Origin of the sequence: Paenibacillus farraposensis (assembly GCF_020736845.1) — a bacterium.
In the GTDB taxonomy this organism is placed as follows: Bacteria; Bacillota; Bacilli; order Paenibacillales; family Paenibacillaceae; genus Paenibacillus; species Paenibacillus farraposensis.
On sequence record NZ_JAFFQR010000084.1, the window covers coordinates 652 to 58322 of the forward strand.

General features: G+C 46.9%; 51 protein-coding genes, 4 tRNA genes, 1 other RNA gene and 3 pseudogenes (1 of these 59 running past the window's edge). 46 read left to right on the plus strand and 13 right to left on the minus strand.

Features of this window, described 5'->3' with window-relative positions:
• Positions 1 to 74 precede the first annotated feature (74 nt).
• From JO375_RS13515 to JO375_RS13650, 28 genes and pseudogenes are all read left to right on the plus strand, one after another.
• Positions 75 to 147, plus strand: a tRNA-Phe gene (locus JO375_RS13515).
• Between the two features lie 9 nt (positions 148 to 156).
• Positions 157 to 242 (plus strand) — tRNA-Tyr (locus JO375_RS13520).
• A 7-nt stretch (positions 243 to 249) separates the two neighbouring features.
• Positions 250 to 322, plus strand: a tRNA-Lys gene (locus JO375_RS13525).
• 149 nt (positions 323 to 471) lie between these two features.
• The gene (locus tag JO375_RS13530; protein WP_229524966.1) at positions 472 to 1611 is read left to right on the plus strand and encodes a PucR family transcriptional regulator; all 1140 of its coding nucleotides are present in this window, start codon (positions 472 to 474) and stop codon (positions 1609 to 1611) included.
• Between the two features lie 103 nt (positions 1612 to 1714).
• Entirely contained in the window at positions 1715 to 2839 is a 1125-nt protein-coding gene (locus JO375_RS13535) for an ABC transporter ATP-binding protein (RefSeq protein ID WP_229524967.1), read from the plus strand.
• A gap of 336 nt (positions 2840 to 3175) precedes the next feature.
• Entirely contained in the window at positions 3176 to 4114 is a 939-nt protein-coding gene (gene hprK, locus JO375_RS13540; protein ID WP_229524968.1) for an HPr(Ser) kinase/phosphatase, read from the plus strand.
• Positions 4115 to 4158: 44 nt separating this feature from the next.
• Positions 4159 to 5214, plus strand: a complete 1056-nt coding sequence (gene lgt, locus JO375_RS13545) for a prolipoprotein diacylglyceryl transferase (RefSeq protein ID WP_229524969.1) — start codon at positions 4159 to 4161, stop codon at positions 5212 to 5214.
• Positions 5211 to 5399: pseudogene (locus JO375_RS13550) on the plus strand (HAD hydrolase-like protein); the annotation flags it as partial. The gene lgt and the pseudogene JO375_RS13550, both read left to right, overlap by 4 nt.
• Complete coding sequence (locus JO375_RS13555) at positions 5399 to 5896, plus strand: acyltransferase (RefSeq protein ID WP_229524970.1); 498 nt, start codon at positions 5399 to 5401, stop codon at positions 5894 to 5896. The pseudogene JO375_RS13550 and the gene JO375_RS13555, both read left to right, overlap by 1 nt.
• 144 nt (positions 5897 to 6040) lie before the next feature.
• The gene (locus JO375_RS13560) at positions 6041 to 7192 is read left to right on the plus strand and encodes an acyltransferase (protein ID WP_229524971.1); all 1152 of its coding nucleotides are present in this window, start codon (positions 6041 to 6043) and stop codon (positions 7190 to 7192) included.
• A gap of 265 nt (positions 7193 to 7457) precedes the next feature.
• Entirely contained in the window at positions 7458 to 8657 is a 1200-nt protein-coding gene (locus tag JO375_RS13565; protein ID WP_229524972.1) for an ATP phosphoribosyltransferase regulatory subunit, read from the plus strand.
• 2 nt (positions 8658 to 8659) lie between these two features.
• Complete coding sequence (gene hisG / locus JO375_RS13570) at positions 8660 to 9304, plus strand: ATP phosphoribosyltransferase (protein WP_229524973.1); 645 nt, start codon at positions 8660 to 8662, stop codon at positions 9302 to 9304.
• 60 nt (positions 9305 to 9364) lie between these two features.
• Positions 9365 to 10672 (plus strand): histidinol dehydrogenase, encoded by a 1308-nt coding sequence (gene hisD, locus JO375_RS13575; protein ID WP_229524974.1) that lies wholly within the window; start codon positions 9365 to 9367, stop codon positions 10670 to 10672.
• Complete coding sequence (hisB, locus tag JO375_RS13580; protein WP_229525094.1) at positions 10662 to 11270, plus strand: imidazoleglycerol-phosphate dehydratase HisB; 609 nt, start codon at positions 10662 to 10664, stop codon at positions 11268 to 11270. The genes hisD and hisB overlap by 11 nt, the downstream gene beginning before the upstream one ends.
• A gap of 3 nt (positions 11271 to 11273) precedes the next feature.
• The gene (gene hisH / locus JO375_RS13585; protein WP_229524975.1) at positions 11274 to 11903 is read left to right on the plus strand and encodes an imidazole glycerol phosphate synthase subunit HisH; all 630 of its coding nucleotides are present in this window, start codon (positions 11274 to 11276) and stop codon (positions 11901 to 11903) included.
• Positions 11904 to 11999: 96 nt separating this feature from the next.
• Positions 12000 to 12731 (plus strand): 1-(5-phosphoribosyl)-5-[(5-phosphoribosylamino)methylideneamino]imidazole-4-carboxamide isomerase, encoded by a 732-nt coding sequence (hisA, locus tag JO375_RS13590; protein WP_229524976.1) that lies wholly within the window; start codon positions 12000 to 12002, stop codon positions 12729 to 12731.
• An 11-nt stretch (positions 12732 to 12742) separates the two neighbouring features.
• Positions 12743 to 13501 carry an imidazole glycerol phosphate synthase subunit HisF gene (gene hisF, locus JO375_RS13595; protein ID WP_229524977.1) on the plus strand — a complete coding sequence of 253 codons (759 nt, stop codon included), beginning with the start codon at positions 12743 to 12745 and terminating at the stop codon, positions 13499 to 13501.
• On the plus strand, positions 13498 to 14238 hold the full coding sequence (gene hisIE, locus JO375_RS13600; RefSeq protein WP_229524978.1) for a bifunctional phosphoribosyl-AMP cyclohydrolase/phosphoribosyl-ATP diphosphatase HisIE: 741 nt from the start codon (positions 13498 to 13500) through the stop codon (positions 14236 to 14238). Before hisF ends, hisIE begins: the two co-directional genes overlap by 4 nt.
• Positions 14239 to 14318: 80 nt before the next feature.
• Positions 14319 to 15143: a histidinol-phosphatase HisJ gene (gene hisJ, locus JO375_RS13605; RefSeq protein WP_229524979.1), complete on the plus strand. Its 825-nt coding sequence runs from the start codon at positions 14319 to 14321 to the stop codon at positions 15141 to 15143.
• A 247-nt stretch (positions 15144 to 15390) separates the two neighbouring features.
• Entirely contained in the window at positions 15391 to 17166 is a 1776-nt protein-coding gene (locus JO375_RS13610; RefSeq protein ID WP_229524980.1) for a tetratricopeptide repeat protein, read from the plus strand.
• 39 nt (positions 17167 to 17205) lie between these two features.
• Complete coding sequence (gene trxB / locus JO375_RS13615; RefSeq protein WP_229524981.1) at positions 17206 to 18159, plus strand: thioredoxin-disulfide reductase; 954 nt, start codon at positions 17206 to 17208, stop codon at positions 18157 to 18159.
• A 409-nt stretch (positions 18160 to 18568) separates the two neighbouring features.
• A complete protein-coding gene (locus tag JO375_RS13620) occupies positions 18569 to 19519 on the plus strand; it encodes an ROK family glucokinase (protein ID WP_229524982.1) in 951 nt (316 codons plus the stop codon).
• A gap of 65 nt (positions 19520 to 19584) precedes the next feature.
• On the plus strand, positions 19585 to 20484 hold the full coding sequence (gene rapZ, locus JO375_RS13625; RefSeq protein WP_229524983.1) for an RNase adapter RapZ: 900 nt from the start codon (positions 19585 to 19587) through the stop codon (positions 20482 to 20484).
• Positions 20485 to 20496: 12 nt separating this feature from the next.
• Positions 20497 to 21483 carry a gluconeogenesis factor YvcK family protein gene (locus JO375_RS13630; protein ID WP_229525095.1) on the plus strand — a complete coding sequence of 329 codons (987 nt, stop codon included), beginning with the start codon at positions 20497 to 20499 and terminating at the stop codon, positions 21481 to 21483.
• Between the two features lie 5 nt (positions 21484 to 21488).
• Positions 21489 to 22433: a DNA-binding protein WhiA gene (whiA, locus tag JO375_RS13635; protein WP_229524984.1), complete on the plus strand. Its 945-nt coding sequence runs from the start codon at positions 21489 to 21491 to the stop codon at positions 22431 to 22433.
• Between the two features lie 137 nt (positions 22434 to 22570).
• Positions 22571 to 22840 (plus strand): HPr family phosphocarrier protein, encoded by a 270-nt coding sequence (locus JO375_RS13640; RefSeq protein WP_007428150.1) that lies wholly within the window; start codon positions 22571 to 22573, stop codon positions 22838 to 22840.
• A gap of 206 nt (positions 22841 to 23046) precedes the next feature.
• Entirely contained in the window at positions 23047 to 23805 is a 759-nt protein-coding gene (locus JO375_RS13645; protein ID WP_229524985.1) for an SIMPL domain-containing protein, read from the plus strand.
• A 236-nt stretch (positions 23806 to 24041) separates the two neighbouring features.
• Entirely contained in the window at positions 24042 to 25148 is a 1107-nt protein-coding gene (locus JO375_RS13650) for a PdaC/SigV domain-containing protein (RefSeq protein WP_229524986.1), read from the plus strand.
• 81 nt (positions 25149 to 25229) lie between these two features.
• Here JO375_RS13650 and clpP read toward each other — a convergent pair whose 3' ends face one another.
• Together clpP and JO375_RS13660 are read right to left on the minus strand one after the other, a co-directional pair.
• Complete coding sequence (clpP, locus tag JO375_RS13655) at positions 25230 to 25829, minus strand: ATP-dependent Clp endopeptidase proteolytic subunit ClpP (protein WP_267497696.1); 600 nt, start codon at positions 25827 to 25829, stop codon at positions 25230 to 25232.
• 208 nt (positions 25830 to 26037) lie between these two features.
• Positions 26038 to 26112 (minus strand) — tRNA-Arg (locus tag JO375_RS13660).
• A 258-nt stretch (positions 26113 to 26370) separates the two neighbouring features.
• Here JO375_RS13660 and JO375_RS13665 point away from each other — a divergent pair.
• The 10 genes from JO375_RS13665 to ssrA all read left to right on the plus strand — a co-directional run bounded on the left by JO375_RS13665 (position 26371) and on the right by ssrA (position 38248).
• Positions 26371 to 27408 carry a sugar-binding transcriptional regulator gene (locus tag JO375_RS13665; RefSeq protein ID WP_229524987.1) on the plus strand — a complete coding sequence of 346 codons (1038 nt, stop codon included), beginning with the start codon at positions 26371 to 26373 and terminating at the stop codon, positions 27406 to 27408.
• A gap of 93 nt (positions 27409 to 27501) precedes the next feature.
• A complete protein-coding gene (gene gap, locus JO375_RS13670) occupies positions 27502 to 28512 on the plus strand; it encodes a type I glyceraldehyde-3-phosphate dehydrogenase (RefSeq protein ID WP_229524988.1) in 1011 nt (336 codons plus the stop codon).
• A gap of 123 nt (positions 28513 to 28635) precedes the next feature.
• On the plus strand, positions 28636 to 29817 hold the full coding sequence (locus JO375_RS13675) for a phosphoglycerate kinase (protein ID WP_229524989.1): 1182 nt from the start codon (positions 28636 to 28638) through the stop codon (positions 29815 to 29817).
• Positions 29818 to 29875: 58 nt separating this feature from the next.
• Complete coding sequence (gene tpiA, locus JO375_RS13680; RefSeq protein ID WP_229524990.1) at positions 29876 to 30628, plus strand: triose-phosphate isomerase; 753 nt, start codon at positions 29876 to 29878, stop codon at positions 30626 to 30628.
• Position 30629: 1 nt separating this feature from the next.
• On the plus strand, positions 30630 to 32174 hold the full coding sequence (gene gpmI / locus JO375_RS13685) for a 2,3-bisphosphoglycerate-independent phosphoglycerate mutase (protein WP_229524991.1): 1545 nt from the start codon (positions 30630 to 30632) through the stop codon (positions 32172 to 32174).
• A gap of 63 nt (positions 32175 to 32237) precedes the next feature.
• Positions 32238 to 33524: a phosphopyruvate hydratase gene (gene eno / locus JO375_RS13690; RefSeq protein WP_229524992.1), complete on the plus strand. Its 1287-nt coding sequence runs from the start codon at positions 32238 to 32240 to the stop codon at positions 33522 to 33524.
• Between the two features lie 302 nt (positions 33525 to 33826).
• Positions 33827 to 34060, plus strand: a complete 234-nt coding sequence (secG, locus tag JO375_RS13695; protein WP_229524993.1) for a preprotein translocase subunit SecG — start codon at positions 33827 to 33829, stop codon at positions 34058 to 34060.
• Positions 34061 to 34246: 186 nt separating this feature from the next.
• A complete protein-coding gene (gene rnr / locus JO375_RS13700) occupies positions 34247 to 36859 on the plus strand; it encodes a ribonuclease R (protein WP_229524994.1) in 2613 nt (870 codons plus the stop codon).
• Positions 36860 to 37151: 292 nt separating this feature from the next.
• Positions 37152 to 37631, plus strand: coding sequence for an SsrA-binding protein SmpB (gene smpB / locus JO375_RS13705; protein ID WP_229524995.1), 480 nt, complete (start codon positions 37152 to 37154; stop codon positions 37629 to 37631).
• Positions 37632 to 37881: 250 nt separating this feature from the next.
• Positions 37882 to 38248, plus strand: a transfer-messenger RNA (tmRNA) gene (ssrA, locus tag JO375_RS13710).
• A gap of 55 nt (positions 38249 to 38303) precedes the next feature.
• On the opposite strand, the gene JO375_RS13715 is transcribed toward ssrA, so the two are convergent.
• Complete coding sequence (locus JO375_RS13715; protein ID WP_229524996.1) at positions 38304 to 38465, minus strand: hypothetical protein; 162 nt, start codon at positions 38463 to 38465, stop codon at positions 38304 to 38306.
• Positions 38466 to 39087: 622 nt separating this feature from the next.
• Here JO375_RS13715 and JO375_RS13720 point away from each other — a divergent pair.
• Positions 39088 to 41022 (plus strand): annotated as a pseudogene (locus JO375_RS13720) (pectate lyase family protein).
• A 119-nt stretch (positions 41023 to 41141) separates the two neighbouring features.
• On the opposite strand, the gene JO375_RS13725 reads toward JO375_RS13720, so the two are convergent.
• Together JO375_RS13725 and JO375_RS13730 are read right to left on the minus strand one after the other, a co-directional pair.
• Positions 41142 to 41537 carry a VOC family protein gene (locus tag JO375_RS13725; RefSeq protein ID WP_229524997.1) on the minus strand — a complete coding sequence of 132 codons (396 nt, stop codon included), beginning with the start codon at positions 41535 to 41537 and terminating at the stop codon, positions 41142 to 41144.
• A 150-nt stretch (positions 41538 to 41687) separates the two neighbouring features.
• Positions 41688 to 42551 carry an MBL fold metallo-hydrolase gene (locus JO375_RS13730; RefSeq protein WP_229524998.1) on the minus strand — a complete coding sequence of 288 codons (864 nt, stop codon included), beginning with the start codon at positions 42549 to 42551 and terminating at the stop codon, positions 41688 to 41690.
• A gap of 312 nt (positions 42552 to 42863) precedes the next feature.
• Between JO375_RS13730 and JO375_RS13735 the strand changes: the two genes are divergently transcribed.
• The 3 genes from JO375_RS13735 (at position 42864) to JO375_RS13745 (ending at position 44522) form a co-directional block, all read left to right on the plus strand.
• Positions 42864 to 43091, plus strand: coding sequence for a DUF896 domain-containing protein (locus JO375_RS13735; RefSeq protein WP_229524999.1), 228 nt, complete (start codon positions 42864 to 42866; stop codon positions 43089 to 43091).
• Between the two features lie 67 nt (positions 43092 to 43158).
• Positions 43159 to 43557: a DoxX family protein gene (locus tag JO375_RS13740; protein WP_229525000.1), complete on the plus strand. Its 399-nt coding sequence runs from the start codon at positions 43159 to 43161 to the stop codon at positions 43555 to 43557.
• A 14-nt stretch (positions 43558 to 43571) separates the two neighbouring features.
• Positions 43572 to 44522: a ring-cleaving dioxygenase gene (locus tag JO375_RS13745; protein ID WP_229525001.1), complete on the plus strand. Its 951-nt coding sequence runs from the start codon at positions 43572 to 43574 to the stop codon at positions 44520 to 44522.
• Between the two features lie 481 nt (positions 44523 to 45003).
• Here the strand turns inward: JO375_RS13745 and JO375_RS13750 are convergent, their stop codons facing one another.
• From JO375_RS13750 to JO375_RS13755, 3 genes are all read right to left on the minus strand, one after another.
• Positions 45004 to 46158 (minus strand): glycosyltransferase, encoded by a 1155-nt coding sequence (locus JO375_RS13750; RefSeq protein WP_229525002.1) that lies wholly within the window; start codon positions 46156 to 46158, stop codon positions 45004 to 45006.
• A 292-nt stretch (positions 46159 to 46450) separates the two neighbouring features.
• On the minus strand, positions 46451 to 46642 hold the full coding sequence (locus JO375_RS25045) for a CPBP family glutamic-type intramembrane protease (RefSeq protein WP_377529336.1): 192 nt from the start codon (positions 46640 to 46642) through the stop codon (positions 46451 to 46453).
• Between the two features lie 721 nt (positions 46643 to 47363).
• On the minus strand, positions 47364 to 48707 hold the full coding sequence (locus tag JO375_RS13755) for a 2-hydroxycarboxylate transporter family protein (RefSeq protein WP_229525003.1): 1344 nt from the start codon (positions 48705 to 48707) through the stop codon (positions 47364 to 47366).
• Positions 48708 to 48931: 224 nt separating this feature from the next.
• Here JO375_RS13755 and JO375_RS13760 point away from each other — a divergent pair, with 224 nt between their 5' ends.
• Together JO375_RS13760 and JO375_RS13765 are read left to right on the plus strand one after the other, a co-directional pair.
• The gene (locus JO375_RS13760; protein WP_229525004.1) at positions 48932 to 50524 is read left to right on the plus strand and encodes an ATP-binding protein; all 1593 of its coding nucleotides are present in this window, start codon (positions 48932 to 48934) and stop codon (positions 50522 to 50524) included.
• Between the two features lie 13 nt (positions 50525 to 50537).
• On the plus strand, positions 50538 to 51224 hold the full coding sequence (locus tag JO375_RS13765; RefSeq protein ID WP_229525005.1) for a response regulator: 687 nt from the start codon (positions 50538 to 50540) through the stop codon (positions 51222 to 51224).
• Between the two features lie 6 nt (positions 51225 to 51230).
• Here JO375_RS13765 and JO375_RS13770 read toward each other — a convergent pair.
• A pseudogene (locus JO375_RS13770) lies at positions 51231 to 51538 on the minus strand (phytase); the annotation flags it as partial.
• Between JO375_RS13770 and JO375_RS13775 the strand changes: the two are divergent.
• Complete coding sequence (locus JO375_RS13775) at positions 51496 to 51969, plus strand: hypothetical protein (protein WP_377532215.1); 474 nt, start codon at positions 51496 to 51498, stop codon at positions 51967 to 51969. The pseudogene JO375_RS13770 and the gene JO375_RS13775 overlap by 43 nt on opposite strands.
• Positions 51970 to 52186: 217 nt before the next feature.
• Positions 52187 to 52366, plus strand: coding sequence for an aspartyl-phosphate phosphatase Spo0E family protein (locus JO375_RS13780; protein ID WP_229525006.1), 180 nt, complete (start codon positions 52187 to 52189; stop codon positions 52364 to 52366).
• A 283-nt stretch (positions 52367 to 52649) separates the two neighbouring features.
• On the opposite strand, the gene JO375_RS13785 is transcribed toward JO375_RS13780, so the two are convergent.
• The 4 genes from JO375_RS13785 to JO375_RS13800 form a co-directional block, all read right to left on the minus strand.
• Complete coding sequence (locus JO375_RS13785; RefSeq protein ID WP_229525007.1) at positions 52650 to 55694, minus strand: glycoside hydrolase family 2 TIM barrel-domain containing protein; 3045 nt, start codon at positions 55692 to 55694, stop codon at positions 52650 to 52652.
• A 52-nt stretch (positions 55695 to 55746) separates the two neighbouring features.
• Complete coding sequence (locus tag JO375_RS13790; protein ID WP_229525008.1) at positions 55747 to 56571, minus strand: carbohydrate ABC transporter permease; 825 nt, start codon at positions 56569 to 56571, stop codon at positions 55747 to 55749.
• Positions 56568 to 57458, minus strand: coding sequence for a carbohydrate ABC transporter permease (locus JO375_RS13795; RefSeq protein ID WP_229525009.1), 891 nt, complete (start codon positions 57456 to 57458; stop codon positions 56568 to 56570). The genes JO375_RS13790 and JO375_RS13795 overlap by 4 nt, the downstream gene beginning before the upstream one ends.
• Before the next feature lie 103 nt (positions 57459 to 57561).
• Positions 57562 to 57671, minus strand: the end of a protein-coding gene (locus tag JO375_RS13800; RefSeq protein WP_229525010.1) for an ABC transporter substrate-binding protein. 1180 nt of this gene lie beyond the right edge of the window; 110 of the gene's 1290 nt are visible here — the last part of the coding sequence; its start codon lies off the right edge, out of view; the stop codon is at positions 57562 to 57564.

Here is a 57671-nt window from a genome sequence, read left to right on the forward strand (position 1 = left end):
TCAATTTTATAATTTAGCCGTACTAAAGTGGGAAGGGGAATCCCTCCGCACTTTATTTTTTTGTTAATGGTTATGGCTCGGTAGCTCAGTCGGTAGAGCAGAGGACTGAAAATCCTCGTGTCGGCGGTTCGATTCCGTCCCGAGCCACCTTTATATGGAGGATTAGCGAAGTGGCCAAACGCATCAGACTGTAAATCTGCTCCCTTACGGGTTCGGTGGTTCGAATCCATCATCCTCCACCAGTTTTATGAGCCATTAGCTCAGTTGGTAGAGCACCTGACTTTTAATCAGGGTGTCGAAGGTTCGAGTCCTTCATGGCTCATCGAAAGTCATCAACTATAGGTTGATGACTTTTTTGTATGATCCGGATTATGTTTTTAATAACTTTTTTATTTTACGGTATCAGCAGGTTATAATGAGTTCATTATGTTCGCTTTGTATATATTATAAAAAAAGTGAAGTGGTGATCGCGTGACTTTGGATACAAAATGCATTCAGCAGCAGCTTCAGAATATTATTCAAGCGCCTTTTACCATTGTGCCATGGTGTCCGGAAATGATGGCAGATGGCCAAACCGCCGACACCGTTATGCCGGATAGATCTTTTATACGTGATACCAAGTTGTATTTCCCGTTTCGTGCAGCGGTAGGTGAATTGGCTGCCTTTGTAGTAGAGGCCAGACATTTGAATGATCGGGAACGAAAGCTGGTAGAAGCACTGCTGGGGAACATGGAGCAAATTTGGCAGAGCGGAGCACCAATGTCGACGAATCCAATTTACAGCGAGGAAGAGCGGATGAATCGTTTTGGACAATGGCTCATGCTGCAGGCTGCCAATCTGCACAATGAAGAAGAGGTTCCTGACGAATTGCAGCTTGGTGATTCACTCTCGGCGTGTATGGTTCCGATTTTACTGAATGGTGAGGGAACACAGGAGGGGATTGCCTTCCCACAGCTACACCGATTGCTGGCCAGTTATTGTGGCGGAGAGGTGCTGCTTGTTCCACTCGACAAGCAGTCGTGGTTGGTTATGGCTAAAAAGGAGCTCCTATTAGGAGCAGACGATGAACGGGATAAAGACACGGAAACCAAGGAGCCCGATTTCACGGAATCGCTGGAGGAGATTCTTACGGCTTTTAGTTTGGGTTTATACGAGCTTATCGCGAATGAATGGGTGGGGGTATTCCATTTGGCGGTATCCCAGCCTTTTATACCTTCACGAAATCTTCCCGAAAAGCTGAATATGCTATGGGAGACGCTTCACCTTGGGGGGATTTTTCATGTAACAGAGCACATTCACTTTTCATGGGAGCTTCATTTGGAAAGGCTGTTAAACCGTATTCCAAAGGAGCAGCGAACGCTATTTTTAGAGCAATTCCTGAAGTCGTCTGCCCTATTGGAAGATCCCGAAACGGTGGCCACTTTAGATATATTTTTCCAACTGGACTGTAATGTGAGTGAGACAGCTAAGCGTCTGTATGTTCACCGGAATACGCTGATTTACCGTCTGGATAAAATTAAACAGGAGACAGGTCTGGATGCGCGGACGTTTAATGATGCGGTTTTGATTAAGCTTTATCTACTATTGTACAAAGTGACAAAAAGGAAATAGCATTTTTGTGCAGTTTGCGAATAGCCTTGCTTTGGGGACCAGGGTAAGATACAAGTAGATAATGTATTCGATTTCAAAACTTGACCTTGGGGAGGCAAAAGCTATGGCTGGCGTACGTTTAGAGCATATTTTCAAGAAATATCCGGGTGCAGATAAAGCTACGGTTGTTGATGTCAATTTGGACATTCAAGATAAGGAGTTTCTCGTATTGGTTGGTCCTTCCGGTTGTGGTAAATCTACAACACTTCGTATGATCGCTGGTCTGGAGGAAATCTCGGACGGTAAATTGTACATTGGAGATCGTGTTGTGAATGACGTGGCTCCAAAGGATCGCGATATCGCGATGGTATTCCAATCCTATGCCTTGTATCCGCACATGAACGTGTACCAGAACATGGCTTTTGGTCTGAAGCTCCGTAAGGTGAAGAAGGAAGAAATTGATAAACGCGTGCGTGAAGCGGCTAAAATTCTCGATATAGAGCATCTGCTGGATCGCAAGCCAAAAGCGCTATCAGGCGGTCAGCGTCAGCGTGTTGCTTTGGGACGTGCGATTGTTCGTGATCCGCAAGTCTTTTTGATGGATGAACCGCTGTCCAACTTAGATGCCAAGCTGCGCGGTCAGATGCGTGCGGAAATTACGAAGCTGGCCAAGCGTCTGGAAACGACCGTTATCTATGTAACCCATGACCAGGTCGAAGCGATGACAATGGGTGATCGGATCGTGGTTATGAAAGAGGGCATTATTCAACAAGCTGCATCCCCGGATGAACTGTACAACCGCCCGGTTAATCTGTTCGTAGCTGGTTTTATCGGTTCTCCTACAATGAACTTTATCTCAGGCAAGCTGGTTGAAAAAGAAGGTGAGTTGCATTTCACTGCACCAGGTCTGGAACTGTTTGTGCCTGAAGGTAAAGGACAGATTTTAAAAGCGAAGGGTTATATCGGCAAAGAAGTGATCCTGGGAATCCGTCCTGAGGACATTCATGAAGAGCCTGTATTCTTGGAGGCTTCTCCGAATACCATCTTTACATCCACTGTGGACGTAACGGAAAATCTCGGTCACGAAATGCTGTTGTACCTGAGTGGTGCCGGAAATGATACGATTATTGCCCGTGTAGACGGACGCTCCAATACTCGTGATGGCGTCAAAGCGAAACTGGCTATCGATATGAACAAAGTTCATATTTTCGATAAAGAATCGGAATTGAGCATTTTGGTTGGTGAATAAGACCAGCCTGTAGAAAGAGTCGTCGTTCTCCCAACCGGGAAACGGCGGCTTTTTTTGTGTGTATCCCATAGCTACTGGCTTCGGCATTGCATTCGTTGGAAAATTCCGATACGATGAGTACAATGTCACAGGTCTGGATTCAGGCAAACTTTGTAGCTGGAGTAATAGGGTGTGATCTATCCAACTGTCGGAACAAAGGCATCTGGAATCATGTGGAATACAGTGAGGCTTGAGCTGGTGTAGAACAGACTGGCGCCCGGGCTTTGATTAACAGGATAAAGATATATAAATCAAATAACTATACAATCCGGTTTTGCAGATGAAGGGGAGAATACGATGGCTAAACAGGTAAAGGTAGCGGAACTTGTACAGCAGTTTCAAATGGAGGTCATTTCCGGCGAAAAGGGTCTGCGCAGAGTGATTACCGTGGACGATTTGAATCGTCCGGGTTTGGAGATGGCAGGATATTTTGAATACCATACACAGGAGCGGGTGCAGCTTTTGGGAAGATCTGAGCTGGCTTTTCTGGGAATGCTTCCTCCTGAAGAGAGACAGGATCGGATGGAACGTCTGTGTACAGAGCTGACTCCATGTATTATTATCACTCGTGGCCTGGAAGTACCGGCTGAATTAGTGAAGGCGAGCGCTGAGCGAGACGTGCCTGTACTGCGGACCAATATAGCCACGACGATTTTATCAAGCCGTATTACGGGGTTTCTCGAAAGAAAGCTGGCTCCTACGGCGACTATTCATGGTGTACTATGTGACGTGTACGGCGTAGGCATGCTGATCACAGGCAGTAGCGGTATCGGTAAAAGTGAAACGGCGCTGGAATTGGTTAAGCGTGGTCACCGGCTGGTAGCGGATGATGCGGTAGAAATTCGGCAAACGTCTGATTTTCAACTGCATGGTACGGCACCTGAGTTGATTCGTCACCTGCTGGAAATTCGAGGCGTCGGTATCATTAATGTGATGACGCTGTTCGGCGCAGGTGCTGTTCGTAATAACAAGCGGATTACGCTGGTCGTTCGTCTGGAAGCATGGCAGCAGGACAAGCAATATGACCGTCTTGGCTTGGATGAAGAAACGACGCGTATTATTGATACTGAGGTTCCACTCGTTACGATTCCGGTTCGGCCGGGTCGGAATTTGGCTGTGATTATCGAGGTGGCAGCGATGAACTATCGTTTGAAGCAAATGGGCGTTAACGCTGCCCTACAATTTACGAACAAGCTGACGGCTACGATTTCTGAAGACATGGAAGACATGGATTAAGATTGAAGTCATCTGCAAGGAAGAACAAGGAGTGATAGAAACATATGTCAACGGCAACATTACTGCTGAATCCGATTGCCTTTTCAATCGGGGCAATTAAGGTCCACTGGTATGGACTTATTTTGGGATTGGCGGCACTTGTGGGTTTATATCTCGCCATCCGTGAAGGAAAAAGATTCGGTATTCCGCAGGATTTTTTTATGGATATGCTGTTGCTGGGGGTCCCATCGGCTATTATTGGAGCGCGTATTTATTATGTGGCCTTCAAATGGGAAGACTACCGGGATAATCTATGGGATGTTTTTAAAATCTGGAATGGCGGTATTGCGATCTACGGCGCATTAATCGGCGCGATTATATGTGCAGTCATTTATTTCCGATATAAAGGATATAACTTCTGGCGTATTGCTGATATTTGCGCGCCGGGTCTATTGATTGGCCAAGCGATTGGACGCTGGGGCAACTTTGTCAATCAGGAAGCCTACGGTGGGCCGACAGAGGAAACCTTTTTACGTAATCAACTGCATCTGCCGGACTTCATTGTAAACCAGATGAATGTTAACGGAGTGTTTCACCATCCTACGTTCCTGTATGAATCGCTGTGGAGTATCGTCGGCGTCATTTTGCTGCTGGTGATTCGACGGCTGAAATTTGTACGTGCGGGCGAATTGTTTGCGTTTTACTTTATTTGGTACTCCATCGGTCGCTTTTTCATCGAGCGGGTACGGACAGACAGCTTGGCTTTCCAGGGACCGGACTGGATGGCTTCCTTTCTGGATGCTCTGTGGTCCCCTATGGTGTGGATGGGCTTTGAGCCAGGGTACTTGGACCCGAATTACGGGAACGTACGGATTTCACAGCTGCTTGCTATTTTCATCATTGTAGTCGCGGTGATTTTCATCATAGTTCGTCGCCGGAAAGGTTCATCGGTTCCGAGATATAGCGACCCGATTGTCTCCAGTAAGGCGGGGATTGATCAGGTACCTGACGTGACGCCAGAGCAAGTATTCCGCCCGGAACAAGATATGGTTCCTCCTGCTACTACAACGGATAAGCTTCCCAAGGAAGATACGGACGAGGATAAGAAGGAGCATCTATGATAAATACAATTTTGTTTGATTTGGATGGCACCATCATAGATACGAATGAGTTGATTATCAGCACGTTCCTGCACATTTTGAACCCTCCGGAGGCTGAGCCGTTAACTCGGGAGCATATTATTCCCCATATGGGTAGAACGCTCGAAGATCAGCTCCGTACGTTTTCGGGTTTAACGGATGTATCGTGAGGAAGGTCAAACGCTATCCCGTGGAAGGGCCTAACGCGTTGTGGCAGATTTATCGGACGGTGAGTCCCTGGAAAGGCGTCAAAAATTTTATTTTTATCCAGATTGCCCGATATTGTCCCGTGCTCTCTCTGAAAAATGCCATTTACCGCAAAATGCTGGGTATGAAGGTGGGGCAGCATTCAGCCTTCGGCCTGATGGTCATGGTCGATGTCTTTTTTCCAGAACATATTGCGATCGGAAACAATTCGGTCATCGGATATAACACGACCATACTGGCCCATGAATACCTTATACAGGAGTATCGAATCGGTAAAGTGATGATTGGGAATGACGTGCTGATTGGCGCGAACACGACCATTTTGCCAGGTGTCACCATCGGTGACGGAGCTATCGTAGCCGCCGGAGCGGTGGTCCATAAAGACGTACCTGCCGGAGCATTTGTGGGCGGTAATCCATTGCGGGATTTAAGACGGCTCGGTGGAGATGAATCCTAAAATAGCACATCAAGAAAGGTCCCTTATGAATTAGGGGGCCTTTTTGAATTGTTTTTTGTATAATAAGTAGGGAAATGGATGTTGGTTATGCGTAAAAATAGAAAATAAACATATATTCGTAAAATGATATGGGAGCGTGTTAATTTGGTCAAAAAGGAACGTATACCAGAGCTTGATATTTATCGGGGAATATTAATCGCAGCTGTGATTACCATTCATTCGACTTCAATGGCTTTGATTGATGCGCGGCATTCGCTATTATTTTACCCTTTTTTGTTTTTAAATGTGTTTAGCAGCTTCGCGGTACCTGTGTTTATTTTTGTGAGCGGGTTTGTTTTACTTTACAATTACGTGGATAGGCCGCTTCGGGGCAAGCATATGATTGAGTTTTTTCGGAAAAGACTGATGTTTATTGTGTTGCCCTATGTTATATTCTCACTTCTCTATTATTTGACCTTGGTGGCACGCGGGCTGATGCCGCTCAGTGATCTTCCCCTTGTGCTGTTCACAGGAAAGGCTTACACGCATTTGTATTATGTGATCCTCATTATTCAATTTTATTTGGTTTTTCCGCTGCTGCTGTGGGGAGTACAGCGTCTACGACAGTGGATATCGAGCCCGCGGAGGGCAGCCTTTGTTATTTTGACAGCAGGGTTGGTTATTCAATGGGGGTTTGTATTACTGAATAAATATGTCTGGACATTGGAAAGAGGAAGTCTTGCGATTACATATATCAGTTACTTTGCTCTGGGTGCTGCTGCAGCGATTGGGTATGAGGAGTTTAAGAAATGGCTTTTTCCGCCATCGGGGACGTCAATCGGCCGCGGACAGTTGATCAGTTGGTGTGCTTTGTGGGTCGTATGGCTCGTAGTAGGTCTGGCTTATGTACAGATCTGGTTCGTAGCATATCGTAAAGCGATCTATGCTGATTCGCTGGTCTACGAACTGCTTCGCAATGCTCATGCCCTCGTATCTGCGCTGGTGCTGTTCCAGCTCTCGGTTGTATTCTATCGTTATGCAAATGTCAGGCTTCGAGCAATGATTAGCTGGATGGGGGCATGTTCTTTTGGTATTTATTTGCTTCATCCGGCATTGTTGCGAGTGTACCGCAAGCTGGATTTGCATGGAACGCCGATAGAATACATTTTCTCTGTTGCTGGCGGATGGTTGTTGGCACTGTTTGGCTCATGGCTAATTGTGACGTTATGCTTTCGGTATTTACCGTTTTCCTGGGTGGGATTGGGCACGATTCCGAGCCTGCCTTCCCGAAGCAAAGGTGAACAGGTGAGTAGCTAAATTGGATATAGACTGTTGGCTGAGAGGCTGACAGTCTTTTTTTTAGATTGTAGAGTACGTCGATAGATGTTTTTTATTATAGGATTCATGAAATCGGCAATGATTACAATATAGAGAGGAGCAGTGCAGCCTTTGCAAGGCTCTAAAAATGGGCTGTCTCAACTGGTTGACGTTGACAAGCAGGCCGTGATAATATATCGAATATACTTTAGTTTGTTAGCACGTTACCATGATAAAGATACGTGAAAATCATGAGGTGATAGAGATGTCTAAGCCAAAAGGATTTGAAATTCCTTCAGGTGTTCGGGATTACCTCCCACGAGCAGTGTCGAAGCTGCGGGCGATTGAATTGAATGTGCTCGAATGTATGGAACGCTGGGGCTACCGCCAGATTATGACGCCTACGATGGAATACTACGATACGGTAGGTGTGGCCAGCTCCACTTCGGATCAGAAGCTGTTTAAGCTGCTCAACAACCGGGGCACCACGCTGGTGCTGCGGTCCGACATGACCGCGCCAATTGCACGTGTGGTATCGTCGCTGCTGAAGGAAGAGGAAGTCCCGCTGCGCCTTTCCTATCATGCCAACGTATTTCGGGCGATTGAGGAAGAGGTGGGCAGAGAAGCCGAGTTTTTTCAGACCGGGGTGGAGCTGGTAGGGGATGACTCACCAGAGGCTGATGCAGAAGTTGTAGCATTGGCGATCGCATCGTTGCAGGCGTCAGGGGTCACTTCTTTTAAAATTGCCATGGGACATGTGGGATTCCTGAACGGGCTGTTCGAGGAAATCATTCCGGGTCGCCAGTCTGAACAGGAAGCGCTCAAGGAGCTGCTGCTAAGTCGTGATGTAGTGGGCTATCGAACAGCGATCGGGGCTTTGGGCTTGGCTTCCGAGCATCGGGATAAGCTGGAGGCAATTCTTCGACTGCACGGTGGAAAAGAAATCTGCGAACAGGCTACCCGTCTTAGCGTGGAGCAGCAGACCATTCAATCTATTGCGCACTTGTGCGAGGTGTGGGAAGTGCTGGAGGCTTACGGCGTATCAGAGCATGTGCTAATTGATCTTACGATGATCGGGGATTTTTCATATTATACAGGCATGACTTTTGAGGGTTACGCGGCCGAAATCGGTTTTCCCGTATGTAATGGCGGCCGCTATGACAATTTGCTTCAGCAATTTGGCCGCTCCGTACCTGCGACGGGATTTGCGCTGAAGACGAACCGGATCGTCGATGGTGTCGACGGGATTGAGATTGAAATGAAGCGTCCTGTATTTATTCGATATGACGAGCAGGGACGCCAGGAGGCGCTATCGGCTGCGGCGCTGCTTCGCACAGCCGGTCGGATGGTGGTTACAGGCTTGGCGGGTGGACCAGAGGATCACCGGAGCAAGCAGCAGGACTTGTATGCGGAGGTATACAGCTATACAGCCGCCAAAAGACAACCGATACCAGGGGAGGAATGACCATGACGGAAACATTGAAGGTCGCCATGCCGAAGGGACGGATTTATAAACAGGCTTCCGAGCTGTTTCGCCGGGCAGGAGTCCCGATTCCGCTGGATGTGGACGATACGCGCAAGCTGGTCATTCCATTGCCTGAGCTGGGAATGGAGTTCATCATGGCGAAGCCGGTCGATGTGCCTACGTATGTAGAGTATGGGGCAGCGGACATTGGCATTGTGGGCAAGGATGTATTGCTGGAAGAGAACAAGGATGTGTATGAACTGCTCGATCTGGGAATCGCCCGCTGCCGGATGTCGGTGATTGCTCTGCCAGATTGGCAGCCGGGTATTCGCCAGCGGGTCGCTACCAAATATCCGAACGTGGCTTCCCAGTATTTTCGGGAACAAGGCAAGCAGGTAGAGGTTATTAAGCTGAACGGTTCCATCGAGTTGGCGCCGTTAATCGGCCTGGCAGACCGGATCGTGGATATGGTGGAAACCGGACAGACCTTGCGGGAGAACGGATTGGTCGAGCAAGTCAGCATTCTGGATATTACCAGTCGTCTGATTGCCAACCGGGTGAGCTATCGGATGAAAAACGGCTCGATCCAGGCGTTGTGTGACCGATTGCATCAGGTGATTCCCGCTGCGGTGACACCAGAGGAATAGGGGAACGGTGACGGTTAGGGAGCATTCTGCAAGCAAGCTCAAGTAAGGGGGAATGGATAAATGAAGATCGTATCAGCCCGTGATTTTAGTCTCGAGCGCGAAGTGGATTACGGTACGCCAGAGCAAAATGAGTCTGTTCGTGCCATTATTGACTCGGTACGGCAGGAGGGAGATGCGGCTGTCCTGCGCTATACGGAATCATTTGATGGTGTATCGCTGGCGGCAGAGCAGCTTCGTGTGACGGAGGAGGAATTGAAGTCAGCATATGACAAGGTGGAGCCTTCTTTTGTACACGCGATTCGAGCGGCAGCGGACAATATCCGTGCTTTTCACATGAGGCAAAAACGGAACTCGTGGATGGATTTACAGCCGGACGGCAGCCTGCTCGGTCAGATTATTCGACCGTTGAAGCGTGTAGGTGTGTACGTTCCGGGCGGTAAAGCAGCCTATCCATCCTCGGTGCTGATGAATGTTATTCCCGCCCAGGTTGCTGGTGTGCCGGAGATTGTTATGGTGACACCTCCAGCAACAGGCGGCAAGACGGGAATTGATCCATATACACTGGTCGCTGCGGCAGAGGCTGGTGTGACGGAGATATACCGGGTGGGCGGAGCGCAGGCCATTGCCGCCCTTGCTTACGGAACACCTAGCATTGAGCCAGTCGATAAAATTTGCGGTCCCGGTAACATTTATGTAGCGCTAGCCAAGCGTGAGGTATACGGCGCCGTGGATATCGACAGTATTGCCGGGCCGAGTGAAATTGTCGTGCTGGCTGACCATACGGCAGATGCGGCCTATGTTGCTGCGGATCTACTCTCACAGGCAGAGCACGACGAAATGGCTTCAGCCATTCTGGTTACGCCCTCGCAGCACTTGGCCAAAGAGGTGTCAGCCGAGGTACAGCGCCAATTGGCTGTCCTGCCGCGCAGGGATATTGCTTCTGCATCGGTAGAGTCCTACGGAGCCATCATTGTTGTCGATACTTTGGAAGAGGGGATTCGCATTGTGAATCGGCTTGCACCGGAACATCTGGAGATTATGACTGAGCAGCCGATGGAGCATGTAGGGCTGATTGAAAATGCGGGGGCTATTTTCCTGGGAGCGTACAGCTCGGAGCCGGTAGGCGATTATTTTGCCGGGCCTAACCACATTATTCCGACGAATGGAACCGCGCGGTTCTCTTCGCCGGTCGATATTGATGATTTTATTAAGAAATCGAGCATGATCTATTACAGCAAGGAAGCGCTGCTGCGCAATGGAGAGACGATTATGCAGCTGGCCCGGCATGAAGGGCTGGAAGGCCACGCTCGGGCGATACAGGTTCGATTGGATCATGAGAAAAAGGCGGTGGATCGCGATGGGGAATGAGAACAACGGAGCTGAACGCGCTGGCAGCGTCAGCCGGAAGACGAACGAAACGGATATTCAGCTGTCTTTTGCGGTAGACGGGACAGGGCAGGCCGAGATTGAAACAGATGTTCCATTTTTAAATCACATGCTGGATTTGTTCACCAAGCACGGACATTTTGATCTGAATGTGCACGCCAGAGGAGATGTTGACATCGACGACCACCATACCGTGGAGGACATTGGCATCTGTCTGGGGCAAACTTTGTTGGAAGCACTGGGTGATAAAAAAGGGATCAAGCGTTATGCCAGCGTCTTTGTACCGATGGATGAGGCGCTCGCGCAGGTCATCATTGATCTCAGCAACCGCCCTCATTTCGAATATCGTGCAGAATATCCGTCACAGCAGGTAGGGAGCTTTTCGACGGAACTGGTGCATGAATTCCTGTGGAAATTTACGTTAGAGGCTCGTATGACGCTGCACGTCATCGTCCACTACGGACAAAATACCCACCATATGATTGAGGCGGTGTTCAAAGCACTGGGACGTGCACTGGATGAGGCGACCTCTATTGATCCGCGGGTGACGGGAGTGCCCTCAACGAAGGGAGTGCTATAGTCCATGTCCATAGCCATTGTGGATTACGGCAGAGGCAATCTGCATAGTGTGAGCAAGGCCATTGAGCGTCTAGGCTATGAGGCTGTAGTAACTGGAGATGCCCGGGTGATTCGTTCCTCCAGCGGTGTGATTTTACCGGGCGTAGGGGCATTTGGAGACGCTATGGAGCATTTGCGTTTGAGCGGCTTGGACCGGGTGATTCAGGAGGTGGCCAGTGCTGGACAGCCGCTGCTTGGCGTTTGCTTGGGTATGCAGCTGCTGTTCACTCGCAGTGAAGAATACGGCAGTCATGAAGGACTGAATATTTTACCGGGCGAGGTCGTTCGTTTTGCTCCCGAAAGGGGAGTCAAGGTGCCGCATATGGGCTGGAATCGCCTGCACATGACACAGCCGGAGCATCCGCTGCTCCAAGGACTGGAGGAAGGTCACGTATATTTCGTACACTCCTATTATGCGAAGCCGGAGGTTGAAAGCGATCTGCTGGCGGTGACCGACTATGGCGGACCCGTAACGGCAATCGTTGGCAGAGGCCATGTATATGGCATGCAGTTCCATCCCGAGAAGAGCGGGGAGATGGGAAGGCGTTTGCTTCGTCAGTTTTTGGAGCTGGCGGAGACGGCAACGCGCGCGTAACTGCCCGTAAGTCTGCGGGATGGGGTAAGGCTGGCTTCGGGCGCTGATTGATGTGAATGCATATAAATAATGAGTAGCTCACAAGGGGGTCATACTTTGTTCACGATATATCCGGCGATTGATATCCGCGATGGCAAATGTGTACGGTTGGTGCAGGGCGATTATAACCGGGAAACGGTATACAACGAAAATCCGGTGGAGGTGGCGCGGGAATGGGAGCGTCTGGGCGGCTCCTATATTCATCTGGTTGATCTGGACGGGGCAAAAGCAGGCCAACCCGTGAACGATGAGCTGATTGGGCGCATCGCCTCTGCTGTGCAGGTGCCTGTACAGGTAGGGGGCGGATTGCGTACACGCGAGCATGTAGAGCGACTGTTGTCGCTAGGCGTGAGCCGCGTGATTTTGGGCACGGCGGCGATTGAGGATTGTGCCTTTACGGAAGCGGTGCTGGCTGCTTACGGTGATCGGATCGCCATTGGGCTGGATGCGCGAAATGGCTACGTGGCTACACGAGGGTGGCTCGAAACCTCGGGGGTGCGAGCGGATGAACTGGCCGCTGAGCTGGCCGCCAAGGGAGCGGAGACGTTCATTTTTACCGATATTTCGCGTGATGGAATGATGCAGGGCCCGAATGTGGAGGCGATTGTTGCGCTTGCGAAAAGCAGCAGACGCACCGTAATTGCTTCCGGAGGTGTCAGCCAGATGGAAGACTTGATTACGCTAAGCTCGTATGCACAAGAAGGTGTAGGTGGTGCCATCGTGGGGAAAGCATTGTACACAGGGAGCATTGATCTACAGGCAGCCGTACAAGCTGTAGCAAGGGCATAGGGGGAGTAGGCATGCTGGCTAAACGTATTATTCCCTGTCTGGATGTAAAGGATGGCAGGGTGGTTAAGGGCGTCAATTTTGTAAACTTGCGCGACGCGGGCGACCCGGTGGAACTGGCGGCGCTGTATGACCGGGAAGGGGCGGACGAGATCGTATTTCTGGATATTTCCGCTTCGGTTGAAGGCCGTGCCACCATGGAAACGGTCGTTCGTCAAACAGCCGGGGAGATTGCCATTCCGTTCACGGTGGGAGGCGGGATATCCCATGTTGATGATATGAAACGGATTCTGCGTGCTGGAGCCGATAAAATTGGCGTAAATACGGCGGCTGTCCGCAACCCTCAGCTGATTGCGGAGGGGGCGCGCAGCTTTGGCTCACAATGCATCGTTGTTGCGATTGATGCCAAGTACAATGAGGCGTGGGGCGAGTGGGAAGTATATACGCACGGAGGCCGTACGGCATCCGGTATTCGCGCCCTGGCTTGGGCGAAGGAAGCAGAACAACTGGGGGCCGGAGAAATTCTGCTGACCAGCATGGATGCGGACGGAACCAAGGATGGGTTTGACCTGCCGCTTACAGCAGCGGTGTCTGATGCAGTGGGGATTCCGGTCATTGCTTCTGGAGGAGCTGGCAAGCAGGAGCATTTTTATGATGTATTTACGGCAGGCAAGGCGGATGCCGGATTAGCGGCCACCATTTTTCATTATAAAGAAATAGGAATTCCTGAGCTCAAACGGGATTTGAAGCGCAGAGGGGTGGAGATACGATGAGCAATCAATTAAATCAGCAGCAATCTCTGGAGGAGATACTGGATCATATTCGCTGGAATGAAGCGGGACTCATTTCAGCCATTGTGCAGGATGATGCCACGCTTCAGGTACTGACGCTGGCTTACATGAATCGCGAGTCGCTTAAGCTGTCTCTGGTGTCGGGAGAGACCTGGTTCTGGTCCCGTTCCAGACAGGAGCTGTGGCATAAGGGAGCTACCTCCGGGAATACACAAAAAATCACCTCCATTCAGCAGGACTGTGACGGCGATGCTTTGCTTGTACGTGTTATTCCGAACGGTCCTGCCTGTCACACCGGAGCTACAAGCTGCTTTAACCGTACTATTTCCGCACCGGAAACGGCTGTTGTGCCTGTTGCCGAAAATACGGCAGGCCAGGCGCAGGCGGCTGACATGCACGGAACAGTCAATGCTGCAGCAAACCGTTTTGAGGTGCTTGCCCAGCTGGAGGCGATCATTGAAGAGCGCGAAGCGACACGCCCTGAAGGAGCCTACACGACCTATCTTTTTGATAAAGGTGTGGACAAAATCCTGAAAAAGGTCGGCGAAGAAGCATCCGAGACGATCATTGCCGCCAAAAATAAAGATAACGAGGAACTGCGTCTGGAGGTCAGTGATTTGATATACCACTTGCTGGTGCTGCTGCAGGAGCGCAAGCTGCCGCTGGATGATGTGCTGGCTGAGCTGAATCGTCGTCATGAGCGCCCCCGTCGCGATTAAAATAGTCCCGTGAAACAGAAGCTTGGCTCTGTGTATGCCACGTCTATCGAGAAACCTGAGCAGAAAGGGGCAAGGACCGCGTGAAAATTGACTATCATACCCATCATGCCCGGTGTGGTCATGCAGCAGGAAGCCTCGAAGAGTATGTACAGCAGGGGATTCGGCTGGGACTGGATCAGCTCGGCCTATCGGATCACATGCCGCTGCTGCATGTAAAACCAGCCGACTATTATCCAGAGATGGCCATGCCTATGAAGGAACTGCCCCGATATGTAGAAGAGTGTTTGGAACTGAAGGAACGCTATAAAGGCCAAATTGATATTCGTGTTGGCCTGGAAGGCGACTACATTGAGGGTTGGGAACGAGAAATCGAAGATATCATCACCGCCTATCCGTGGGATTATGTGATCGGTTCCGTCCACTTCCTAGGTGAATGGGATGTGACGGATTTCCGTCAGGTACACCAATGGGAAGGCAAAAATGTGCTCGCGGTATACCGCATGTATTACGATGCGGTTTCCAAGGCGGCAGCTACCGGCTTCTATGACATCATGGGTCATTTGGATGTTATTAAGCGCTTCGGCCATCATCCGAAGCCGGAGGAAGAGGAGGAGCTGCACGCACTGGAGCGCTCCGCACTCTCAGCCGTCGCCCGCAGCGGCCGGGCGATGGAGCTGAACGCATCAGGGCTATCCAAGCCCTGTGCGGAGATGTTCCCGAGCCGTCGCATGCTGGAGACGGCCTTTTCACTAGGCATCCCGCTGACCGTAGGCTCGGATGCCCATGATCCGGCGAAGCTGTCCGAGCATTTGGAGAAGGCGCGCGCTCTTCTATATGAGGTCGGCTACCGGGAGCTTGCCGTATTTCAGCAGCGCGAGCGCTCATTGGTGCCGCTGATACTTTAATTTCTGGTTTATTGGCTCTCCATATATAAATCGGCAACTAGCCGAACGCTGCCTTTTAAGAGGAACATGCGCTCGGCTATTTGGCGTCTGTTTTCATGCGCGTCTATCGGTGCGTATCTACCCTAAAACAAACCTCTAACTCTTTTTTGGAATGAGGTGGGAACGACTGTCAAGTCCTTTTGAAGTTGTGGTATACTGAAGGGTATGAACATGTCAGCTACAATTAAAGGAGGTGCCTTGGTTATTTATGAAAGGGAAACATCTGCGAGCTTCGGAACTTGACCCTAAAATTATTGCTTTGCGTTTCGACGCATCTTTCTTTTTTGAGAAAGCTGTGCGCTCGCTTGATCGCAATCATTATGACAAGGCATTGAAATATTTTCGTAAAGCCGTTGAATATGAACCGGATAATCCGGTGAATCATTGCAATATGGCGGGTATATTATCAGAAATGGGGGATTATGCAGGTTCCAATGAGATCCTGTCCTCTGTTCTGACCGACGTAGACCCGTCGATGACAGAGTGTTATTTCTATATGGCGAATAATTACGCTAATATGGAGCAATTTGAAGAAGCGGAGAAGGCCCTAGTCACGTACCTGGAGGAGGACGAAGAAGGGCAGTTTCTTGATGAAGCCGAGGAAATGATGGAGCTGCTCTACTACGAGCTGAACCGTCCAACCAAGCTGAACCGTATTAAGGCCCGGCAGGGAGTGGTCGAGCATGATCAGGCCCGCGTCCTGCTGGAGGAAGGGAAATTCGCCCAGGCAGCCCAATTGCTCAAGCAAATTTCGGAGGAACAGCCCGATATGTTTGCCGCGCGGAATAATCTGGCGCTGGCGTATTACTACATGGGATTGTTCCAAAATGCCAAAACTACCATTCTTCGAGTGCTGGAGGATGAGCCGGGCAACTTGCACGCGCTCTGCAACCTGGCCATCTTTTATCAGCACGAGGGGGGCGGCCCGGAATTGGATCGCCTGGTCCAAACCTTGGCGATCACCATACCGTTTCAGGAGGAGCAGGTGTTCAAGCTGGCGACCACCATGGGGATTCTCGGACGCCATGAAGAGGCGTACAGACATTTCCGCAGGTTGCTTCATGGCGCCGGAGAGAACAGTGCTGACGCTTCGTTGTACCATTACACGGCAGTAGCTGCGAGCAATACGGGAAGATATGCCGAGGCTCGCCGGTTGTGGAGTCATTTGCAAAAGCAGGATGCCTCCTCGGAAGTTCCGCGCTTTTTCCTGTCCCGATTGGAGGAGCTCCAACAGCAGGGTACACCGCTGCAAGTGCTCAGCTATCATTATCATCTCCCCTTTGAGGAGCAATTCCGCATCTGGGAGAAATTCGGCTCAGAACAAGTGCCGGATAGCATGAAGAAGGACCCGCTTATACGGTCCTCCTTCTTCTGGGCTTTGCGTCACGGGGATCGGGCAACACAGCTTCAGGTCATTCAGGCGCTGAGCCTGATCGGTGATGACGAGGTGCGCCAGGCACTGGAGTCCTTCATAGCTGACCCGGATCAGGAGGATGAGCTAAAGCGCTGTGCCTTGCAGGTATTGAATGAGCTGATCGAACAGGAGCAGGATGTGCAGGATTCGCATTCGCAAGCAGAACAGCTTAAGCAGTCGGAGGATGAAGATGTTTGCCACGCAACCGAAGGGAATGTGTCTGCGCCTCAGGTCGATCCGCAATGGCAGGCAGTGCTCGATAAGGTGCTGACCGTCATGAGCAGACAGTCAGATCCGGCCATGCAGCACGATTTGAGATCGCTTTGGCAGGAGTATCTGGACCGGCTTGCACCGGAAGTCCCGATGGTTCAGCATACTGAGGGATGGGCAGCGGCGCTCGAATATTTGACAGCCAAAATGCATCATCATTCAGTCACCTATCGGGAAGTAGCCGACCGTTACGGTATCTCCGTATCGACCGTAAGCCGCTACGCACGCCAGATTGACAGCGTGTGTGGTATCAAACAGAAGCTCAAGCAGCCGCTCTCCACGTTTAAAAAGCAGGTCTGAGGCCTGCTTCAAACATCACTTAAAGGAGGCAACAAACGTATGTATAAATCCATAATTATTGGTACAGGTCCTGCAGGCTACACAGCCGCTATTTATTTGGCGCGTGCGAACATGAATCCGCTGGTCATTGAGGGAATGCAGCCCGGCGGTCAGCTTACCACTACGACCGAAATTGAGAATTTCCCGGGTTTTGAGCAAGGTATCCTTGGGCCTGAATTGATGGATAACATGCGCAAGCAGGCCGAACGCTTTGGCGCTGAATTTACTGCTGGCTGGGTAGAAGAAGTGGATTTCAGCAAGCGCCCTTTTAAAGTGAAGGTAGAGGGTAAGGGCATCATTGAGGCGGAGTCGGTTATTATTGCTACAGGCGCGTCTGCCAGATACCTTGGTATTCCGGGTGAGCAGGATAATGTCGGCCGCGGGGTGAGCACGTGCGCAACGTGCGATGGCTTCTTTTTCCGCGGGAAAAAGATCATTGTGGTCGGCGGCGGCGACTCGGCTATGGAGGAAGCGAGCTTCTTGACCCGGTTTGCTTCCAGCGTAACCTTGGTTCATCGTCGTGATGAGCTGCGGGCATCTAAAATTATGCAGGACCGCGCCCGCGAAAATGAAAAAGTGCAGTGGGCCTTAAACAGGACTCCGCTAGAGATCGTAACCGGAGAAAACGGATTAAAGGGCTTGAAGGTACACAACAATGAAGCCAATCAAGATGAGCTGATTGAGGCGGATGGTGTGTTCGTAGCTATCGGACATACACCCAACACAAGCTTCCTGAACGGTCAAATTCATACAGACGATCACGGCTATATTCAAGTGAAGCCAGGTACGACAGAAACGAACATCCCTGGAGTGTTTGCGTGCGGGGACGTGCAGGATAATCGTTACCGCCAGGCTATTACGGCGGCGGGTACGGGCTGCATGGCGGCTATGGACTGCGAGAAGTATCTTGAAGGCAGTTCTGTTCATGACTGGAGCGAAACACTGGATCAATAAAGACAGCTTATAGCTACAATACGGAAATAGGTGGGGGAGGCAACCCTGCTATAAGCTTTATCTGATGACCGGGAAGAGAAAGCCTGCTGCGCTTGCACAGGCTTTCTCCTTTTTAAGATGATAGAATTTATAAATTTCAGCGGAGCTGAACTATTCTATAATCGAAGGGAAACTTCCGTTAAGCACGTTTTGGCTCCCGTGAAAGTACGTCGTACATCGATACACGTTTTTCTTATAGGAAACAAGGCCGAAAGTTCCGCTAATCGTTCATTTTTCGATAAGCAAGTGTCCTTGACCGTAACGAGGGCTTCAATTATAGTTGGAACGTAGGATCACAATAATGAAGTCATGATTTTACTTTATATGTTTCATACAAGGTTTTTAAGTAAACATAAAGGTGGCTTGAAACATGTCTGAAAGGATCTATGTGGGTGTCGATTTGGGCGGTACAGCGATTAAAGTAGGCATTTGTAATGAAAACGGACAGCTTTTGCACACTTACGAGGGACCAACCGAAACCGATAAGGGCGTAGATGTTGTAATCAGCAATATTGAAAAATATGTGCGTCACATTGTTGAGCAATCTCCCTATGAATGGGATCAACTAAAGGGCGTCGGTGCGGGTGTTGCGGGGTTTACGAATGTTCGTGAAGGTGTTATTGTCCTCGCACCCAATATTGGCTTTCGTGACGTACCGATTCGTGCGATTTTGGAGGAACGGATCGGCAAGCCGGTAAAGATAGACAATGATGCTAACGTTGCCGCACTTGGTGAAGTATGGGCCGGAGCAGGCAAAGGCGTAGAAAACTGCGTATGCTATACCCTGGGCACAGGTGTTGGCGGCGGAATTATAATTAATGGTAAAATATATCAAGGCTTCTCGGGTATGGCCGGAGAAATTGGACATATGAGTGTAGTGCCTGATCTGGAGGCCATCCAGTGCGGATGCGGTAAAATGGGTTGTCTGGAGACGGTATCTTCCGCAACAGGCATTATTCGTATGGCAAAAGATGCTGTAGAGCGTGGTGACCGGACCTCTCTGGCACTGGAGGATCAGATTGCTGCTAAAGAAGTATTTGATGCTGCCAAAGCTGGTGATGAAGTCGCATTGCGTATCGTAAACCGGGCTGCTTTTTATTTGGGGAAATCGATGGCAGCTGTGGCGACGGTGCTCAATCCGGAGTTGTTTATTGTAGGCGGCGGTGTTTCCAAAGCAGGCGATTTCTTGTTTGAAGAAATGAGTCGCGTATACGCTAAGCTGGCACCTGAGCCGCTTCAGCAAGGAGTATCCATTGTCCCGGCACTGCTGGAGAACGACGCGGGGATCATAGGGGCTGCGGGCTTGCTGCTGCGTTCCTGATCTACAGGGTACTGATAATACATGTGCTGGCATAGAGCGAAGAAGCAAAGGAGAGGGGAGTCCATATGACCGACAACCTAAAAAATGCTGCGCCATGGGCAACACTCATTATTATTACGGGGATGTCAGGTGCAGGAAAGACCATTGCGGTGCAGAGCCTGGAAGATTTGGGCTTCTTCTGCGTTGACAATTTACCCCCTGTGCTGATTCCCAAATTTGCCGAGCTGATCGAGCAGTCTAACGGAAAAATAGGTAAAGTGGCACTCGTAATAGATTTGCGCGGACGAGAATTTTTTACTGCTTTATCGGAATCATTAAATTATGTTAAAGATCACTTCACGATTCATTGTGAAATTCTATTCTTGAATGCCAATGACAGTGTTCTTGTGCAACGGTACAAGGAAAGCCGTCGACGTCATCCGCTTGCTCCAGACGGTATGCCTTTGGACGGAATCCGCCTGGAGCGTAAAATGCTGAAGGAACTGAGAAGCTCAGCTTCTGAGGTTATTGATACAAGCGCGATGAAGCCCGCAACCTTAAAGGCTCGTATCATTTCGAGATTTTCGCATCTGGAGAGCAGTATGCTGTCCGTGAATATTACTTCTTTTGGCTTTAAGTATGGTATTCCCATTGATGCCGATCTTGTATTCGATGTGCGATTCTTGCCTAATCCTCATTATGTGGATCATCTTCGTCCCAACACGGGGCAGGACAGCGATGTATACGATTATGTTATGAAATGGCCTGAGACGCAGGCTTTTCTGACCAAGCTGCTGGATATGTTACATTTTTTGATTCCGCAATACCGCAAAGAAGGCAAGAGCCAGGTGATCATCGGTATTGGCTGTACCGGCGGTAAGCATCGTTCTGTTGCGATATCGGAATATCTAGGAAAAATGCTGGGTGCCAGCGAGACAGAATCCGTTTCTGTTTCGCATCGGGATGCTGATCGGGACCGGCATTAATGAGGTGAAATGATGAAATTGACCGGATCACAACGGGAGCGCCCGCGTATTGTTGTTATGGGCGGGGGAACCGGCTTGTCTGTCATGCTGCGGGGCTTGAAGCAAAAGCCGCTTGAAATTACGGCTATTGTTACAGTTGCTGACGATGGCGGGAGCTCCGGGATATTGCGCAGTGAGCTGCAGATGCCCCCTCCAGGGGATATTCGCAATGTGCTGACTGCCTTGGCTGACGTGGAACCAGTGATGTCAGATATGCTAAAATACCGATTTGGTGCAGGGTCAGGTTTGTCGGGCCATAGTTTGGGCAATCTGATCTTAGCAGCGATGACCGATATATCAGGGGATTTTGTAACGGCGGTGCGTGAGCTTAGCCGTGTATTTGCTGTCCGGGGAAGTGTACTACCGGCAGCCGGAGAGGGCGTTGTGCTGAATGCCGAGATGGAGGACGGTACGGTGATTACCGGAGAGTCCAAGATTCCGGAAGCAGGTCAGCGAATCAAACGTGTTTTTCTTGAACCGACTCACGTGGAACCGTTGCCTGAGGCCGTAGAGGCCATTAATGAAGCCGATGCCATTCTCATTGGCCCCGGTAGTTTGTACACCAGTATCTTACCCAATCTGCTCGTACCGAAGCTCGCAGAGGCTGTAGTGAAATCAGACGCGATCAAAATTTTTGTCTGCAATGTCATGACCCAGCCGGGTGAAACCGATGGCTATACGGTGGGAGATCATCTGCAGGCTATTTTCGAGCATGTAGGCCACCAGCTCTTCGACTATGTCATTGTAAACAACGGGGAAATCCCGCCCCAAGTGCAGGAAATGTATGCCGAGCAGGGGGCCAAGCCTGTTCAAGTAGACATGGGCGAACTGAATGACCGGGGATATAAAGTGGTAGCAGATACGTTGGTTCTGTTTCGAACGTATTTACGTCATGATGCCGACAAACTGAGCCAGCACATTTACCAATTGGTACAAAACTGGATATTAAGAAGGAGGTGAGTCCCTTGTCCTTTGCGGCACAAACAAAAAAAGAGCTTACGATGATTGAAAGCCAGCTCTGCTGTGAAAAAGCGGAGCTTTCTGCACTTATACGTATGCTCGGATCCGTACAACTGTCGAATAAAAAGGTGATATTGGACGTTTCCACAGAAAATGCCGCGATTGCAAGGCGGATTTACTCCTTGATCAAAAAGCATTTTCAGCTTCACATCGAACTGCTTGTACGGAAAAAAATGCGCTTGAAAAAAAATAATGTGTACATTGTCCGTGTTCCAAGTGGTGTTCAAGAGCTGTTAAAGGAACTGTATATTGTATCAGAGGGTTTCTTGTTTACGGACGGGATTAATCAGAAGATCATTCGGAAAAACTGTTGTAAGCGGGCCTATCTGCGAGGTGCCTTTATGGCTGGCGGCTCTGTGAACAATCCGGAGGGATCGTCCTATCACCTTGAAATTTCCTCGATGTATGAGGAACATTGTCAGGCTTTGGTAGAATTGGCGAATGAGTTTCATCTGAATGCCCGCTGTATTGAGCGAAAAAAAGGCTTTATTTTTTACATCAAGGAAGGCGAGAAAATCATTGAGCTGCTCAGCATCATTGGCGCGCATCAAGCCTTGTTCAAATTCGAGGATGTACGTATTATGCGCGATATGCGCAATTCCGTAAACCGCATTGTCAATTGTGAAACAGCCAATCTGAACAAGACGATCGGAGCTGCCGTCCGGCAAATTGAGAACATCAAGCTGCTGGAGAGGGAAGTTGGTCTGGAGACTTTGCCGGACAAGCTGCGTGAAGTGGCAGAAATCCGTCTCGCCCATCCTGATCTGAACTTGAAGGAAGTCGGAGAAATGCTCAAAGGGGTTGTCAGTAAATCAGGTGTGAACCACCGTCTTCGCAAGATTGATGAGATGGCAGACAAAATCAGGGGAGAAAAAGGGCTTATTTCGTAAGATAAAGGATATCTATTGGGGTTTTAGCCGCTTTAATTAGTTTTTTTTCTAGTGTCTGTCCCGGGTTAATGTTATAATGTGATAAATAAAATGGACTAAGTAGTGTCCAGATTTATTTGATGAGGGGGTAAGCTGACATGTCAAAACATCCGGTAGTTGTACGTCTGAAAACAGGACTGCATGCCAGACCTGCTGCGTTGTTCGTACAGGAAGCGAATAAATATTCATCTGAAATTTTTGTAGAAAAGGAAGACAAAAAGGTTAATGCCAAGAGCATCATGGGCATTATGAGTCTTGCCATCAGTACAGGTACTGAAATTTATATTAGTGCTGAAGGTGCGGACGCTGAACAGGCTGTAAACGCTTTAGTAAGTCTGGTTAGCAAGGTAGAGCTAGAAAATCAGTAAGCTTTATAAAAAGCCCTCAGGGGCTTTTTTTATATCCACAAAAAGGTCTAAATCCCTTAGTTTCATGAATAGGACATTTGATCTACCAAGCTACATATCATTTATATCTCGTCTCGTATTAAAAAAAGTGAGTACTGGACTGCAACCTTTTTTCATCTTTTCCGTCTGGAATATACAAACATTTTCACAGGAAGAGGTTGGATACAATGAGACACTGGACAAAAATAACAAGCACAGCAGTACTGGCAGGAGCATTATTAGCAGGGGGAGTAGCGGGAGGATTGTGGACCGGTGCAGATCGCGCATATGCCGCGTCCACAGCCGCAACGGTAAACAGCGTGATCAATGTAAGTGGAAGCGGAGAAGTACTCATTAAGCCCGATATTGCTTATCTTTCGATCGGTGTGCAATCAGAGGGAAATACAGCAGCGGCTGCCCAAAAAGCTAATGCTGCGAAAATAAGCAAAGTTACGCAATTGCTGAAAGAAAAGTGGAGCATTAGCGCAGACGACTTTCAGACTAGCCAGTTCTACGTGCAGCCTAACTATATCTATAACGAAAAAGAAGGACAAAAGCTCAAGGGCTATATCGCGAACCATACACTTTCCGTGAAATACCGCGATTTGGACAAAATCGGCCAGCTGCTGGATGAAGCTACAAATTCCGGTGCGAACAATGTGGATAATGTACAATTTTCAGTAGAAAATCCTTCCGTGTATGAAGAAGAGGCTATTGGCAAGGCGCTTGGCAACGCTCAATCTAAAGCCAGTGCTGTAGCTAAGGCAGCCAAACGCGGATTAGGGCCGCTTGTGAATGTGACGGTGGATGGCGGAGAGGCTCAGATTTTTACACAACGTGAGAATGCGATAGCAAAATCGATGCTGGATTTAGGGAGTGGGACAGAGATTCAGTCGGGCCAAGTGACGGTGAAGGTTCAGGTGTCGGCTCAATACGAAATGAACTAATACAGACCTTTTAACGAAGCCACAAGCGTCTTGCATCATGTGCAGGTTGCTTGCCGGCTTTTTTACATATCGCAACCATTTTGTAATGAGTCTGTCATAGCCAAGGGGTATTAGGTGTATAAATTGAAATCGGAGGGTGTACAGATTGTAAACTACATATAATTGGGTACAGATATAATAAGAAGGTAATCAAAACACATAGATAATACCGATCTGCAACAGGAGGAATACTTACGATGAACAAGCATGCGAAAAAATGGGGCTCCGCTCTCCTGGCAGCAGGAATTTTAGTAGGAACCGCAGTTATTCCCGTTTCTTATATTGAGGCAGCATTGACCAAACAGCAAGCTACGCCACAGCAACCGGGAATCTCCATTCAATGGGACGGCAAAACCTTGGCGACCAAAGGAGTTCAGGTAAACGGAAGCACACTGATTCCAGTAGCAGCACTGCGCGACAGTCTGGGAATTCCGGTGAGCTATGATGCCAAAACAGCGACATATACCGTAGGCAGCGGGTACAACAAGCTTTACATCATTTCTTCTTTCTCGGATACCTATGTCAATGTGAACGGAATCGGCACGCGCAACATGGACGCCAAACAGATTGCCGGGAAGCTATACATTCCTATGGGTCTGTTGAAAGACTATCTGGGTATCGATGCCCAGTGGAATGCAGCCCAAAAAACAGTAACGTTGAGTAAAAGCCAGCTAAATCCAATCACAATTGCGTCCCAATCACTTTCCGCTTCGAGTAATGCGAAGGTGTCCTACAAGATTAAGTACCCGCAAATCAGCGGCAGCCAGCTGAATCCTGAGGCTCAACAGGCCATTAACAGTGTGCTTAAAAAGCAAGCAGACAGAGTATTGGTAGCAGGCAAAAAGATGATGGCTGAGGGAGAGGCTACAACAGAAAGACCGTATGAGTTTGGGAATGATTTTGCGGTTGCCTATAACAAGGATGGTATTTTGAGTGTGATTATGCAGGATTACTCGTATACAGGCGGCGCACACGGTATGGCGGTACGTAAAGGATATACGTTCTCGCTCGCTGATGGTAAACTGCTGCAATTATCTGATGTATTGAAGGCAAATCCGAACTACAAAAAGTTCCTCAATGCTGATTTGAAGAAGAAAATTGATGCGCTTCAGTCTGGCGAAGCTTTCGGTAAATTTAAAGAGCTGGCGGCAGATCAGGACTTTTATGTGACCAACAGTGGAATAACAATCGTGTTTAGTTTGTATGATTATGCGCCATACGCGTATGGAATTCCGGAGTTCACCTACTCGTTTGCTCAACTGCTGCCTCAGGGCGGAAAGCCTTTTGCAGGACAAAATGAATAGTACCAAAAAAGCTGCCTACCGGATACGAGCATCCGGGGCAGCTTTTTCATTTACCAGCTATTCAGAAGTACATTTCTTCTCTTAAATACCTGCTGCTGGAGTGGAGCTAGTTAACACTTTATCAATAATACCATATTCCTTGGCATCATCAGCGGACATGAAATAGTCACGGTCTGTGTCTTTTTCGATGCGTTCCAATGGCTGGCCTGTGCGATCTGCGAGAATACGGTTCAGCTTGTCACGCATTTTCAGAATGCGGCGGGCGCGAATTTCAATATCCGTTGCCTGACCTTGTGCGCCACCCAATGGTTGGTGAATCATAATTTCACTGTTCGGCAGTGCAAAACGTTTGCCTTTAGCCCCGGCGTTCAGCAGGAACGCACCCATGGAGGCTGCCATACCTACACAAATGGTAGATACGTCAGGTTTAATGTATTGCATCGTATCGAAAATGGCCATACCGGCTGTAATGGAGCCGCCAGGACTGTTAATATACAAGTGGATATCTTTTTCAGGATCTTCGGCAGCCAAAAACAGCATTTGTGCAATGATAGAGTTAGCCACAACGTCATTGACGTCCGAGCCCAACAAAATAATGCGATCCTTCAACAATCTGGAATAAATGTCATAGGCGCGTTCGCCGCGGTTACTTTGTTCTACTACCATAGGAACATAGCTCACGTCAAAAAACCTCCCTTAAATATCGTTAATGGATTTAGTGGACATGCTGATAACATGCCCCTATTTATAAACTGTTACCGTAATAATCACATGATAAACAATTTCAAACAAAAAGTCAAAGAAAGTCAAACTAATGGTTAAAAAAAAGAGCCCCCTGTGCTCTTATTGGTTAAAATATTATAGAAGCTTAAAGCGTTCATTTAGAAAATGGCGCGCCCGCGAGGAATCGAACCTCGATCTCAGGCTCCGGAGGCCTACGTCATATCCGTTGGACCACGGGCGCATAGATATCAAGCAATGAACTGACTAATTAATTGGAAACAAAAATGATTATATGATATATTGCAGTGAATTGCAAGCTTTTATTATGTGTGCATATTCACATAAAAAGTTGAGAAATATAGGTTCAGATAGACTTGCAAGTGAAGCAAATATTAGGTAAGATATACGTGGGACTTAAAAAGTTACCATGGGACATTTTGAGGCCAACTGGAGATATAGTGTTAGAGAAGAAACTTAGAAGTGTGCGGGAGTGGAAAGCATGCGAAAGATATTAGAAATACAGAAGCAGCTTCTGCCCGACCTCATGGATGTCTTGAAAAAAAGGTACACGATCCTGCGCCAGATCATGCTGTCCGATGTCATTGGACGCAGAACGCTGGCAGCTTCACTGGATATGACCGAGCGCGTGCTGCGCGCCGAAACCGATCTCCTCAAGGCCCAAGGGCTCATTGAGATCGAGAGTGTAGGCATGAAGGTGAGCAAAGCAGGGCTGGATCTGCTGGAACAGCTGGAGCCGATTGCGAACAACTTGTTCGGCCTGTCCCAACTGGAGGATCAGATTCGTCAGGCCTACGGCTTGAAGAAGGTGGTTGTCGTTCCAGGGGACTCGGATACTTCACCGTTGGTGAAGCAGGAGTTGGGTCGTGCTGGAGCAAAAGCGTTGCTGAGTGTTATGGACGACGAAGATGTGGTCGCGGTAACAGGAGGCACGACGATTGCAGATGTAGCAGAACAACTGACACTACCTGCTAATGGCTCGCTCAAGGGCGGGTGGTTTGTACCGGCACGCGGGGGGTTGGGAGAGAGCATGGAAATGCAGGCTAACACCATTGCTTCCACAATGGCCCGCAAAGTTGGCGCTCAATACCGTCTGCTCCATGTACCGGATTTGCTCAGCAATCATGCCTACAACTCGTTGCTTGAGGATACGAACATTCAGGATATATTGAGCCTGATTCGAAAGAGTCGTATCATCATTCACGGGATAGGCAACGCCATAGTGATGGCACGCAGACGCAAGCTTGATCCCGAAACCTTTGCCCAGATCAGCAGTGAGGGTGCGGTTGCCGAATCGTTTGGCTATTATTTCAACGAGGACGGCGTCGTTGTTCACCGTATGCTGACGCTTGGACTCCGCTTGGAGGATATCAGGCGTACCGAGACCGTTCTGGGTGTAGCTGGAGGCAAAAGCAAGGCGACCGCTATTCACGCGGTATTGCGTTTCGGGCAAGAAGACATTCTTGTCACCGATGAAGGCGCTGCTGCCGAGATTGTAAGCCATTATTTAAAAGGTTAATACGGATTGATGAAGTGTGTTGTCTTGACGGGCTTTCGGGTCTGTCTTGAATATATAAAACTAAACTAAACGAACTTTGGGAGGAACTCACTCATGACAGTTAAAGTTGGTATTAACGGTTTCGGACGTATCGGACGCCTTGCTTTCCGTCGTATTCAAAACGTAGAAGGTATTGAAGTAGTAGCAATCAATGACTTAACAGATGCCAAAATGCTGGCACATCTGTTGAAATATGATACCACACAAGGTCCTTTCCAGGGAGAAGTAGAAGTACATGACGGCTTCTTCAGAGTAAACGGCAAAGAAGTTAAAGTTTTGGCTAACCGCAACCCTGAAGAACTGCCTTGGGGAGACCTGGGTGTAGACATCGTTCTGGAATGCACAGGCTTCTTCACAACTAAAGAAAAAGCTGAGCTTCACCTGAAAGGCGGCGCTAAGAAAGTTGTAATCTCCGCTCCAGCTACTGGCGATATGAAAACTGTCGTTTACAACGTAAACCATGACATTCTGGACGGAACTGAAACTGTCATCTCCGGCGCTTCTTGCACAACGAACTGCCTGGCTCCTATGGCTAAAACACTGAATGATAAATTCGGTATCCTTGAAGGCTTGATGACTACAATTCACGCTTACACTGGCGACCAAAACACTTTGGATGCTCCACATGCTAAAGGTGACTTCCGTCGTGCTCGTGCAGCAGCTGAAAACATCATTCCTAACACAACTGGTGCTGCTAAAGCAATCGGTCTGGTTATCCCTGAACTGAAAGGTAAACTGGACGGTGCAGCTCAACGTGTTCCAGTAGCAACAGGTTCCCTGACTGAGCTGGTAACTGTTCTGAATAAGAACGTAACTGCTGAAGAAATCAACGCAGCCATGAAAGAAGCTTCTGATCCTGAAACTTACGGATACACTGAAGATCAAATTGTATCCTCCGACATCAAAGGTATGACTTTTGGTTCCCTGTTTGATGCAACTCAAACTAAAGTTCTGACAGTTGGCGACAAACAACTGGTTAAAACTGTAGCATGGTATGACAATGAAATGTCCTACACTGCACAATTGATCCGTACGTTGGAATACTTCGCTAAACTGGCTAAATAAGAACAGTTTTATCGCGCAACAACATAGAGCGGAAACAGGTGTTATTGTTTCCGCTCTTTATATATCAAAATGTGCCTTGAATTCCTGTTTCGTAAAATTAAAAGGGTGCGGAGGAATATGGAGATGAACAAAAAAAGCGTACGTGATATAGAACTGAACGGAAAACGAGTGTTTGTGCGTGTAGATTTTAACGTTCCGGTCGAGGATGGTAAAATTACCGATGACAAGCGTATTCGTGAAACCTTGCCAACCATTAACTACCTGATTGAAAAAGGTGCAAAAATTATTTTGGCGAGTCACTTTGGACGTCCAAAGGGTCAGGTCGTTGAATCCATGCGTCTGACTCCTGCCGGCGTGCGTTTGTCCGAGCTGCTTAAAAAGCCTGTTGTTAAAGTAGACGAAGCAGTAGGCGAGGCTGTCAAAGCGAAAGTGGCTGAACTGCAAAACGGCGACGTACTGTTGCTTGAAAATGTGCGTTTCTACCCGGGAGAAGAGAAAAATGATCCTGAACTGGCGAAGCAATTTGCTGAGCTGGCTGACATTTTCGTAAATGATGCATTTGGTGCAGCACACCGTGCTCATGCTTCCACAGAAGGTATCGCTCACTTCCTGCCAGCTGTTTCCGGCTTGCTGATGGAGAAAGAGTTGTCTGTCATCGGTAAGGCTCTTTCGAATCCAGACCGTCCTTTTACAGCCATTATCGGCGGTTCCAAAGTAAAAGACAAAATCGACGTGATCGACAACCTGCTGAACATTGCTGATAACGTAATTATCGGCGGCGGTTTGACTTATACATTCTTTAAAGCTCAAGGTTATGAAGTGGGTCAATCCTTGCTGGATGAATCCAAACTGGACGTTGCTCTTGGATTTATCGAAAAAGCGAAGAAGCTCGGCAAAAACTTTTATCTTCCAGTGGATGTCGTTATTGCTGACGATTTCAGCGCTACAGCGAACACGGACATTGTGGACATCGACAGCATTCCTGCGGATTGGGAAGGTTTGGATATCGGACCGAAAACTCGTGAAATCTATGCAGATGTGATCAAAAACTCCAAATTGGTTGTTTGGAATGGACCAATGGGCGTATTTGAAATCGAGCCTTTCGCTGGTGGTACGCTTGAAGTGGCGGAAGCTTGCGCAACAACAGAAGCATACACCATCATTGGTGGCGGTGATTCTGCGGCTGCGGCTGAGAAATTCCACCTGGCTGACAAAATGGATCACATTTCCACAGGTGGCGGCGCATCTCTGGAATTTATGGAAGGCAAAGCACTTCCAGGTGTTGTTGCACTTAACGATAAGTAATCAAACGCTTACGCGTAATAAAGGCTTTAGGGCACCTAATAGTTAGGAGTTGAAACCATTGAGAACACCGATTATCGCGGGTAACTGGAAGATGTTTAAAACCGTCCCAGAAGCTAAAACCTTCATCGAAGAAATCAAAGGCAAAGCAGAGGTTGCAGGAGTGGAAAGCGTAATCTGCGCTCCATTTACAAATCTTCCTGCTCTGGTTGAAGCAGTAAAAGGCACATCTATTAAAATTGGCGCACAAAACCTGCACTTTGCAGAAGATGGTGCATTTACAGGTGAAATCAGCGGCGGAATGCTGCAGGATCTGGGCGTAGACTACGTTGTAATCGGACACTCCGAGCGTCGTGAGTATTTTAACGAAACAGACGAAACGGTAAACAAAAAGGTTCATGCCGCATTCCGCCATAGCCTGACTCCGATCGTGTGTGTAGGCGAAAAGCTGGAAGACCGTGAAGCGGGTCAAACCAAAGAGGTTGTAAAAGTGCAAACTGTAGCGGCTTTTGAAGGTTTGGCTAAGGATCAGGCTGCGCAAGTCGTTGTTGCTTATGAGCCAATCTGGGCGATCGGTACAGGAAAATCCTCCACTTCGCAGGATGCGAATGAAGTAATCTCCTATATCCGCAGTCTGGTTAGAGAGCTGTATGATGAAAATACAGCAAATGCTGTACGTATTCAGTACGGCGGCAGTGTAAAACCTGAAAATGTTGCTGAGTACCTGGGTCAAAGCGATATCGACGGCGCGCTCGTGGGCGGTGCCAGTCTTCAACCGGCGTCGTACATCGCGCTTGTTGAGGGGGCGAAGTAAGATGGCAGCACCAAAACCGGTAGCTTTGATCATTATGGACGGATTTGGACTACGTGATACTGTGGAAGGCAATGCAGTTGCACAGGCCAACAAACCGAATTACGACCGGTATTTAAAACAATATCCTCATGCTACGCTGACAGCTTCTGGCGAAGCCGTGGGTCTACCGGAAGGCCAAATGGGTAACTCCGAAGTAGGTCACTTGAACATCGGCGCAGGCCGAATTGTGTATCAAGACCTGACTCGTATTTCGAAGTCCATTCGCGAAGGTGAATTCTTCGATAATAAAACGTTGGTTAAAGCCGTTCAGCATGCCAAGAAGAACAACACTAAACTTCACCTGTACGGACTTCTGTCCGACGGCGGCGTGCATAGCCATATCAGCCATTTGTTCGCAATGCTGGAATTGGCGAAAAAAGAAGGCTTAACTGAAGTGTACGTTCATGCTTTTATGGATGGACGCGATGTTATGCCTGACAGCGGTGTAGGCTTTATGCAACAGCTGATCGCTAAAATCCAGGAAGTGGGCGTCGGCCAAATTGCGACCGTACAAGGACGCTATTACGCAATGGACCGCGACAAACGTTGGGAACGTGTTGAGAAGTCTTACCGTGCCATTGTATACGGGGAAGGTCCTCAATATACAGACCCGCTGGAAGCATTGAAGGAATCGTATGAAAAATCAGTGTTCGATGAATTTGTGGAGCCAACCGTGATTGTGAAGGCCGATGGAAGTCCTGTAGGGCTGGTCGAAAGCAATGACTCTGTTGTATTCCTGAATTTCCGTCCTGACCGTGCAATTCAACTGTCTCAAGTATTTACCAATGAAGATTTCCGTGGTTTTGACCGTGGACCCAAATGGCCTAAGGACCTGCACTTTGTTTGCTTGACCTTATTCAGTGAAACGGTGGGAGGCTTTGTAGCCTATGAGCCGAAGAACCTGGATAATACGTTTGGCGAAGTGCTGGTACAAAACAACAAAAAGCAATTGCGTATTGCTGAGACAGAAAAGTATCCGCATGTTACCTTCTTTTTCAGTGGCGGACGTGATGTAGAACTGCCTGGCGAAACTCGTGTCTTGATCAATTCGCCTAAAGTAGCTACCTATGACCTGAAGCCTGAAATGAGTGCGTACGAAGTTGCGGATGCAGCAGTGAAAGAAATCGAAGCTGACAAGCATGACGCAATCATCCTGAACTTTGCCAATCCGGATATGGTTGGACACTCCGGTATGATGGAACCAACTATTAAGGCGGTAGAAGTGACGGATGAATGTGTTGGGCGTGTTGTCGACGCGGTTAAAGCCAAAGGCGGCGTGGTTGTGATCATTGCCGACCATGGTAACGCGGATATGGAAGTTGATGAGCAAGGACGTCCGTTCACCGCTCATACGACTAATCCGGTTCCGTTTATTTTGACGGACGAAAATATCGTATTGCGTGAACATGGAATTCTGGCTGACGTCGCACCAACACTTCTGGATTTGATGCAGATTCCGCAGCCTGCGGAAATGACAGGAAAATCTATGATTGCATCCCGCAAGTAAGCTTGATTTAATAAGTATAGACTTGACCAATAAATCATGATTCACAAAGGAGATTAAGTACAAATGACTATTATTTCTGACGTGTACGCTCGCGAAGTCCTCGACTCTCGTGGTAACCCTACAGTTGAAGTTGAAGTATATCTGGAATCCGGTGCTATCGGTAGCGCTATCGTTCCTTCCGGTGCCTCCACTGGCGCTCACGAAGCTGTAGAGCTTCGTGATAACGACAAATCCCGCTACCTGGGTAAAGGCGTTCTGCAAGCTGTTAAAAACGTGAACGAAATCATCGCTCCTGAAGTGATCGGCTTGGATGCTGTGAACCAGGTAGAAATCGACACATTGATGATCAAATTGGACGGTACACCAAACAAAGGCAAACTGGGTGCGAATTCCATTCTGGCTGTATCCATGGCTGTGGCTCGCGCTGCTGCTGAAGCTCTTGGTCTGCCACTGTATACTTACCTGGGTGGATTCAACGCAAAACAACTGCCAGTACCAATGATGAACATCGTTAACGGTGGTGCTCATGCCGACAACAACGTTGACGTTCAAGAATTCATGGTTCTTCCTGTAGGCGCTCCTACTTTCAAAGAAGCTCTGCGTATTGGTGCAGAAATCTTCCACAACCTGAAAGCCGTATTGAACTCTAAAGGTTTGAACACTGCTGTTGGTGATGAAGGCGGTTTTGCTCCTAACTTCAAATCCAACGAAGAAGCCCTGTCCACTATTATCGAAGCGATCGAAAAAGCCGGCTACAAACCAGGTGTTGACGTATTCCTTGGTATGGACGTTGCTTCCACTGAGTTCTACAAAAATGGAAAATACACGCTGGAAGGCGAAGGCAAATCCTTCACTTCTGCTGAGTTCGTTGATCTGCTTGCTTCTTGGGTTGATAAATACCCAATCATCACCATCGAAGATGGCTGCTCTGAAGATGACTGGGAAGGTTGGAAATTGCTCACTGAAAAACTGGGCAGCAAAATCCAATTGGTTGGTGACGACCTGTTCGTAACCAACACAGAACGTCTGGCTAAAGGTATCGAAGAAAAAATCGGTAACTCTATCCTGATCAAAGTAAACCAAATCGGTACACTGACTGAAACATTCGATGCTATCGAAATGGCTAAACGTGCAGGATACACTGCAGTAATCTCTCACCGTTCCGGTGAATCCGAAGACAGCACCATTGCTGATATCGCTGTTGCAACAAATGCAGGCCAAATCAAAACAGGTGCTCCTTCCCGTACTGACCGTATTGCGAAGTACAACCAATTGCTCCGCATTGAGGATCAACTGGGTGAAGTATCTCAATACCACGGCCTGAAATCTTTCTACAACCTGAAAAAATAAGATTGCGACAAAATCCTGACGGTGTTTTAAGTATTATGCTGTAAAGCGTAAAACTTGAATGCCAGAAGGTTTCAAGCAATGATCCAACAGACAGACCTGTTCGCTACTATGAGCAGGTCTGTTTTTGTGCATTGAGAGTCATTCAGCATAGCAGGTTGTTATCTACTGGAAGCTGTGGTAGAATGGAAGTAGTGTTTTGCGTTGATTTCCGGCTATTCATCACATGATATGGACATGTTTTTATAAAAGAAGCTGTGTTGTTTTGCAAAACAGATGTATAAGCTCAGGAGGTGGGATTTTTCATGGAAATCTTTTTGAAAGTGCTGCTCATTGTGTTCTCAATTGCTGTTGTTGCGGTTGTTTTACTGCAAAAAGGGAAAAGCGCAGGTTTGTCTGGTGCCATCTCTGGTGGTGCTGAGCATCTGTTCGGCAAAACAAAAGCTCGCGGTATGGATTTGATTCTGCAACGTATAACTGCGGTTTTGGGTGCGTGTTTTATGATTGTTGCTGTTCTGGTTGCATTTTATGCAAAATAAGCTAAATAATGAACCTCAAGCCTTCGTTTCACAGGAAACGGGGGCTTTTTTTGGATTTTGAATAGGCAAGGGATGCCGTCGATTAAATTCGTGTATACTAGGGTATGAGTATATAAGAGCCTTGTTAGAACAAGGAGCACGCGGAATATTACTGAAAATTAAAGGTCGCCCGAGGTGGACAAAACTATGATAACAGAGCAACAACTACTCGACTTTATGCGCGAGACCGCATATAAGCCTATGACATACCAGGAGCTGGAGCAGCATTTTGACATTAAGGACGCGGAAGAGTTCCGTGAATTTCTTAAGCTCTTGAACGCACTGGAGGAAGACGGGAAAATTCTGCTGACCCGTACCAACCGCTATGGCGTACCGGAACGGATGGATTTGCTGCGCGGGCGTTTGCAGGCTCATGCCAAGGGCTTTGCTTTTCTGATTCCGGAGGACCGGGAGCATCCAGATGTGTACATTCATGCTAATGATTTAAAGAGCGCAATGAATGGAGATACGGTGCTGGTAAGAGTGACGTCGAAAGGACCTGCGGGTGGACGTTTGGAAGGCGAAGTCGTGCGGATCGTGAAGCGCGCTGTGCTTCAAGTGGTGGGTGTGTTTCAGAACCACGAAGCATACGGTTTTGTGTTGCCGGATGATAAGCGCATTAACCGTGATATTTTTATCCCCAAAGAAAGCTTCAACGGGGCTGTCAACGGACAAAAGGTTGTTGTCCGTATTGTAAGCTACCCGGAAGGCAGGGCGGCAGCGGAAGGCGAAGTGCTCGAGGTGCTGGGGCATAAGGATGATCCTGGCGTCGATATTTTATCGGTGATTCGCAAGCACCAGCTTCCGGAGGCTTTTCCCGATGAAGTGACAGCGGAAGCGGATCAGGCTCCCGATGCGATAACGGAAGAAGAAATTGTGCGTCAGGGTCGTCGCGATTTGCGTGACAAGATTATTGTAACGATTGACGGCGAGGATGCCAAAGACCTGGACGATGCGGTCAATGTAGAGCGTCTGCCAAGCGGAAACTACCGTTTGGGCGTTCATATTGCAGACGTAGGGTATTATGTGCGTGAGAACTCCAAACTGGATCAGGAGGCATATAATCGCGGCTGTAGCGTGTATTTGGTTGATCGTGTTATTCCGATGCTTCCACATCGGCTGTCCAACGGGATTTGTTCCTTGAATCCGCAGGTGGATCGGCTGACTTTGTCCTGTGAGATGGAATTCAATGAGCATATGAAAGTCGTAAAGCATGACATTTTTACCAGTGTGATTAAAACGAAAGAACGGATGACATATACCAATGTTCGCAAAATCCTCGAAGAGGAAGATGCTGAGCTGATGGAACGCTACAAGGATTTGGTGGATGAATTCCGTACGATGAAGGAACTGGCTTTGAAGCTGCGTGCTAACCGGATGCGGCGGGGGGCGGTAGATTTTGATTTTGATGAAGCAAAAGTCATTGTGAATGATGAAGGTAAAGCTGTCGATATCATTAAACGAGAGCGCACGATTGCTGAACAAATTATCGAGGAGTTCATGCTGGCAGCTAATGAAACAGTAGCAGAGCATTTCCATTGGCTAAAGGTACCGTTCTTGTATCGAATACATGAGGACCCGGACCCGGAAAAATTGCAAAATTTCATGGCTTTTGCCGCTAATTTTGGATACCAAATCAAGGGGCGGGGGAACTCCATCCATCCGCGGGCACTGCAAACCTTGCTGGAGGATATCGAGGGAACCAAAGAGCAGACGGTGCTTAGCACCATGATGCTGCGTTCGATGAAGCAGGCGAAGTATGATGCAGAATCTACGGGGCATTTTGGACTGGCTGCGGAATACTATTCGCATTTCACATCGCCGATTCGCCGTTATCCGGACTTGGTCATTCACCGCGTCATCCGTGAGGTATTGGAGAATGGCGGGGCTTTGACAGCCGAGCGCCAGGAATATCTGACGGCACGCATGCCGGATATTGCACAGCAATCCTCCGAGCGTGAACGTGTGGCTGTTGATGCAGAGCGCGATACAGAGCAGATGAAAAAGGCTGAGTATATGCTCGATAAGGTCGGCGAGGAATTCGAGGGAATTATCAGTAGCGTCACCAGCTTTGGTATGTTTATTGAGCTGGACAACACGGTGGAGGGTCTGACACGTCTGAGTGCGCTTACGGACGACTTTTACCATTTTGACGAGCAGCATATGGCCTTAATCGGTGAACGTACCTCCAAGGTATTCCGTATCGGGGACGAGGTTAAAGTTCGCGTCGCGCGCGTCAATATGGATGATTACACAATCGACTTTGAACTCGTCGATATGAAGCAGCGGCAGCCTCGTGAGCGGGCAAACGGCTCGGGATACGGTGGAGGCTTTGCACGTGGTGAGGGCCGGGGTAAAAGCAAAGGCAGCGAAGGACGTGATCGCAAGGGCGGCAAGGACAAAAAAGGTCGAGACCGCAGAAGCGGTCGTGACACGGCCGGGAAGCCTGCAGGAGTCGGCAACGGAGGTATTAGCACCGCAGGCCGCACGGCCCGCGACGGTGGAAACGGAGCAGGCACCAGCCAGACAGGCAGCTTCGGTTTTGGCAGCGGCAAGGGCGGATATAATTCGCCAATCGCCGGTACAAGCAAGCGCAGGAAGAAGAAGACATCTGCTAGCGGTGTTTTTATCGGCAGCGCGGCTACACCAGGCAGTGACGCGGGATCAGGCGGTGAAGGTGCCGGGCGCCGCAAACGGAAGAATAAAGGCGGTAGTGGAGGTAACGGCACCGCTGCATTTGTACGAAAAAAGAAGAAGTAAACAGGATAGGCCGTTTATACTGGTTGACTGCTGGTGGAAGCTTTTGTGTTAGCGTGTAAAGCTGGTTTAAGGGTATGTATTAGGGGGCTTCCGTCTGCTGTGACAGATGGGGGCCATTTTGTTTTTGAAGTATGTAAATCATATACAATCCGTGAGTGTAGGAAGTGACGGCTTGCCTTTCTTGCTTTTACCAACCGAATTTTGTTACAATATGTTTCTAGGCGGAGCTTCATAGCATCGGATGCAATACTTAGATCTAGAATCGATTACGTTATTCAAAGGAGTGGTATTCATGGGTAAGAAGGCAGACGGGAAAGTGCTCGCCCAGAACAAAAAAGCTTCCCATGACTATTTTATTGAGGACACCTACGAGGCGGGCATGGTGTTAACGGGAACGGAAATCAAGTCCTTGCGGAATGGGCGTTCCAATATTAGTGATGCCTTTGCTACGATCCGTAATGGCGAAATTCATATTCACAATATGCATATCAGTCCTTTTGAGCAAGGTAATCGTAACAATCCGGCCGATCCGACGCGTACGCGCAAGCTGCTGCTGCATAAAGAGCAGATTCGCAAGCTTATCGGTCAGTCCAAACAGGAAGGCTACACCATTGTGCCGCTTAAGGTTTATGTCCGCAACGGCTATGCCAAACTGCTGCTTGGACTGGGTAAAGGTAAGAAGCAGTATGACAAGCGGGAAACGGCTGCCAAACGCGATGCACAGCGTGATATCCAGCGTGCTCTGCGTGAGAAGCAAAAAATTGCGAGATAAGCTGCTGCATTATGGTGTATGGTACAAATTACGTGGATAAGTTACTTGTTCCTGTAATGGTGCTATTTTATCGAGCTATAATGGCTTTATTCCGTTTCGTTATGGCATGTAATATGGTATACTAACGAAGTAGTCAGCTTTAAAGTATTTCATGTTGTTCGACTGTTGAATCTCAGGATTCAGCTTACGATATGATGCATGCTTATGCTCCGGTATTTCCGGATTAATCTGTGGAGCCCTTTTTTAATGAGGGGGCGTTTATGGATTCGACGGGGATAGTTCGAGCATGAGTAGCGGGTAGTGGGGACGCGTCCGCTTCATCAACGCTAAAGCCATAATAACTGGCAAACAACAAAACAACTACGCTTTCGCAGCTTAATAACCTGTGAGCGTGCTCCTCTCCTGCATCGCCCATGTGCCGGATGTAGGGGCTAACCTATAGTGGGATACGCTGTCACATCTCCGCCTGGGGTGTGCTGAAGAAGACAATCAGGCTGACCTGATCGAAAGCCGGTTACAGGGCGTTTGGCCAGGTGACATCAAAACTGTGACTACACCCGTAGAAGCTTATGTGGCGTTATCTTCGGACAGGGGTTCGACTCCCCTCGCCTCCATTTAAGTATTATGAAAAAAGCGACCTATCTCGGTCGCTTTTTTTGCATCTCCATATAATTAAATGGCTACGCAATGCTTCTTAGTCAATCCGGCCAGTTCTTTAAAGGTATATTCGTGATTGACCCTGTCTATCGCGAAATCTTCGGCATGTTTAGTTCGGCTGATTTTCCCTCCCGCCTCCAGAATTCCAAACACTTTTTTAGTAGTTCCTTTTCCCATCGGAACTTTTGAACATAATAGTTCTGATCCACATATTGGACTCGTCTTCCCCGTTGATCCAACAGACCCAATTTACCTGTTCTTGGTATTTATACATTCAGCGCTTCATCCGAATCTTATCTTGTATTCCCAAACGAGCGTTAATCTCCCGGTACGTCCAGTTTTCCTTAACGTGCAGGCGGATCGATTCCATCTTTACATCGTCTTATACTTCTGACCTTTTATCCCCAAGACAAATGCACTGGTAAGTGGCAAATTTCTGTCCGTAGGGGTGTTCATTCAGTTTATTTCCAATAATAATAAACAAGTTAAAATTTTTGACTATGCCCCACAATTTAGGGTGTTGGGAGCAGGGGGGAATTGACGAATACTGGCGAATTAGTTCGAAATTATGGGAAAGAGTCTTATATGATACTAATTTCTCCCCCTTGAAGATTATTGATAGACGCTGTAGTTTGAATGTAAGTCTTATTAGTTTGACTCATGAGTTGTGATATTTTTCTCATTATAAAGTTTGTATAAATGTTTCATTCATATAATTACATGGGGGAGGTGAAACCTGACGGCTTTTTGATAACGATTCAATGGTGTATGTAACAAATCAAATTTAGGAGGATTGGAAATGGAAAAGAGGATTATGAATGTAATGAGTATTGTTTTATTATTTTCTCTTCTAATATCTTTATTAGGATTGCAAAGTACTACAACTTATGCTGCCGGTCTTTCGATCATCGGCGGTGGAGGCTGGAATGAAACTGCGTATGTAAAATGGTCACCTGAAAGCAATGCGGAAGGATATAATGTATATGTTAAACCTGTAAACGCGTCAGATTCTTACTATCAACAAATTGATAATGAATTAATCCGAAAATACCCCTCCTATTGGAGAGCTGATGCCTTAGGTCTTGCAGCTGGAGATTATGTCATGAAAGTTGAAGCCAGGCTGCCAGACGGATCAACGGTAAGTGCTGTTTCAAACAAGCTATCCGTAGCGTCACATGATAGATCCGGATTTGCTTTCTCATCAAAATCGCAATATGGCACGGGTTCGGGTGCTTATAATAATGACGGAACACTTAAGAATGGTGCCCAAGTTCTTTATGTAACCTCCGGGACTGCACGAACAGTAACCCTCGGTGTGAAAACCAATAGCTCAGGTCGTGTTCAAACGGGTGTTGGTCTGGGTGAGATCTTGGCATTAAGACAAAAAGGCTATGATACAACACCACTTGCAATCCGATTTATTGGAAAAGTTACAAAAGATGACCTGAGAGGACAACTTGATAGCAGTGGATATCTCCAAGTAAAAGGCAAAAAAAATTATTCAGAAATGAATATGACGATTGAAGGTATCGGAGACGATGCCTATGCTTACGGATGGGGAATACTTCTTAGATATGTCGGAAATGTGGAAGTGAGAAACCTGGGTGTGATGTTGTTCCCTGATGACGGTATTTCAATGGATACAGGGAATATCAATGTTTGGGTGCATAATAATGATATATTCTATGGAACTGCAGGAGGAGATGCTGACCAAGCAAAGGGCGATGGCTCCACCGACCTTAAAAAAGGATCGTCGTATATTACAATCTCTTATAATCACTACTGGGATTCAGGAAAATCAGCTCTGGTCGGCTTAAGTGAATCGTCAGAATTCTTTGCCACCTTCCACCATAACTGGTTTGATCATTCAGACTCCCGTCATCCACGTATAAGAGTGGCATCTGTTCATATATATAATAACTTCTTTGATGGAATCTCAAAATATGGTGTCGGTGTTACAATGGGAGCTTCAGCCTTTGTAGAATCTAATTATTTTAGACATGCTAAATATCCAATGCTGAGTTCCTTGCAAGGTACGGATGCTTTAGGGGAAGGTATATTTTCAGGCGAAAACGGAGGTGTGATTAAGGCCTACAACAATAGTATAGTTGATGCTGCCAGTCTGATTTATACCAACTCCAATAACGGGACGGCTCCAGCAAATAAAAACTCCTTTGATGCGTACTTAGCTTCGTCGAGAAATGAAACCGTACCAAGCTCATACAAAGCTCTAAAAGGAGGAACGGCATATAACAACTTTGATACAAGCGTCGATACTGGAGTAAATGGCGCTGACATTGATAACGTAAGCGATGTTGAACAAATTGTTACTGCAAAAGCTGGACGCCTGAGTAACGGAGACTTTACATGGAAATTTGATAATTCTGTTGATGACACGTCGTATGTACTCAATTCGGCTCTAATGGCTAAAATAAAAAGCTACACAACTCAGCTTGTATCTGTGGGGGGTAATTCAGTTCCAACGGAGCCAACACCGACTCCTGTTCCGGTACCAACACCAGGAGAATAGGTTCATAACTTTACAATAGCTGGAACCAATAGCGAAGCTTCAACATTAACATTAGTGCTTAATTTAGCAGACGGAGCAAAAATCAAGGTTGATGGGACCAGTTATCCAATCACTGATGGTATTGTCAGTGTATCACTTGCTCCTGGCGCACATACCATAACAAAAGATAATCCTACTAATCTTTATTACATGGAATTACAATAAGTTATCTGATAAGACGGAGATCAAAACACCATTCAAGTTTAAGTGACCAGTTGCCGGAATTGAACCGGCGACTGGTTTATTTAGTTTAATTAGAATGTGAATTGATTTGTTGTATAACTTTATTTTGCATGCTCATCTGGCTGATGAATACCAAGAATATTTCCTTCTGTGTCAATGTAATACCCTTGCCATGCCATTCCAGGCAGTGCATGCTTTGGCAGTGCAATTTTGCCTCCGAGATTAAGAATTCTTGTTTCAGTAGAATCGTAATCTTCCACTCCCATAGTGCATGCATAACCATTCATTGCCTGACCAGGTTGGGGGGAAGCACCTTTACGTTGCATCAAAGCCCCGTTGATTCCGGGTTCATTTGCATTGCCTGTCACAGCTCCAAAATAAGGCGTTCCAGCATAGTCACTCCAATCCTCAAATGTCCATCCAAATACCTCGCCATAAAACTTCTTGGCACGTTCCATGTCATCTACATGAATTTCGAAATGAATTAGTCGGCCCATGATTTCCTCCTGTGTTTTGACATCCTACTTTATCCTAATATTATATTCCCCTATTTCGTTAAATATATAAAATTTAATCGAATATCTATGCATATGACTAAAAAAGAAGCAGACTCATCAAAGGATGACGTCTGCTTATTGCTCGATATTTCAGATTACAGCATCTGTGTCGCGAAGTGAATGAGGCCAGTCACCTTCCCAACGGTATTTATCTTTTAGAATTTTGGCACTTAGTTCTAAACAAATATGCACTACCAGGTCTGGATAAAGTTGTTCCATTCTTGCAATTAGGTCGGCAGAATCTGTTGATTCTGCGAGATGATGCATAAAATCTTTCAAATAACATCGTGTAAATTTGATACCATCTGGATTGTATGGTCTGTCATTTGGAGCGTGTCCAGGGATAATGACTTCTGGCTTCAATGCTTCTAATGTATCGAGGTTATCAAGCCATGCTTGTCGATCCTCCGGGAATCGAGCATCAGCTACCCAAACATGTGCATCGGAGAAAACCAAATCACCAGCGACTAGCGTTTTAATGGATGGAATCCATAAAACAGCTTCATGTTCAGCGTCGCCTCGCATTAACCCCAGGATGTCTATTGGTTCACCATCAACTGTGAGATGCGGTTCTTCTATGCGTTCAATATTTACCACCGTTCTAGAGCAGTTATGACCTAGGACCTCAGTTCCCCAGTAATCGATTTTGAAGCTGAAAGCCTCATTAGCTTCTTCAGCTACTTCTTTGTATGCCATTACACGTGCGTTTGGAAATGCTTCTTTTATTACGCCCAATCCTAGATAATGGTCTGGGTGAAAATGACTGATAAAGATTTGTTTTAGTTCACGACCTGTTTCAAGAATTTCGGCCACTAAACGAAGTGCGTTAGAACGGCTAAATTGAGCATCGAAGAGTAGCGCTTCAGTAGGACCATATATAATAGTCGAGCTTACACCGAACCCATCATGTTGATCGCTACTAATAAATACTTTTGTCTGCAACTGGTTTGTCATGTGGAGTGCCCCTTTCTTTCGGTTAGTAGTTCGTAAGAAAAAAACATTTTGGCAACTTCTTCTTGCCTGCCTTCACGTCCCATTAAATTGTAACTTCTGCTCATTTTTACGAGTTGTCATTCATAATATTACACCTTTTTCCAATAGAAGTGTGTAAAGATTCTCATATGGGTGTGTGAAGCAATCCAAGAAGGTTGATCTTTTTTTTTTGAAAAAGTATTGACACGGAAAGAAAAGTATTATATCTTTATATCAAGATAAATAAATTAAAGATATAACCAATCAGAACATTTTGAATATGGAGGTATACACATGCTTGCAATTTTAGAAAGAATTAATCAGCTTGCCAAAAAAGCAAACGAAGTCGGATTAACTGAAATTGAAAAGACTGAACAAACCGATCTTCGCAAAGAATACCTTCAAATCTTTCGGGGTTCTGTAAAAAGCATTCTCTTGAATGCTACGATCTATGATCCGAATGGAGATGATGTTACTCCTGAAAAACTAAGAAAAGAGCAGGCACAATTAATTAAACAATGAATTTAATTTTTGCCAAATATCTTTAATCAGAGAATTTTCAAATAAATATAATATGGAGAGTGATTTTATGTTGGCAAGTGGATTGTTACTGGTACGTTTGGTGGTTGGATTGTTATTGGTGGGGCACGGAGCTCAGAAACTTTTTGGCTGGTTTGGCGGCTATGGTCCAAAAGGTACTGGGGGTTGGATGGAATCAATTGGAATTAAACCGGGAGTATTCATGGCAGTACTTGCTGGGTTGATGGAATTGCTGGGAGGAGCGCTATTTGCTCTAGGATTGCTCACTCCACTGGCTGCATTGTTCATTACGGCAACTATGCTCGGGGCAATTTTCAAAGTACATGGTCCAAACGGGATTTGGTCAACAGCTAATGGCTATGAATATCCGCTAGTGCTTATTGCAGTCGTAATCGGTATTGCGTTGACAGGGGCAGGCTCATATTCCATCGATGCAATACTTAACTAAAGGAGGGTTTTAGCATGTCACTTCAAACTACAGGTATCCATCATATTACAGCTTTTGCCGGTAATCCGCAGGAAAATGTCGACTTCTATGCCAGCATCCTTGGACTTCGGTTATTAAAGAAAACGGTCAACTTCGATGCTCCTGAAGTTTATCACTTGTACTTTGGTAACGAGGCAGGAAGCCCTGGAACCGTCATTACATTTTTTCCTGCGCCAGGAACTCCCAAAGGTCGAATCGGAGGTGGTCAGGTGGGCATTACCTCGTATGTAGTACCGCCAGGTTCACTTGATTTTTGGCAGCGTCGTTTGGAAAGCTTTGATATTCAAGTTGCGAAAACGAACCGCTTCTCTGAACAATATCTTCAATTCGAGGATCATGAGGGTCTACGTCTTGAGCTTGTAGAACGTGAAGCGGGAGCGAACAGTACCTGGTCTTTCGGTGGCATTTCAGCCGATAAAGCAATTAAGGGATTTGGGGGTGCCGTGCTATTTAGCGTCAACCCACAGAAAACGATGGATGCATTGGAAAGCATACTCGGATTTACGAAAATCGATGAAGACGCCGAATATGCCCGTTATCAGTCCGTAGGAGAAATCGGCAACATAGTGGATGTTCCGCTTGCCAGAATAGGTTTAGGCTTTGGTGGAGCAGGCACGGTACATCACATTGCATGGCGTGCAGAAGATTTCGAGCAGCATAAAGATTGGAGAAACACAGTCCAAAATTATGGCTATCAGCCGACTCCAATCATAGACCGCCAATATTTTAATGCCATATATTTCAGAGAAGCGGGCGGTATACTCTTTGAAATTGCTACAGATCCACCGGGATTTGCTAACGATGAACCTGCTGAAGTTTTGGGGCAGAAATTAATGCTGCCAGAGTGGTATGAACCAGAGCGGGCTCAAATCGAGGCGAATTTGCTTCCTATTGAAGTGAGAACATTAACAGGAAAACAAAAGTAAACGATAAACGAAACGATTGCTGTTTTGCTCTCATTGGAATAGGTGAGTCACGTGAATGGGAACCGCCAGGTTTATAGAAAAGCATGAAAAAGACAAGATGAGATAAAACTTCTTTACTCGGTACCGCGTGTAACCTTGGAGGAACGAAAGGCAATGCTGCTGGATATCAATCGATTTATCGATCGTATTTTTGATATGAGACCGGGAGAGGGAGGAAGTACGGGGGATAGCCTTTCCCTTCAAGCTTTTCAGCATGATTTGGCTAGTCATTAAGATTACGTAAACTGAAGGAAGTCTTTTTGGGGAATTTTCCAAAACTGTAAGTGTACTCGTAGAAGCTATGTAACGTTATCAGCGGAGGGGACTCGACTCCCCCTCCATAAAGCTGATTGCTAAGTTGGGCTCGCACCTTTATGGAGGAGTCTTTTTATCCCGTAAGGAGGATGCAATACATACGATTTTGTACGCTGTAGATGAGTAACTATTTCTCCACCAGCTTTTCAGACTTCAGCAGCATTTCTCGCAACACGTGAGCGACCCGACTTTTTCGGTTCGCTGCTTTTCTTTGGATCAAGTGCAATGATTTTTGGTATGCGGGAGTATTTTTTGGATCAAAGAACTGCTTGGCTGCAATGCGTAGTGTTCTTTTTAACAACAGTGCGGATGAGCGTGTTAGCTTGGAACGGATTCCCTTACGTAATACCCGCAGCGTATTTTTGTAGGTCTCAAAATCCTCGGATGGAGGTATAAGGGCAAATAAATTCAAGGAGGAGTCATTGAATCCGTAGGTTTCGAACATGATTTTCAGATTTTCCGTATTTAAAACGTTTCCTCTGAGGTAGGTTGGGTGCTCCTGATGATATCCGACAACCTCTTTAATACTATAAAAAGGGACCCTCAATCGATGCAGCCTATAGCCAAGGTCCCAATCCTCGAGTCCATAGAGTACAAACCGTTCATTAAAGCCGCCAATCCGAATCAACTGGCTGCGTCTGATGGATACACAGCGTGTAACCAGGAGCATCCAGGGAGCTACATCTGTGGCGGCGAATTGCTTTTTAGTCGTTGGGGGAACCCTTGAGGGGGCAACTACTTTTGACAATGCGCCTGTCTGATGAAGGATATCCTCCGGGGTTATGATCGGAATCATTTCGTTTGCCGCTTCAAGGCCGGGATTCCATAAGCCCGATTGTGTAAGTATGCTCCGACAATGCTCTTTTTCTTCCGGAGAGAAGTCAGGGTAATAATGGGTAAAAGCATCATCCCACGAATAAGGAATGCCTGAAAGCACGGACTTGGGATATTTACGGTGATAACGGCTCACGGTTTTAATGAAATCAGGCAACACCAAAAAGTCAGCGTCACAGAAAATAATGTATAGCCCTCTCGCACGGCGCAGCCCCAAATTTCGAACGGCAGACCGACCGCGTTGTTCTGGATGGGATACATAGACAAGAGGATAGGATGCTTTGAAGCCTTCGACCATTTCTTTCGTTCCATCTGTAGAGCCGTCATCAGCTACAATCACTTCGAACAGGTGCTTCGGAAAGGTTTGCGTTTCAAATGAAGTGAGTGTGAGCAACAGCTGCTGGGCTCGATTGTAGGTTGGAATGATGACACTGTAGCGGATAGCCAATATGATCTCCCTCCCACCATTGATTATAAATGCCCTTGGATAACATGAATAATAACAATATACTCTGTGGATTTAGCGTGGTCTGGTCAAACACCCCTTAAGGCTCGAAACAGGCTTGGTCTTATTACACCCATGTCGATTTCCTGATGTTTTTTCTTATGACGCCGAACCGGTTCATGACAGAGATCGGACAAGGGGATAACCGGGATGTATGTGCTCTTCTGTTAAAATTCATTGTTGATATTTTATACAAAAATGAGTTCTATTGTTTGAACCCTTCTCTACGAAATTTTCATTTTAAAATTAAACCACTTAAAACCATAAGAGTGTTCAAAGCAATATACCAAATAATTGAGGGAATAATACTTCCAGATTTGATAGTAATCCCCCCATAAAACATTCCTTCAATAGAAAAGGAAATACAAATAACCCAAGGAATTCCGAGTGAATAATGTTGTAATCCAAAACCTAAACTTGTTACCACAACCGCCCATTTTTCACCTATGTTATAAATGGAGACTTAGAAAAGAAAGATAAAATGAACAATGGGACCAAAATAAAAACTAATGATATTCTGTTGAAAAATATACGTAATTCCTTTCTCTGGAATTGTACCGTCCAATGCGAAGTTACATATAAATAAGCGAAAAATCCAATACCAAATAGAACATTTGTAAGAACAAACGATTTCATAGACTTATCAAAAGTAACAAAAAGAAAAATAGAGGTAACTGCCCATATACCAAGAAGTAAATAATTGTTTAGTTGTATCGAAATAATAAGTGACGCAAGTAAAAATAACGAAATTATGTTTTTAATCATGGTAGTATTTATAATAATTCCACTTCCTTAAAAAAATTATAGCAAACCCCTCCTGTCGTTCTGGAGAGGGAAATACTTCTATTAATCAACGTATCGAATGCATTACTACAAATCATATGATCGTTGGGATCGATATCGCCGAGGAAACCCACGTAGCCGGGGCCGTCAATTTTCGCGGTTATCCAGCCTGGTCGCACCCTATCGTTCAGCAACGATGCTTACGGTTATGAGAAGTTGATGCGCTGGGTACATGACTTGCAGAAGATTCATGGCCTTTTTGCGTAGTATAAAGCAAACACCCGCTCAGTGAGCGGGTGTTTAGATCGAGGCGAGCCGTGATGTAGCAAATTCACAATGGTTCGCCGTTTTATGAACAGAGGACCTTAATGTACCAGCCAACGAAGCAGAAAAATAGCAACCGTTACAGTAACCGCTCCACCGATCCGTGTCGCTACTTGGGCGAAGGGCATCAGCACTAATCTGTCGGATGCAGTAAGAATCGCGACATCCCCTGTTCCGCCCTGCCCACTGTGCGTAGCGGTAATAATAGCGGCTTCAACCGGATACATATTCATCCATTTACCAACAAAAAATCCACTTGCCACCATAGATAAAACAGTTACGAAAATCGTGATGAGATATGCCGGATTCAGGACTGAAATCAAGGTATTCCAAGGGGTATTGTAAACGCCTACAGCGAGCAGTAGCGGATAAGTTACACCGATCACGAAGAAGCGCTGCATCATCTGTGCTCCATCTTCAAGCTCTCTCGGCAGCAATCCAAAGTATTTGACAACCACTGCAGCAAATAGCATAATAATCGGTCCAGGAATACCAAACGTTGCAGCCCCAAAGGTACCCAATAGATAAAATCCGAATGCCAACGCAGCCCCGGTAGCCATTTGAGAAAGATCGATCGACTTGTTATCTTTGTCTTCCGCATACTTCAATATGTCATCGTCCCCGCCTTTAACGAGGGTACCGTTTCCGGTCAATTCCGGTTTACTTTCACCTAATTTTTTTAACAAGCTGGATAAAATGATCGCGCTCAAGCTCCCCAGCATAACGGAAGGCAATATCTGTGCAAAGGCTTGGTCTTGTGTTATTCTCAAAATCTCTCCATAGCCGATGGACAAGGGAATTGCCCCTTCTCCAACGCCTCCCGCCATAATCGGGACAACAATGTAAAAAAATGTTTGGAATGCGCCTAACCCGAGCAAAGTGCCAGTAAGCATACCTGCGCCAACTGCGACGATCGTGCCCACCAGTAAAGGTATAAACATCTTGGCAATCGCTTTAATCATTAAATTTCTGTTCATCCCGAGAATGCTTCCACAAATGACAATAGCGATGTACACATACAAGAAGTTTGTTGTTTTCATAAATGTGGTAACGCTTTCAATTGCAGGGACGGGCAACAATTTATGAGCTACCATATAGGAAGGGACGAATGTAGCCAGGATCGGAGCACCGCCAACATCTTTCAGGATAGGAATCCGTTTCCCAATTTCCGCCAAAAGGAATCCGAACAACGTCATGATGGAAATAGCGCCTATCATATCTTTTGGGAATTTACCAGCGTTAATTAAAAGATAGACCACAATCATAAACGGAATATAAACACTTACAGGAATAACTCCGCCAACTTTAAAACCTAAAACTTTTTTCCAAGCTGGTTGCGGTTGCAAAATGAGTTCTACGGTTTGGTTCACTTTATTTTCAATCATGTTTGTTTCCCCCTTGTTAGATGACATCTGTTCTTTTTCGAAATTTCCTTTAATTACATAGTTTTTTCATGACTACAAATGATTTGAATTCGTTTTGATAGCGTTTACAATATGGAGTATAGTTGATATCAGCAATGATTTATATATTGTGATCAAAAGATTTTTTTTCACATTTCACGTATTTACCACAATAAAAACAACGGATGGTATCAAAGGAGAATTCGATGTCAAATAAAAAGAAGATGAGATTAAGGTCTAAAATCAATCTGCTTGTCCTTTTGAATATTGTACTTGTTTTACTGCTGGTGATGTCCGCGCTGAGCTATATCATTGTGGAGAGAAAATTTAAAGAAGCCGGGGACCGGGCTCTTTTTATAGCGAGAACCGTTGCCAGTCTGCCGCAGGTTGCTCACGGGTTAAAAGATCCTGATTTATCCTCCGCCATTCAACCGCTTGTTGAAAGCCTTCGAAAGCAAGCAAATGCTGAATTCATTGTTGTTGCTAATATGGATTTGATTCGTTACAGCCACCCAAACCCGAATAACATCGGTCAGCATTTAAGCTGGGAAGATTACGAAATTGATCAGAAAGTATTACAAGGGGAAGACGTCATAGCTACATCAACCGGCTCGTTAGGTTATTCCATTCGGGGAAAAACTCCTGTATACGACACCAATCATAACCAAATCGGACTCGTATCCGTCGGTTTTCTTGTGCATGATATTTGGCAAGAGCTCCTTTCATTATTTATCCGCTCTTCGCTCATTGGGCTTATCGCTCTCCTCTCCGGTTTCGTTGGCGCGCACCTGCTATCCGGTCACATCAAAAAGCAAATTTTTAACATGGAGCCAGACGAAATTGCTTTTCTTACGCAGGAACAGGCCGCTATTTTGAATTCCACCCGAGAAGGTATCATCGCGATCAACAGTGATGGAAAAATAACCACCTGTAACCGCGAAGCCAAGAAGATATTGGAGATAATGGAGGAAGAAGACGTTATTGGAGCGGACATCAATTCCATATTACCGTCATCCCGCTTGTACGATGTTGTCAGGGATGGTACCATTTATAACGATAAGCCCATGATTATAGGCAATACGCTGAGTATTACAAATAGAGTCCCCGTATACTCCAACAATAAAGTAGTCGGTGCCGTGGCAACATTTCGGGACAAACTTCAGCTCGATCAGATGGATCATCGTCTTGCAGATATCGGACAATATGCCGATTCCTTGCGAAGCCAAAGGCACGAGTTTATGAATAAATTACATCTGATTTCGGGATTGATTAAGATGAAAGAGTATGAATTAGTGAATGAACTCATCGAAGAAATTAATGAAGAGCAGCAAAATCTGCTGGATTCTTTTCTGACTAAAATACGTGACCCTGCGATTGTAGGTCTCCTTATTGGAAAAATAAACCGGGCAAAGGAACTGGGATTGCATGTGTTGATCGACACAAAGTCTTCGCTGCCGAATCCATGCCCTCATAGGGACATCGTTGTTACTATACTCGGCAATGCCATCGAAAATTCACTCGAGGCCATGTCTGGTAACAAGTCCGCATCATTGCCCGGTACAATTACGGTAAGTCTCCTTAACACAACCGATGATTTGAATATCGTAATTCGAGATAGCGGGCCAGGCATTGATCCCCAATTAGGGGAAGATATTTTTAACGATGGAGTGACAACAAAAGGAAGCGGCCGGGGATTCGGTCTTGCGCTGCTTTCACGATTGGTAGCCAACATCGGTGGAAAACTATCTATGGATAGTTCCTCGTCAGGTGCTACTTTAGTAGTTTCGCTGCCCAAATAAGGAGGAATTTACTATGGCAGGGTCGCCAATGCATGTGCTTGTTATTGAGGATGATTTCAGAATTGCCAAAATGCACGGGAAATTGATAGACTCCTTCGAAGGTTACCATTTAGTTGCGACAGCACATAACTATGAACAAGCCCTTTCCCATATTATAAAGTTGAAGCCGGACCTTTTGCTGCTTGATGTCTATTTGCCAGACAGTTCAGGAATCGAGCTATTGCGCACCATCCGCAGCCAGAACTTGCCTTGCGACGTTATTCTTATCACAGCTGCCAAAGAAAGCGAAATTGTAGAGGAAGGGTTAAGATTAGGGGTTTTTGACTACTTGATAAAACCCTTTGATTTGAATCATTTACAAAACACGCTCCGTAAATATGCGCAATATAAAAATCGTTTATTCTCCCAGGAACAGTGGGATCAGGAATATGTGAATGAGCTGATGAAGCTTCGTGCTCCTAAACCAACCGCCAATCAGCTCCAAAAGGGCATTGACGAAAGAACTTTGGACCGAATCAAACAAGTACTGGACATCCAGCTTCATGTGCAGACCGCGGATGACATAGCTCGACTTGCCGGGGTTAGTCTATCTACGGTCCGCAATTATCTGAAATATATGGTCCATGAAGATATGGTCGAAGAATCTATGCAATATGGCACGATCGGACGCCCACAAAGATTGTACCGTATAATAAAGTAAAAGACATTACTGCGTTCTTCGGTTTACCAATTCACGCGGATGCCATCGTCTATCGTTAGCGGGATGCGCGTGCCCTTGGCGATTTGCTCCCAAGGTACCATTTTAAAATTCTGATTTAACTTTTTGCCGTTTTGAAGATTTTCGTCATCTTGTGCAACGAAGATACCGTGCGGAAAATCCTTGCCTAATCCATAGCCAAGGACATCAATACCGTCTGTGAAAGAGGTCCCGTCGACCGTAGGACTGGCGCTGATCGTAAAGTTGCTAATATATGCATTATCGCTTTATCGTTCATAGATCGCGTAGCTGCTGTCCTGCCCGAATATGTAGAGTATATGAAGGGCAGGACGAAATTTTTGCCGAACTCTTAAACATCGTAGAAGCTGCCAACCGGTATAATCTGGATGCAGATCATATCCTGGAACGCATTGAGCCTCAAATTGCTGCCTATCAGGAACCAACGTCTACTGACTTGAATACTCAGCAAGTGTTACCGGAGGAAGCAGCACGGTTTTGGTACAAGTTAGCCAAGTACAACCTGATTAAAGGAAGATATCCATATGGTTTCAAATGTTTAATAGACGCTTTTGAAAGAGCTGTTATGCTTAGACATGCACTACTTATTGCTAATTGTATTGGTTTGTTTGAGCGTTTCAGAGTGCATGCTGATCCTGAAATAATTGCTCGGTACGACATGTGGGAAAGAAATGATCAAAAAGATGGTTTTGCTATTTGGAATTTATAACATTTATTGGTATTTAAAGACAATCCAAGCTCCGACTGAAGGTCTTGGAACGTTTTCTCCAAACGGAATCATCGGCGGTGCGTAATTCGAGTGTTACTATCTGGACCAGCTTAAATGCTGGTCTCTTTTTGTTTCTTCTTGTAGTTTTTGGCTAAAAAATTTCGTGAATCAAAATTACACATTTTACCCTAAAATGGATTTACTAGGGGGATGCGAGATGAATACAGATGAAACGTTAAACCAGCAGTTAGAAGATGCCCGGCAACGGTTGCATAATTTATACAAACAATATGATTTCACGCATGCATGCGTACTTGAACAGTCTATGCTATTGGATGACCTTATTAATGAGTACAACCGTAAGTTCCAGACCCAAAATCTAACCCAACTGGTATAACAAAAATACCAAATTCTTTTCTGTATCCATTGGTAACACGACTATACCTAAATGATCCAATTTTTCTCACCATCCTGCTTTATGCAAAAATAACCTCCCTGTTACATAACGAAACCGAAAACGAAAAAGGTATTAAGGCACCGGAAATCAGTACCTTAATATTTTATTTAAAGCAATACTATCAATATGTTCGTTAACCCACGTTTTAAGAGTGGAACCATTCATTTGAGCAGAAAGTACCCATCTGGTATTCGTTCAGCCAACCGGCATCCGCTCAATATACTCATATCCGTTGCACAGTAAACTCGAATTCCAGCTTTTGATCGGCTGGAATTTGGTATTCCTCATGTACGGGAGCGCCCCAGCTATCGTCGCCGCCTACGCCCATTTGTTTGCCGGCGACGGTGACAACGGTGTAATAGACGTTGGGCAGCTCGTACGGATGGTATGCATTTTCCAGCTCGAAAGCTGTGTATGGCGAAATATTGCATTCCACCGGTGCGGTTGCCGGCGCGGTAATGCGAATGCCGCGCCGCGAATCGTCGGTAATATCGACACGGCGCACGCCTGTACGGTTGCCGGATTCCTGGGGCACGACATAGCCGGATAGGTTATCCGCAGCTTCGTTGCAGAATACGCCGAGTCTCGCGCCGAAGGCACGGTCGATGTAGTTCTCCTCCGGCCCCATCGCGTACCATTCCAGATGGCGATAGTCTGCCGGGACCTTGAACGAAAGGGCAAAGATCGGCAGGTTAGGCAGTCCCGATGCACCTTCATAGGTGGATTTAACGGTCATACTGCCATCGGCCCAGACGGTATAGGCTACCGTGACCTGTACGTATGCATGAATGCTGAACGTGTAGCGGAATGTAACGGTCACACGGTCTGTGTGCTCTTCCGTGACTTCGACGCCCATGCATTTACGCGCCAGACTCGCAGCGAACCAGGCACCGGCTTCAAAGCCCTGTGCGGTTCCCCGATCATTGTCCGTGGTTGCGCGCCAGAACAGCGGGGCAGGAGGGATAGCGATCATCTCGCGTCCGGCGTAACGCAGCGAGGTCAGGCTGCCTGCTCCCTTGGAGAACATGATGCTGAAATCCAGGCCGTGAACGCCAATATTGACATCGCCATGTACCACTCGCAGGGCACCGCCCGCTGGCACTTGCAACGGATTTGAATCTTCCTCAATGAAAATATGTTGTCCGAAGGCTACTTCATGCCCGGCTTCAGCCCAGAGCGCGGCTTCTTTCAAAACCAGAGCCGTGTGGATGACATATTCCCCCGGTTTTCCGTTCGTATCAGGGAACGCCAGTGGAATATAGGCTTCGGTCTGAGCTGGCACATCCACGGGCATGGCATTCCGCGCGATCTCTTTGCCTTCATGCAGCAGGCTGTATACCAACTCGTAGTCGCCCGTTCCCTCGAACAGATTCTCATTGCGAATGGTCACACCGCCTCGATCCGGGATGAGCTTCAGATTTTGATACAGGAATTTGACCTCCTGCATCTTCGGTGAAACCTTCCGGTCCGCATAGACAATTCCGTCGGTACAGAACCCGTAGTCTGTTGGACGGTCGTCAAAATCGCCGCCGAAAGCAAGGTACTCGCGTCCATAGCGATCTTTTTTCACGACCGCCTGATCAATATAATCCCAAATAAATCCGCCCTGGTACAGCTTATATTTGTTCTCCAACTCCGTATATTTGTGCATACCGCCTACGGAATTGCCCATCGCATGCATGTATTCACAGCTGATATACGGTTTTTGCGGATTGTCGTTCAGATATTGCTCAATATCCGCTGGTTTTGCGTACATCCGGCTCTCCATATCGCTGGTGTCATCGTAAGTGCGGTTGTGGAACACACCTTCGTAGTGCACCAGACGGCTCGGATCAGCGGCACGGAAATAGTTGGCTACATTGCGCAGCACTTCTCCGGCATACGACTCATTGCCGCAGGACCAGATCAGAATGGACGGATGGTTTTTATCCCGTTCCAGCATGGAAATGGCGCGATCCATGACGATATCCTGCCACTCAGGCAGATTGGCGGGAATATTCCATGAAGGCTCGACGGCGCCGAGCTTTTGCCAAGACCCGTGTGTCTCCAAGTTCATTTCGTCAATCACATATATCCCGTACTCATCGCACAGCTCGTACCATAGGGTCTGATTCGGATAATGCGAGGTACGGACAGCGTTCATATTGTTTTGCTTGAGCGTTCGGATATCCCACAGCATATCTTCACGGGAAATCGCACGCCCGGTGCGGGCGTTAAATTCATGGCGATTGACGCCTTTGAAGACGATACGCTTGCCGTTCAGGTGCATGATTTTGTTCAGCAGCTCGAATTTGCGGAAGCCGACTTTTTGCGGGATCACCTCGGCGAGTGATCCATCGGCAGCATAAATTTGGATAAATAACGTGTACAAATAAGGTTTTTCCGCACTCCAGCGCTGTACTTGTTCCAGAGTTGCCGACAGCAGAGCCTTGCCATCTGTGAAATCCGTTTTCAAAGAGGCAGCAACATGACCAGTAGCATCCTTTACTTCGACGATTGCATAGGCTGTTGCCGGTTTTCCCAAGGTCAATTCCAGCTCCAGTAAACCCCGCGTGTAGGAGGCGTCCAAGTCGGCGTTCACATGCAGATCACGCACGTGAACGACAGGAATCGTGTACAGATATACGTCTCTGAAAATGCCGGAAAAACGCCAGAAATCCTGATCCTCCAGCCAGGCTCCCGTACTTCTTTGATATACCTCTACCGCCAGCTTGTTTTCGCCGGCTTGCAGGAACGGTGTCAGTTCAAAGTCAGACGGTGTAAAGCTATCCTCGCTGTAACCGACAAAGCTTCCATTTAGCCATACATAAAAGGCCGACTCGACGCCTTGAAATGAAATAAACACAGGCTGCCTGTCGGAGATCATATTTTGCGGTAAAACAAAGCTTTTAATATAGCTTCCTACCGGGTTGTGATCCTCGGGAATATGCGGCGGGCGAACGTCCGAATGTCCGTCCCACGGATACATCGTATTTACGTACTGCATTTGGCCAAAGCCTTGTGTCTGAATGTGACCCGGCACCTGGATATCGCTCCAGCCGGCATACTCAAAGTCAGGGGTATAAAAATCCACCGGACGGCTGGCCGGATTCGTTGCATAGTTGAACTTCCAGCTTCCATTCAGGCTGTAGCGCCAGGCCATATCGGGCTGACGCTCCGCTTCCTGTAGCGTGGCGTAATATTTATGATCGGAATAGGCTGGCAGCCGATTTACGGCGAACTTGGTCACATCGGTAAGCCAGTCCAGACTTGGGGTATGGATGGTCAAGGCGAACACTCCTTATTTTTAAAATGAAATGTAGGTATTTTCCAGCAGCCCGTTATTTTACCGAGCCTACCATACCTGCTACAAAATGCTTCTGCATCAGGAAGAATACAAGCGCAGTCGGCAGTGTAGACAGGACGATAGCGATCATGATTACACCGTAATCAGGCGCATAGCTTGAGCCCAGGTTCGAGATCAACAGCGGGATGGTTTGATTCTCCGGCGTTTGCAACACGATCAGAGGCCAGAGGTAGTTGTTCCAGCTCGACATGAACGTGATGATCGCGGCAGCGGCATAGGTTGTTTTCATCGTAGGCATGTATACGCGGAAGAACAGACCCAACTCGGATAATCCATCTATACGGCCTGCTTCCAGCAGATCCTTTGGAAACATTTTAGTGCTTTGCCGGAAAAAGAAGATCAGGAACGCCGTAGTGACGGTCGGGATGACGACAGATGAAAGGGTATCAATGCCGATCCAGGGGACGACATTCGAAATGCTGCCGAACATCCGGTAAAGCGGGATCATGATTGCCGCAAACGGAATCATCATCGACATCAGCAAGATGTTGAACACCACATCTTTGGCTTTACTTCTGTAGATTTCAAAGCCATAGCCGGCCAGTGATGCAATCAGCATCGCCAGCAGCGTCGTGGAAATAGAGATTTTGGCCGAATTGCTCAGCGCTGTAACGATATCCACCTTCTCCAGCAAATTGCGTATATTATCCATGAGATGAGCGCCGGGCAGAAGCTTGCCCTTTGTGACATCGACCGAAAGATTGGTGGAGCTGGAGAGCATCCACAGGAACGGAAAAATGGAAACGAACGACACAAGGATCAGAAAGGCGTACGTAAATATTCTTTTCGTTTTCATCATTTTTTCTCACCTGCCACTTTGAACTGGATAATCGACAAGATAATGATCATAATGACGATGGAGTAGGATACGGTCGCCGCATAACCAAAATCAGATGAATATTTGAAGGACAGGTTATAAATATATTGCGAAATAGAAGATGTCGCGTTGCCCGGTCCGCCCTTGGTAATGTTCATAATTTCATCAAAGAGCTGGAGTGTGCCAATCGTTGATGTAATCGAGGTGAACAGGATAATCGGTTTGAGCAGTGGAACGGTAATGCTGAAAAACTGGCGAATCGAAGAAGCACCGTCAATACGGGCTGCTTCATAGATGGAGCTGTCAATATTCTGGAGACCGGACAGGTAAAAGATCATGTTGTAACCGGTCCAGCGCCATGTGATCGCGATAATAATCGTAACCTTGGCCCAGAAAGGGTCTGTAATCCATTGAATCGGCGTGCCGATCACATGCAGATTCAGCAATAGGGAATTGACCAGACCGTCAGGCGAGAACAAATACTTGAATACAACGGAATAGGCTACCAGCGATGTAATACAGGGCAAGAAGATGGCTGTACGGAAAAAGCCCTTGAATTTCAGGTTTTTATCATTCAGCAACACTGAAATGAACAGAGCCAGAATGACCATCAAAGGCACCTGGAAAATTAAATAGAAGAATGTATTCTTTACAGCGGTTATAAACATGCTGTCCGTCAACAGACGCTTGTAGTTATCAATGCCGTTGAAGGTGAGATTAGACCCTGTGCCTGTCTTGAAGGACAAGATCAGCGCCTGAATCATCGGGTAGAAATAAAAGACCGCAATCATGATCACTGCGATGGATATGAATAACCATCCTGTCATACCTGCTTTGAGACGTGTTGTAGTCATTTTGGCTGTCTTCATAACCATATCAACTCCCTGCACAGCATTAAAACCCTGAACTCGCAAGCCCAAGGTTTTAAGTGCTTATCGTTATTATTGTTTAGCCTTGGCTAGGAAGACTGTCTTATCTAAGCTGTGCTTCTGCCTGCTTTTGAGCATCTTCCAGAACTGCGTCTACATTTTTGCCGTTCAGGAAGTTTTGAATTTCAACGGTCATGATGTCCTCAATTGCAT

Bases quoted from the DNA above. Each gene is read 5' to 3' on its own strand.
- gpmI (WP_229524991.1), top strand. From the start codon at position 30,630: ATGGCAGCACCAAAACCGGTAGCTTTGATCATTATGGACGGATTTGGA.
- JO375_RS13630 (WP_229525095.1), top strand. From the start codon at position 20,497: ATGAAATTGACCGGATCACAACGGGAGCGCCCGCGTATTGTTGTTATG.
- hisG (WP_229524973.1), top strand. From the start codon at position 8,660: ATGACGGAAACATTGAAGGTCGCCATGCCGAAGGGACGGATTTATAAA.
- JO375_RS13755 (WP_229525003.1), bottom strand. From the start codon at position 48,707: ATGATTGAAAATAAAGTGAACCAAACCGTAGAACTCATTTTGCAACCG.
- rnr (WP_229524994.1), top strand. From the start codon at position 34,247: ATGATAACAGAGCAACAACTACTCGACTTTATGCGCGAGACCGCATAT.
- JO375_RS13730 (WP_229524998.1), bottom strand. From the start codon at position 42,551: ATGACAAACCAGTTGCAGACAAAAGTATTTATTAGTAGCGATCAACAT.
- JO375_RS13645 (WP_229524985.1), top strand. From the start codon at position 23,047: ATGAGACACTGGACAAAAATAACAAGCACAGCAGTACTGGCAGGAGCA.
- JO375_RS13675 (WP_229524989.1), top strand. From the start codon at position 28,636: ATGAACAAAAAAAGCGTACGTGATATAGAACTGAACGGAAAACGAGTG.
- hisF (WP_229524977.1), top strand. From the start codon at position 12,743: ATGCTGGCTAAACGTATTATTCCCTGTCTGGATGTAAAGGATGGCAGG.
- smpB (WP_229524995.1), top strand. From the start codon at position 37,152: ATGGGTAAGAAGGCAGACGGGAAAGTGCTCGCCCAGAACAAAAAAGCT.
- JO375_RS13640 (WP_007428150.1), top strand. From the start codon at position 22,571: ATGTCAAAACATCCGGTAGTTGTACGTCTGAAAACAGGACTGCATGCC.
- trxB (WP_229524981.1), top strand. From the start codon at position 17,206: ATGTATAAATCCATAATTATTGGTACAGGTCCTGCAGGCTACACAGCC.
- JO375_RS13650 (WP_229524986.1), top strand. From the start codon at position 24,042: ATGAACAAGCATGCGAAAAAATGGGGCTCCGCTCTCCTGGCAGCAGGA.
- JO375_RS13535 (WP_229524967.1), top strand. From the start codon at position 1,715: ATGGCTGGCGTACGTTTAGAGCATATTTTCAAGAAATATCCGGGTGCA.
- JO375_RS13795 (WP_229525009.1), bottom strand. From the start codon at position 57,458: ATGAAGACAGCCAAAATGACTACAACACGTCTCAAAGCAGGTATGACA.
- lgt (WP_229524969.1), top strand. From the start codon at position 4,159: ATGTCAACGGCAACATTACTGCTGAATCCGATTGCCTTTTCAATCGGG.
- JO375_RS13620 (WP_229524982.1), top strand. From the start codon at position 18,569: ATGTCTGAAAGGATCTATGTGGGTGTCGATTTGGGCGGTACAGCGATT.
- gap (WP_229524988.1), top strand. From the start codon at position 27,502: ATGACAGTTAAAGTTGGTATTAACGGTTTCGGACGTATCGGACGCCTT.
- eno (WP_229524992.1), top strand. From the start codon at position 32,238: ATGACTATTATTTCTGACGTGTACGCTCGCGAAGTCCTCGACTCTCGT.
- JO375_RS13790 (WP_229525008.1), bottom strand. From the start codon at position 56,571: ATGATGAAAACGAAAAGAATATTTACGTACGCCTTTCTGATCCTTGTG.
- hisB (WP_229525094.1), top strand. From the start codon at position 10,662: ATGGGGAATGAGAACAACGGAGCTGAACGCGCTGGCAGCGTCAGCCGG.
- JO375_RS13610 (WP_229524980.1), top strand. From the start codon at position 15,391: ATGAAAGGGAAACATCTGCGAGCTTCGGAACTTGACCCTAAAATTATT.
- rapZ (WP_229524983.1), top strand. From the start codon at position 19,585: ATGACCGACAACCTAAAAAATGCTGCGCCATGGGCAACACTCATTATT.
- hprK (WP_229524968.1), top strand. From the start codon at position 3,176: ATGGCTAAACAGGTAAAGGTAGCGGAACTTGTACAGCAGTTTCAAATG.
- JO375_RS13745 (WP_229525001.1), top strand. From the start codon at position 43,572: ATGTCACTTCAAACTACAGGTATCCATCATATTACAGCTTTTGCCGGT.
- JO375_RS13765 (WP_229525005.1), top strand. From the start codon at position 50,538: ATGGCAGGGTCGCCAATGCATGTGCTTGTTATTGAGGATGATTTCAGA.
- JO375_RS13725 (WP_229524997.1), bottom strand. From the start codon at position 41,537: ATGGGCCGACTAATTCATTTCGAAATTCATGTAGATGACATGGAACGT.
- JO375_RS13775 (WP_377532215.1), top strand. From the start codon at position 51,496: ATGCATTATCGCTTTATCGTTCATAGATCGCGTAGCTGCTGTCCTGCC.
- JO375_RS13665 (WP_229524987.1), top strand. From the start codon at position 26,371: ATGCGAAAGATATTAGAAATACAGAAGCAGCTTCTGCCCGACCTCATG.
- JO375_RS13760 (WP_229525004.1), top strand. From the start codon at position 48,932: ATGTCAAATAAAAAGAAGATGAGATTAAGGTCTAAAATCAATCTGCTT.
- secG (WP_229524993.1), top strand. From the start codon at position 33,827: ATGGAAATCTTTTTGAAAGTGCTGCTCATTGTGTTCTCAATTGCTGTT.
- JO375_RS13740 (WP_229525000.1), top strand. From the start codon at position 43,159: ATGTTGGCAAGTGGATTGTTACTGGTACGTTTGGTGGTTGGATTGTTA.
- JO375_RS13565 (WP_229524972.1), top strand. From the start codon at position 7,458: ATGTCTAAGCCAAAAGGATTTGAAATTCCTTCAGGTGTTCGGGATTAC.
- JO375_RS13780 (WP_229525006.1), top strand. From the start codon at position 52,187: ATGAATACAGATGAAACGTTAAACCAGCAGTTAGAAGATGCCCGGCAA.
- JO375_RS13735 (WP_229524999.1), top strand. From the start codon at position 42,864: ATGCTTGCAATTTTAGAAAGAATTAATCAGCTTGCCAAAAAAGCAAAC.
- hisH (WP_229524975.1), top strand. From the start codon at position 11,274: ATGTCCATAGCCATTGTGGATTACGGCAGAGGCAATCTGCATAGTGTG.
- JO375_RS13715 (WP_229524996.1), bottom strand. From the start codon at position 38,465: ATGGGAAAAGGAACTACTAAAAAAGTGTTTGGAATTCTGGAGGCGGGA.
- hisD (WP_229524974.1), top strand. From the start codon at position 9,365: ATGAAGATCGTATCAGCCCGTGATTTTAGTCTCGAGCGCGAAGTGGAT.
- hisIE (WP_229524978.1), top strand. From the start codon at position 13,498: ATGAGCAATCAATTAAATCAGCAGCAATCTCTGGAGGAGATACTGGAT.